The organism is Massilia sp. UYP32, from assembly GCF_050434365.1.
GTDB lineage: Bacteria > Pseudomonadota > Gammaproteobacteria > Burkholderiales > Burkholderiaceae_D > Telluria > Telluria timonae.
Genome location: NZ_JBNDIK010000021.1, coordinates 1 through 56,160, shown reverse-complemented (window position 1 = coordinate 56,160; position 56,160 = coordinate 1). Strand labels below are relative to the sequence as shown.

Below are 56,160 nucleotides of genomic sequence, written 5' to 3'. Positions count from 1 at the left end.
GGCCACCTTCGGCGCCACCACGAAGGCGCAATAGCCCTGCAGCGGGTGCTGGGCGAAATAGTTCTGGTGATAGTCCTCGGCCTTGTACCAGGTTTCCTGGGGCTTGACCTCGGTGACGATCGGCGCATCCCACACCAGGCCCATCTCGCCGATCACCTTGTGCGCGATCTCGGCCTGTTCCGGCGAGGTGGTAAAGATCACCGAGCGGTACTGCGTGCCGACGTCATTGCCCTGGCGGTTCAGGGTGGTCGGGTCGTGGATGGTGAAAAAGATCTCGAGGATGTCGCGGTAGCTGATCACGGCAGGATCGAATTCGAGACGCACCACCTCGGCGTGGCCGGTGGCGCCGCCGCACACCGCCTCATAGGTCGGATGGTCGACCTGGCCGCCCATATAGCCGGATTCGACGCGGGTGACGCCGCGCGCCTCGAGGTAAACCGCTTCGACGCACCAGAAGCATCCTCCGCCGAGGATGGCGACTTCGGCTGCTTTTTGCTCACTCATAGTTCACCTTGGCATTTGTCAGATTAGATATCCTTTAATGTAGCGCAAAGTGCCCCATCCTGCATCGAACTGCCTGCATACGCGGCAAGGACTCCCCCGACGATGGCATAATGAGCGCCAACGTTCAGGAATCGCATGAATACACTTTCCGCCCGCGCCACGACGCGCGGCTTCGATACAACACATTTCCGCCACGCCCTGTCGCAATTCGCGACCGGCGTGACCGTCATTACCACGCGCCTGGCCGACGGGAGCTTTCGCGGCCTGACCGCCAGCTCCTTCAATTCGGTCTCGCTCGACCCGCCGCTGGTCTTGTGGAGCCTGGGCGCCGGCGCCAACAGCCTGCCCATTTTCAGCGGCAACTCGCACTACGTGATCAATGTGCTGTCGGCCGGCCAGCAAGAACTGGCGCTGCGCTTCTCGCGCCGCACCGAGAATCCGTTCGAGGGCGTCGAGTACGAACTGTCGCGCACCGGCCTGCCGATCCTGAAAGGCGTGTCGGCGTGGTTCGAATGCCACAACCGCAGCCGCTATCCCGAAGGCGACCATGTCATCTTCGTCGGCGAGGTCGAGGAGTGCCAGGTCCATCCGCAATCGGCCCTGATCTTCCACGGCGGCAAGTTCGGCAGCACGGCGCCGCGCTGACCTTGTCAGCTTGCCGTCAGCACGGCAGGATGCATCGATAAAAAATGAAAATGCCTGTCGCAGTTTCAAAAGATGCGGGTGCGGCACGTTTCTATAATGTTCAGGCGCGCCGCGCGTGCTACCGACCAAACTAGAACTTAGAGACAGGATTTTGCGATGACCCGTACCGACTCGTCCAAGAAAGCTTCTTTCCACTGGGATGACCCGCTGCTGCTGAACAGCCAGCTGACTGACGACGAGCGCATGGTGCGCGACGCGGCGGCGGCCTATTGCCAGGACAAGCTGCAGCCGCGCATTCTCGAGGCGTTCCGCCACGAGACCATGGACGTCTCGATCTTCCGCGAAATGGGCGAGCTGGGCCTCTTGGGCCCGACCATTCCCGAACAGTACGGCGGCCCCGGCCTCAACTACGTCGCCTATGGCCTGATCGCGCGCGAGGTCGAGCGCGTCGACTCCGGCTACCGCTCGATGATGAGCGTGCAATCCTCGCTGGTGATGGTGCCGATCTTTGAATTCGGCAATGAAGAAACGCGCCAGAAATACCTGCCGAAGCTGGCCACCGGCGAGTGGATCGGCTGCTTCGGCCTGACCGAACCCAACCACGGCTCGGACCCGGCCTCGATGGTCACCCGCGCGCGCAAGGTGGACGGCGGTTACAGCCTGACCGGCAGCAAGATGTGGATCACCAACTCGCCGGTCGCCGACGTGTTCGTGGTGTGGGCCAAGGACGACGAAGGCGCGATCCGCGGCTTCGTGCTCGAGAAAGGCTGGAAAGGCCTGTCGGCGCCGGCGATCCACGGCAAGTTCGGCCTGCGCGCCTCGGTCACCGGCGAAATCGTCATGGACAATGTGTTCTGCCCGGAAGAAAACGCGTTCCCGGACGTGCGCGGCCTGAAGGGCCCGTTCACCTGCCTGAACTCGGCGCGCTACGGCATCGCCTGGGGCGCGCTGGGCGCGGCCGAAGACTGCTGGCACACCGCGCGCCGGTACACGATGGACCGCACCCAGTTCGGCAAACCCCTGGCGGCGAACCAGCTGGTGCAGAAGAAGCTGGCCGACATGCAGACCGAGATCACCCTCGGCCTGCAAGGGTGCCTGCGCCTGGGCCGCATGAAGGACGAAGGCACGGCGGCGGTCGAGATCACCTCGATCATGAAGCGCAACTCGTGCGGCAAGGCGCTGGACATCGCCCGCGTCGCGCGCGACATGCTGGGCGGTAACGGCATCTCGGACGAGTTCGGCATCATCCGCCACATGGTCAACCTCGAGGTGGTCAACACCTATGAAGGCACGCACGACATCCACGCCCTGATCCTGGGCCGCGCCCAGACCGGCATCGCGGCGTTCTGATCAACGTTGGGCGACGCGCCGCGCGGCCTGGGCCTGCGGCGTGTCGCCCAGCGGCGCCAGCGCGGCGCCCCGCGCCAGGGCGCGCACCAGCGCCGCTTCGCCGAAACGCAGTCCCCGCCCGCGCAGCTGCGGCAGCGAGCGCACCGGCTCGGGTGTGATCTCCGCCGCCGCGCGCACCAGCAGGCGCTGCAATGGACGCAGGGGCGCCGGCACGATGGGGGCCGCGCCCATGATCCGCATGAAATCCGCGAGGATGCTCGATCCTTCCAGCCCCGGCGCGGCCTGCGCCAGCAGCGTCTCCCATTCCAGCCATGAACGCGGTGCGCCGGTCGCGCCATACAGGCGCGCTGCCGGCTCCGATTCGGCGAAGGCGGCGTCCTTCTCGGCAGCGGACAGCGGCCGGACGTAGCGGTGATAGGCCTCGGTGAACCCGAACGAGGCGGTCGCCTGCACCCAGTCGAGCAGGCGCGGATCGTTGGCGTGGTAGGCGCGGCCGTCGGGCGTGCGGCCCTCGACCCGCCCGTGCATGCGCACCACGCGCGCGATCATCTTCTCGGCCTCTGAGCGGGGGCCATACACCGTCATCATCGCCGCGAAGCCGGTGCGGCGCAGGCGCGTGCCCGGATCGCGCTGGAAGCTGCTGTGGTCCCATACGCCCGAGCGCACCGACGGCTCGGCCAGTTCCAGCAGCACCGCCGTCACCCCGCCCACGAACAGGGCGACCGGGTTGGCGAAGACCTGCCACGCAATGCCGTCATGCGGCGCCAGCGCCGGCTCGCCCGCGGGCTGGCTGAAATCGCAGGCCATGCCCGCAGGCGCTTGCATCAAGTCCCGTACCGCATTCAACATCGCTGCCTCTCCTCTGATGCCCAGGTTCGTCACGAAGACGTCACACGGCATTCATATCATCCCTTCACTTTTTCTGCCTCACAATCCATTGAAGGGTTAGCCCATGCATTACGCCAGTCCACTGCGCCGCCTTCCGCTCGCCATCGCCATCGGCGCCATTCTCGCCCTGAGCGCCTGCGGCGGTTCCGATCACCATGACGATGCCGACGTCGTCGTCGTGCTTCCGCCGGCGCCGGCCGACCAGGGCGCGGCCGATACCGCGCCGGTCCCTGCCGTCACGGCCTTCGTGGACACCGTCGCCACCAACCAGCGCGGCGACGCCCGCTACGCCACCCTGGCCACGAATGCCGGCGTGCGCGTGCTTGGCGGCATGCTCGACGTCTGGAAGCCGCTCACCGAGATCGTCGACGCCGGCCAGGCAGCCCCGGCCGTGGAAGGCTTCCCCGCCGTCGTCGCCTCGAGCTGGACCGGCTTGCCGAACGACGGCACGCCCGGCGGCACGGTCGTCAACGCGCAAGTGCACAACGCGAACATCGACTACGTGGTCAGGGCCACCGCCAGCCGCACGCCCGAACAGGCCTTGCTGGCCTACCTCGACGACCGGCGCGGCAAGGGCTACAGCACCGCCAGCGGCATGGGCCCGCTGACCGACGCCTGGCGCAGCGCCGCGCGCCAGACCACCACCATCAACGACATGCCGCAGGACGCCGTCAGCGTCAAGTACGAGGACGGCGGCAACAACAACGGCGTCGGCGGCGACGCCAATCCCGAGTTCGGCAAGGTGATCGACCTGGTCAACGCGATGGGCGCGAACGGCTCGACCGAGCCGGCCAAGCGCTTCTACAAGTACGCGCGGCCATACCGCTGGAGCAGCGCGGTGCAGGTGGTGCCGCAGCTGGAGCCGGCCAAGAGCTCCACGCCGGGCACCGACGGCGGCTTCACCAGCGGCCACTCGGCGGAAGCCACCCGCAACGCCGTCGCCATGGCCTATGTGGTGCCGGAACGCTTCCAGGAACTGGTCGGCCGCGGCCTGGAGCTCGGCGAAAGCCGCATCCTGGCCGGCATGCATTCGCCGCTGGACGTGATCAGCGGCCGCGTGCAGGCGCAGGCCGTCGCCGCGGCCAACCTGATCGCCGCCGGCGCCACCACCCGCGCCGCCGCCCGCGCCCAGGCGCAAACGACGCTGATGAAGCTGACCAGCACGACGCCGGCCACCTTCGCGAACTACGCCGCCTCGGGCCTACCTGCCAATGACCGCTTCGCCGACTATGCCGCCAGCCGCGCAAATTATCTGCGCCGCATGACCTATGGCCTGCCGCAGATCGGCTCGGCCACCGCGCCGGCGGTGGTGCCGAAAGGCGCCGAGGTGATGCTGGAAACCCGCCTGCCCTACCTGAGCGAGGCGCAGCGCCGGGTGGTGCTGAAGACGACGGCGATCCCTTCCGGCTACCCGGTGCTGGACGATCCTGAAGGCTGGGGCCGGTTGAACCTGTTCGCCGCCGCGGAAGGCTATGGCGTCTTCACCGGCAACGTGGTGGTGAACATGGACGCAAGCAAGGGCGGCTTCCATGCCGTCGACCGCTGGCGCAACGACATCTCGGGCAGCGGCAAGCTGGTCAAGCAAGGCAGCGGCGTGCTGAAGCTGGGCGGCAGGAACAGCTGGAGCGGCGGCGCCCAGGTCGAGGGCGGCGCGCTCGAAGCGCTGTCGATGACCGCCTTCGGCACCGGCGAGGTGTATGTCGCCGGCGGCGCCACGGTGGTCAACAATACGGCGGGCACGCTGGCGCTGGCGAAGGGGTACACCCAGCTCGCGGGCGCCACGCTCGAAATGCGCGTCGGCGCGGTGACCCACGGCCACCTGAGCGTCAGCGGCGCGGTGACGATCGGCGGCGGCACGCTGCGCATCGCGTTCCAGAACGGCTACAAGCCGGCGGCCGGCGCGACGCTGAAGGTCATCACCGCGGGCAGCCTGAAGGGCAAGTTCGAGACCATCACGGTCGAGGGCTACACGGTGACGCCGACCTATACCGCGACCGGGCTGGAACTGCGCCTGGGCGCTTGAGATCATGACGCCGATGTAGAAAGGGCCGGGAGCGATCCCGGCCCTTTTCAGTCTGGCTTATTCGTCGAAGTCTTCGGCCAGGTTCTTCCAGCCGCGGCTCTTGGCGAAGGCCGCGAATTCCTCGGGCGCTTCGAGCACGATCAGGCGGCTTTCCTGCAGGCCCGGATCGCTGTGGCCGAAGTCCGGCCCCTTGTAGCCGACCGCGCGCAGGCGGTCGATGATCTGGCGCACCAGGACGGTGTCCTTGTAGGCGCCCGGTTCGAGCTTGGCCGCGAACTTCACGTACACGTCAATGATCCCGTAGCCCTCGTCGAAGATGGTGATGTTCTTCACGTCGAGGGTACGGCCTTGCCCATCCTTGGCCTGGAAGGCGCCGGACAGTTCGATATCGGATTCGGTAGTCATGGCGCCAGCATATCACCGGCGCGCACGGCGCGGCGTCAGTGATCGTAGCTGAGCACCCGCAGCAGCTTCCACGCGCCCGCTTCGCGCGCCCAGACCATCGAGAAACGGTAGACGCTGCAGCCTTCGGGCTCGCTGGGCGAGGGCTTGTTGCAGAAGCGGTGCTTGCCGATATGCATGGCATGGTTCGGACCGGACGGAAAGACCTCGAAGGTGTCGAGCAAGGCTTCGCGCCGGAGCCGGTTCGGCGCCGCGAAATTCCTTTCGAAGACGGCGATATTCTCGTCGTAGCCGGTCACGCCGCCGCGATCGTGATAGAACTCGAGGCGCCGGCTGAAGCCTTCCTTCATTGGCCCGATATCACGCGCGTTCAGGCCGCCGAACAGGCGCGCGTCGGCGGCCGTGATCTCGGCCGCCAGGCGCGCCCGGTCCGGACCCTCGTCGGCGCCCACCGCCATGGCGCTTGCCGCCATCAGGCATGCCGTAATCCATCCCTTGTTCATGTTCACCCCCGCTCCCTGGATGAGTGCACTATGCCAGCCGGAACTGCGAAGCGCCTGGCGGTTCCGATGGAACGACGAGGCGCGGGGTCGAATGGCTGCGTAGCCCGATGAACGGTCGATGCTCAGACTTCCCACTGCAGCTTGAACGTCAGCGACCTGCTGCGCTCATCCACCAGCGGCAGCTTGTCGTCCACGATGCCGAGCGACACCGTCCTGCCCACCCGCCACTGGTAGCGATACAGCAGCGAACGATGGACCTGGCGGTCGTTCCACGCCTCGAGCTGGGTCACGCCGTCGTCGCGCCGCGCGGCCCAGGTGTTCTGGGCCAGCAGGCGCAGCGAATCGCGCGAGCTGAAATGCAGCATCGCCAGCCAGCGCCAGGCGGTGTCCGAGAACGCCGGCTGGCCCAGCGTGCCCTGCACCCAGGCCCGGTTCACGTGATGGTCCAGCTCCAGCGACCAGCCACGGCGCAAGGGAAAGCGCAGCCCCACGTCCAGGATCACGTTGCCGCCCGGCCCCACGCGGTCGGCGTCGACGTCGAGCTGGCGCCCCAGCGCGGCCTCCAGCGCGATCTTCGAGATCCATGGCGCCGGCGTGGTCTCGACGCCGAAGTTGACGACCCGGGTGTCGTGCAGGCGCCCGCCCGGCCCGGCGCGCTGGCGGTCGAAGCCCAGTTCGACCCACAGGCCGGTCTGCAGCGGCGCCGCCATCCACACGCCGGGACGGAGCTTCCTCTCGACGGTCTCGCCGCCGCGCTGGCCGGTCGTGGAGTCGGCCAGGGTGCGCATCTCGTGCACGATCAGATAGGTCTCGAACTCGTACAGCTCGAGCGAGCCGAGGGACTGCGGGCCCAGGATCCGGTTCATCGAGCCCGTGATGCGGGCGATGCCGGCCTGCGGCACGAAGCCGTTGTCGTTGACGAAGCCGGGCGCGATCGCTTCCACCTCGGCCTCGTGCCACCAGCGCGCCGTCTTGTGCAGGTACTTGCCCCACAGGTAGCCGCCGGAGCGCTGGTCCACCTGCGCCGGCAAGTCATCTTCCGTGAAGCCGGCCGTGGTGCGCGAGGCCATCGCCACCCCGGACAGCTGGTGCTGCACGCCGCCGTCGGTCTCGCCGCGCCATTGCGCGTCGACGCCCAGCACCTCGTTGCTGCCGAAGCGGTGGTAGTCGCGCTGCGAGACGAAGGCGCCCAGCAGCAGGCCTTCCTGGTGCCAGCGCGCACGCGCCAGGCTGGCCATCGTGCGCCGGGTCTGCGCGTATTCCAGCGTTTCATAAGGACGCCCGCGCAGCACCAGGCCGCCCGGCTCGTCGCGCAGGCTCATCGCGGTGGCGTCCATGTGCGCGCCGCGCCAGGTCGCGCGCAGGCCATATTCGGGATCGTTCACGGTGCGTGAATAAAAGGCCGGCAGTGGCAGGCCCAGCACGTCGGCGCTCTCCAGGAAGAAGCCGCGCTTCTCGGGCAGGCTGAGCGCCACGTTGCTGGCGCCCTGCGACAACGGCTCGTCGATCTCGACCTGGGAAAAATCGGGATTGATGGTGGCGTTGAACACCCAGTCGGCGCGCGGCCGGGCATTGATCTCCAGGCCCAGCTCGGCCTGCTGGCCGCGCAAGCGCTGGCCCGGTGTCGCCGCGCGTTCGCTGCGCACGGTCAGCTCGGGCCGCAGCTCGACGAAGCCGCGGTCGCGTACCGTTTCGACGGTGGCGTCCATACCCGCGATCTCCTGCAGGAAGCTCAGGTGGCTCAGTGCGTCGATCCGGAACGGCGCGCTCACCAGCAACGCGCCGTCGGCGTGCGGGACGCTGCGCTCGACCATCATGCGCCAGTTGCGTCCATCCGCATACGGGAAACGCAGGTTCGACAGCGGCCAGCGCACTTCCATACTGTAGCCGTCGGGCAGGATCCTGACGGCAGTCTCGACCGGGAAATCCGGCCCCAGGTCGGATTCGTCGTCGTCGGCGCGGTGCATGCCGTCGCTGACCACGCCCAGGGTATTGATGCGCACGAACTGGGCCGAGCGGCCATGCCCGGCCGGGTCGATCCAGATGCCGATGAAGTCCTGGTCGGGGGCGACCTTGTCGCGCCGCGCCAGCTGGCCGCGGCGCAGCTCGGGCGCCGGATCCCAGGCGCGGATGCCGAATACCAGCGCGCCATCGTCGACCAGCAGCTGCACCGTGGTGCGCAAGCCCGCCGGAACAGGCTGCCCGTCGCGCGGCACATGTTTGTGGAAATCGTCGTATCGCGGCGCGCGCTGCCAGGCCGCCTCGTCGAGCACGCCGTCGATGGCCGGCGCCTCGGGCGCGGCGATACGCAGCGCGCGCAAGCCGTCGTGGTCGGCGGAAGCATGCGCGATGCCGGCAGCAAGGAGGACGGGGAGCAGGACAAGAAATCGGCGCAGGATCACGTAAGGGAATCGCTCGGGATGGGGCCGGGCAGTCTAGCATGCGGGTTGTTAAAAAGAAAATGCAACCGACAGTCCATGCACCTTGGGTTGCGAGTGTGAAAGTGATTATTAGCCATGTCACATTCCGTGGTATGGCGTTCTCATTTGACAATCTTTAGCGCTATCGGCCTCGCGTCCACTCTGTGCGCGTGGATATTTACGCTACCATCAAATGCGCGATGCATGACGATCGTTTCGGTCTCTACTTCTTGAGCGTGAGAACAGATGAGTGCGCAGATGAGTACGACGCAGCCCATGCTTGATCCTTCCCTGCCCGAGCAGGCGGGCGCCCTGTCGCTCGACCTGCTGCTGAGTAACTTGCCGGGCGCGGTGTATCGCTGTCATAACGACCCTGACTGGACCATCGAATTCATCAGCGAAGGCGTCGAAAAGCTGACCGGCTACTCGCCGGCCGCCTTCACCGCGCGGCCCGGCCTGCCGTTCGGCTCCATCATCCTTCCCGAAGACCGCGTCCTGGTCGATGGTGCGATTGCCCTCGCGCTGGCCCAGGGCCGCGCCTACCAGGTGACCTACCGGATCCGCACCGCGAGCGGCGACGTGCGCTGGATCTGCGAACAGGGCTCGCTCAACCTGACAGGCGGCCCGCCCGGCATGCTGGAAGGGTTTCTCTCCGACTTCACGCGCCTGAAGAAGGCCGACCTCAAGATGCAGGAGCAGGCCTCGTTCCTGCAACGGGCGCGCGACGCCATCATCGCGATGGACATGCATTCCGTGATCACCTACTGGAACCATGGCGCCGAGCGCCTGTATGGCTGGAGCGCCCGGGAAGCGCTGGGCAAGCGCTTCTGCGACCTGTTGTGCGACAAGCCCGCGCTCTACGAGGCCGCCTTCAGGCAGACGCTCGAGTCAGGCGAGTGGGCGGGCGAGCTGGCCCATATCCGGCGCGACGGCTCGACGATCGACACCGATACCAGCTGGACCTTGCTGGGCCCGGACCAGGCCCTGGACGCCTGCCAGAAGATCCTGGTGATCGGCACCGACATCAGCGAGCGCAAGAGCAACGAAGCCAGGATCTTCCACCTGGCCTTCTTCGACCACCTGACCGACCTGCCCAACCGCGCCAACCTGCTCGACCACCTGCGCCGCGCCCTGCTCACCAGCACCCGCACGCGCAAGTGGGGAGCGCTGATGTTCTGCGACCTCGACAACTTCAAATTCCTCAACGACAGCCAGGGCCACGCGGCCGGCGACCAGCTGCTGCAGGCGGTGGCGCGCCGTCTCGAGCACTGCGTGCGCGAGGCCGACATGGTGGCGCGCCTGGGCGGCGACGAGTTCGTGGTGCTGATCCAGCCGGTGGAAGACGCGCGCGAACTGGCCGCGAACCAGGCCGAAATCGTCGCCGCCAAGGTCGTGGCGGCCCTGGCCGCGCCGTTCCAGCTGGGCGAGCTGAGTTACTCGGTGTCGGTCAGCATCGGCGTGGTCACGCTGTGCGGCGTCCATGACACGGTGGAGTCGACCCTGCGCCAGGCCGACGCCGCGATGTACCAGGCCAAGGCCGCGGGCCGCAACACCTTCCGCTTCCACGATCCGGCGGCGCAGGCCGCCTGGTCGGCGCGCGCCGAGCTCGAAGGCAGCCTGCGGCGCGCGCTGCAGCACGACGAGTTCGTGCTGCACTACCAGCCCCAGCTCGACCGCTCGGGCCGGGTGCTCGGGGCCGAGGCGCTGCTGCGCTGGCGCCTGCCCAATGGCCGGGTGCTCTATCCGGGCGAGTTCATCCGCGCCGCCGAGGAAAGCGGGATCATCGTCGAGATCGGCAAATGGGTGCTGCGCACCGCCTGCGCCGAGCTGGCGCGCTGGCAGCGCGCGCCCGAGACGGCCGGCCTGACCTTGTCGGTCAACGTCAGCGCGCGCCAGTTCAACCAGCCGGATTTCGTGCCCATGCTGCAGGGGATCTTCGAGCACAGCGGGGTGCAGCCCTCGAGCCTGAAACTGGAGCTGACCGAAAGCCTGGTCATCACCGACTTCACCCAGACCGCGCACACCATGGCCACGCTCAAGCGGCGCGGCCTGAGCTTTTCGCTGGACGACTTCGGCACCGGATATTCATCGCTGGCCACCCTGCGCAAGCTGCCGCTCGACCAGCTCAAGATCGACCACTCCTTCATGCGCGACGTGCTGACCGACCAGAACGACGCCTCGATCGTGCGCTCTATCATCGCGCTGGGCGACAGCCTGGGATTGCAGGTGATTGCCGAAGGGGTCGAGACGCCGGGGCAGCGCCAGTTCCTGGCCGATGCCGGCTGCCATCTCTACCAAGGGTTTCTTTACCAGAGCGCGCTCAGCGCCGAGCATTTCACGCAGTACGCGCGCTGCGTGCATTAAAAAAGCCCGCACGCGGCGGGCTTCGGTCACGGGGCGAACGCCGCGTTCAGAACTTGTAGCCCACCGCCAGCACGATCGCCACCGGATCCAGCTTCATGAACTGGGTCTGGCCGGTCGAGAAGTGCACGTCGGTGCGCAGGCGGGTCTTGATGACCGTGGCGTCGGCGAACCAGCGCTCGTCGAAGTTCATCGCCACGCCGACTTGCGCGCTATAGGTCAGCTTGTTGTCGATCTTGAAGGTGGTCGGCACGTCGCTGCCTGGATTGGTGATCGCGGTCATCTTGGCCGAGCCGCGTTCCTTCATGAAATAGGCGTAGGTCGGGCCGACGCCGATGAAGGGACGGAAGGTCGAGGTCGGCGCGCCGAAGCGGTATTGCACGAAAGCGGTCGGCGGCAGCGCCTCGACCTCGCCCAGCTTGCCGGTGCCGGCGATTGCGCCGGCGCCGTAGATGCTGTGCTTGTACGGCGTGCCGAGCGCGCCTTCGACCGAGATATTGTCGGTCAGGCTGTAGGTGAGGATCAGCACCGGCTGCATGTCGTTGCCGACGTCGGCCTTGGTGCCCGGCAGCGCCGGCGCGCTGATGTCGCCGCTCTCGACCTTCGGCATCAAGCGGTTGAAACCGACCTTGGCCGTGATCTGGCCGGCCGATTGCGCGTATGCGCCGGACGCGAATGCCAGCCCGGCAGCCACACCCAGCACCTTGATCATGCTGTTGAAACGAACTTTCATGCTATCTCCTGATATGTGTGTGAGGACCCGTCACCTGGACGGGCCCGCCGCTGCTTACAGCCAGCCCTTGATGGCCATGTCCTTGAAGACATAGCGGGCGATGAGGTCGTTCTCGAACGGGGTCGGGTGGATCCCGTCGGCGAACATGTAGCGGCTCACATCACCGGCGACCGTGTTGTTCGCGGTGCAGATCAGCGAGGTCGTGCCCAGCGCGTTTTCGGCGCAGGCCGGGGCGCTGGTGTTGGTCAGGCCGTATGGACCGGGGTTCTTCACCTGGTCGTTGCTGACGGTGTACAGGTCGGTGTACAGCACGCGCGCGTCGTCGGCGCCCAGGCCGGCTTTCAGCTGGGTGTTGAAGGCGTTGACCATGGCGGTCACCAGTTGCTGAATCGCCACAGGACGCGACTTGGCGGTCGGGGTGCTGGCAACGTCCGGCAGGTTGGCGACGATGACGTACTTGGCGCCCTTGGCCAGCAGTTCGTTCTTGACCAGGCCCGCCATCTGCGCGCCGGCGGTGCCGAGCGCGGTGACCATGGCGGTCGCGTTGGCGCTGGCGTAGGCGCCGGCCGCGGTGTTGCCGGCGGCGGTGCCGTCGGCCTGGGCGGCGGCCACGATCGGACCATAGACGGCCGGCTGGGCGACGGCCTGGTTACCCGGCTGCATTGCGGCGGCGCGGACGGCTGCCTGCACCACGGTCTGGTCGGTCTTGCCTGGACGTGCGTTCTCGGTGGCGATCGCCGCGCCGATGGCTTGCGCCGCGGCTTGCGGGCTGGTCGCGCCGGCCGCGAGGCGGGTGGCCAGGGCGGTGGCGAAGGCTTGCGCGCCGGCGGCGGTGCCGGCATTGGTCACGGCGGCCAGCTGCATCAGCACGTCATTGCCGCCCGACAGCACGGTCACCAGTTCGGTGCCGCTGAACTTGTTGCCGGTCTTGGACAGGTGGTTCGCGATCTGGGTGACCATCGGGGTGGTCATTTCGCCGATCGGCGAGCCGGTCGCGGCATTGCCCGGACCGATCGGATTGATCACGCGCGAACCGCCCTGCGCGTAGTTGAAGCAATTCGGGTGGTTCACGATCGGCACGTTGAAGCCGAGCGAGGCGTCGCCCTGCAGGCCGGTCTGGGCGGCGCACGGGGCCGGCAGCTTGAGCTGGGCGGCCATGAAGTCGAGCCAGATCTTGCCGTTCAGGTCGACATTCTTGGCGCTGCTGTCGCCATTGATGGTGAACTTGCCGCCGCCGGCCGCCGCCACGGCGCCGACACGGTAGGTGCCCACGTCCGACAGGCTGTCGCCGAACGACACCATATTGGTGAAAGTGAGCTTGGTGGTCTGGTCGCCGCCGGCAGGGCTGGTGCCGCCGCCGCATGCGGTCAGGAGCGCGGCCGTCAGAACGGCCAGCGCGAATTTGGTATGACGCATTGTGTCTCCTGGATAGAAATTATTGTGAAACGAACGCCCGTGCTATTCGCATCATGAACACTATGCCAGCGTTCAAACCGCTTGTATAGCAAATTCCATTGCGCGTAGGCATTTGGCTACCACACCTATTAAAAGAGATGGGGTCGCTTGCGGGATCGGATTATAACCAGCGTTTTCTATGCAGAAAGAGACGAATTTGTAACGGACGAGAACGAAATGCGGGGCGTTTGCGCCCCGTCATTTGCTTCATTGATATAAATTAAACTTTCGCCTGCGCGTTGAGCAGGCCGTGCACAATGCCCGTCGAACCGTGCGCCGCGCGGCGCAGGCGGTCGTTCACACCCAGCCAGTCGCCACCCTGCGGCGGCGCTTCGACCAGGATCACGTCGGCGCCCTGCCCGTCCATCGCGCGCAGCGCGGCGTACAGCGCGTAGGCGAAGCCGTCGGGCGCCGCCGGCAGGCGCAGTGCGGCGTGGGTCGCCGGCATGTCGCTCATGTGGATCAGGGCCACCTTGCGGCCGGCGCCATGCAGCGCGGCCAGGCTATCGAGCAGGGTCGCGTGCTCCTGCATCGCCACCGGCGTGTGCGGCGCGTAATGCGATTCAAGCGTGCCCGAGGCGCGCGGCGCGGCAGCGTCCGGCGCGGCCGGCAGCTGGTCGATCACGGCGGCGATCGCCTCCGCGCTGATCTGGCCGGGACGCAGCAGCACGGGGCCGTGCGACTCCAGGCGCGACAGGTCGACGATGGTCGATTCGATGCCGACCTGCGAGGGGCCGCCGTCGAGCACCATCGCCACGCTGCCGTCCGCCCCGAATTCATCGCGCACATGCTCGGCCAGGGTCGGACTCACATGACCGAACTTGTTGGCCGACGGCGCCGCGACGCCGCCCTTTCCTCCCTTGAAGGCGCGCAGCAGCGCCAGCGCCACCGGGTGCGCCGGACAGCGCAGGCCGACCGTGTCCTGGCCGCCGCTGACGGCGTCCGGGATGTTCGGGGCGCGCTTGAGGATCATGGTCAGCGGGCCGGGCCAGAAGGCATCGGCCAGCGCATGCGCCTGCGGCGGGATGTCGCAGGCCCAGTAGTCGAGCGGCGCGTCGGGCGCCAGGTGCACGATCACCGGATGGTCTTGCGGGCGGCCCTTGGCGGCGTAGATGGCGGCCACCGCCGCCGGGTTCTCGGCGTCGGCGCCCAGGCCGTACACGGTCTCGGTCGGGAAGGCGACCAGCTGGCCGGCCTCCAGCGCGCGGGCGGCGGCGTCGATCGCCGCCGGGTCGAACTGCTGCGTGTCCATCTTACGGCTCGATTCCCAGGATGGCGCAGGCGGCGCGCAGATTGCCCTGCGCCGCGGCGAGCGTCGGCGCCACGAAGGTCACATGGCCCATCTTGCGGCCGCGGCGCGGGTCGTTCTTGCCGTACAGGTGCAGGTTGGCGCCAGGCAGCGCCAGCACCCGGTCCCAGGCAGGTTCGCGCGCATCGTCGCTCTCGCCTTCGAACCATGCATCGCCCAGGATGTTGAGCATGACGGCGGGCGAATGCTGGCGCACGTCGCCCAGCGGCAGGCGCGCCATCGCACGGACCTGCTGCGCGAACTGGCTGGTGATGCAGGCGTCTAACGTGTAGTGCCCGCTGTTGTGCGGACGCGGCGCCATCTCGTTGACGACCAGGGCGCCGTCCTCCAGCACGAAGAACTCGATGCACAGCACGCCCACGTAACCCAGCTGGGCGACGATGGCGCGCGCCGCGTCCTGGGCCTGCTGCGCGCAGGCCGCGGACACGTTCGGTCCCGGCACGGTGGTGGTGAACAGAATGCCGTCGCGGTGCACGTTCTCGGCGATCGGGTACACGACGGACTCGCCGTCGTGGCCGCGCGCGGTCAGCACCGACACCTCGTAGGCCAGCGGCAGCATTTTTTCGAGCAGGCAGGTCACGCCGCCCATGCTGTCGAAAGCGGCGCGCACGTCCTCGCGCGAGCGCACGCGGACCTGGCCCTTGCCGTCGTAGCCCATGCGCACGGTCTTGAGGATGCCCGGCAGCAGGTCGTCGCCAATGGCGTCGATGTCGGCATGCGAGGCGATGGTCTTGTGCGGGGCCGGCATCACCTTCGAGGCCGGCGCGCAGTCGACGAAGAACTTCTTTTCGAGGATGCGGTCTTGCGCGATCTGGACGCAGGCACTTGCGGGTGCGACGAAGCTGTCGGCGGCCAGCAGCGCCAGGCTGTCGGCCGGGACGTTCTCGAATTCGGTGGTGACGGCCGAGCACAAGGCCGCCAGCTCGCTCAGCGCGCCGCCATTGGTGTAGCCGCCTTCGATGGTGCGATCGGCCACCTGGCCGGCCGGGCAATCGGCGCTCGGCTCGAGCACGGCGACCTTGTAGCCCATCTCCTGGGCGGCGTGGGCGAACATGCGGCCGAGCTGGCCGCCGCCCATCACGCCGAGCCAGGTCGACGGATCGGCGGAGGGAAGAAACGGATTATTCATCGCACTTACACAGGAAGAGTCATGGCCTGGGCGGCGGCGGTCTGGTCGCGGCGGAACTGCTCGAGCTTGTCGGCCAATGCGTCGTCGCCCGCGGCGATGATCGCCACCGCGGTCAAGGCCGCATTGGCGGCGCCGGCTTCGCCGATGGCGAAGGTCGACACCGGCACGCCCTTCGGCATCTGCACGATCGACAGCAGCGAATCCTCGCCGCGCAGGTATTTCGACGGCACCGGCACGCCCAGCACCGGCACGATGGTCTTGGCGGCCACCATGCCCGGCAGGTGGGCCGCGCCGCCGGCGCCTGCGATGATGGCGCGCAGGCCGCGCGCGCGCGCCTGTTCGGCGTAGGTGAACATCTCGTCCGGCATGCGGTGGGCCGAGATCACCTGGGCTTCGAACGGCACGCCGAACTGCTTCAGGATGGCCACGGCATTCTGCATCACGTCCCAGTCCGAGGACGAGCCCATGATCACACCCACCAGAGGTTTTGCTTGTTCGGTCATCCTGTTACGCCTTCAGCTTCTCGCCGGTCAGGCGTTCGATGGCTTCGAAATACTTGGCCTGGGTTTTTTCGATGACGTCCGCCGGCAGCGCGGGCGCCGGTGCGGTCTTGCCCCAGTCGGTCAGGGTTTCCAGGTAGTCGCGCACGAACTGCTTGTCGAACGACGGCGGCGACATGCCCGGCGCGTACGAGTCGGCCGGCCAGAAGCGCGACGAGTCGGCGGTCAGGACTTCGTCCATCAGGTGCATCACGCCGTTTTCATCGAGGCCGAATTCGAACTTGGTGTCGGCGATGATGATGCCGCGGGTAGCGGCGTATTCGGCGGCGGCGGTGTACAGCTTGATGCTGACTTCGCGCATCTTCGCGGCCAGCTCGGCGCCGATGCGCTGTTCCATCTCGGCGAACGAGATGTTCTCGTCGTGCTCGCCGAGTTCGGCCTTGGCGGCCGGGGTGAACAGCGGTTCCGGCAGCTTGTCGGCCTGGCGCAGGCCGGCCGGCAGCTGGATGCCGCAGATCGCGCCACTTTGCTGATAGTCCTTCCAGCCCGAGCCGATGATGTAGCCGCGCACGACGGCTTCGACCATGATCGGCTTGAGGCGCTTGGCCACGACGGCGCGGCCGCGCACTTGCTCCACCTCGTTCTCGGCGACCACGCTTTCCGGCGCCACGCCGGTCAGGTGGTTCGGCACGATGTGGCCGAGCTTCTCGAACCAGAAATCGCTCATCTGGTTCAGCACCATGCCCTTGCCCGGGATCGGCTCGTTCATGACCACGTCGAAGGCCGACAGGCGGTCGGTGGTGACGATCAGGATCTTGTCGTCGCCGACGGCGTAGTTATCGCGCACCTTGCCGTGACCGAGCAGTGGCAGGGACTGGATGGAGGATTGGTAGAGGCTGTTCATAGATGGCTATCAGGAAAGCGGAAACCGGCGACAAAGGCCGCCGGTTGAGAAAGTCAGGCCGTATAGGCCTGTGCAATGCGATATTTTACGTCAAAAAAGCCGGCTTTCCGACTTATTGGACGATCTGGGCCAGTTCGCCGGCCTTGTAACGCTCGGCCATCTTCTCCAGCGGGATCGGCTTGATCTTGCTTGCCTGGCCTTCGCAGCCAAACGCCAGGAAGCGCGCCTTGCACACTTCCATCGCCGCTTCGCGCGCCGGCTTCAGGTAGTCGCGCGGGTCGAACTTCGACGGATTCTGGAACATGTATTTGCGGATCGCGGCCGTCATCGCCAGGCGGATGTCGGTGTCGATATTGATCTTGCGGACGCCGTGCTTGATGCCCTCTTGAATCTCTTCGACCGGCACGCCGTAGGTTTCCTTCATGTCGCCGCCGAATTCGCGGATGATGGCCAGCAGTTCCTGCGGCACCGACGACGAGCCGTGCATCACCAGGTGCGTGTTCGGGATGCGGGCGTGGATTTCCTTGATGCGGTCGATCGCCAGGATGTCGCCGGTCGGCTTGCGCGTGAATTTATAGGCGCCGTGCGAGGTGCCGATGGCGATCGCCAGTGCGTCGCACTGGGTGCGCTTGACGAAGTCGGCCGCCTGGTCGACGTCGGTCAGCAGCTGTTCGCGGGTCATGGTGCCGTCCGCGCCGTGGCCGTCTTCCTTGTCGCCCTTCATGGTTTCCAGCGAGCCCAGCACGCCCAGCTCGGCTTCGACGGTCACGCCGATCGAGTGCGCGAACTTGACCACTTCTTTCGACACTTCGACGTTGTACTCATAGCTGGCGACGCTCTTGCCGTCGGCCTCGAGCGAACCGTCCATCATCACCGACGAGAAGCCCGAACGGATCGCGGCCATGCAGACGGCCGGCGACTGCCCGTGGTCCTGGTGCATGACGACCGGGATGTGCGGGTAGGCTTCGACGGCGGCGTCGATCAGGTGACGCAGGAAGGCTTCGCCCGCGTACTTGCGTGCGCCGGCCGAGGCTTGCATGATGACCGGGCTGTTGGCAGCGTCGGCGGCGGCCATGATGGCCTGCACCTGCTCCAGGTTGTTGACGTTGAATGCCGGCAGGCCGTAGCCGTTTTCGGCGGCGTGGTCCAGCAATTGACGCAATGATACGAGTGCCATGGTTGTACTCCAAAACAATAAAGAAACTTGTTCGGGAATCCCGAATGCCGAGCGCGGCGCCGTCCGTCCTGGACAGCGCCGGGCAAATGCCGCTACTGCGCCTCAGGCTACTCGTTGATTCCCTTTAATCAAACTCGCCAACGCGCACGATCTTGAGCGCATTGGTGCCACCGGCCTGCCCCATCGGCGAGCCCCAGGTGACGACGATCAGGTCGCCCTTGCGTACGAACCCTTCTTTCATCAAGAGTTCCTCGGCCTTGCGCAGCACCGCGTGGCTGCCGCCTTCCTGCGGCAGATTGAATGCTCGCACGTTGCGGTACAGCGACGCCTTGCGCTGCGTCGCCTGCAGCGGGGTCAGGGCGAAGATTGGGGTGTCGATGCTGTGACGGCTCATCCACAGCGCGGTCGAGCCCGACTCGGTCAGCGCCACGATCGCCTTCACGGCCAGGTGGTGGGCGGTGAACAGCGTGCCATAGGCAATGGTCTGGTCGATGCGGGTGAACTGCTTGTTCAGGAAGTCGACGTCGATCTTGTTGTATTCGGACTGCTCGGCTTCGACGCAGATCGCGGCCATCATCTCGACGGTCTCGATCGGGTACTTGCCCGATGCGGTCTCGGCCGAGGTCATGACGGCGTCGGTGCCGTCCAGCACGGCGTTGGCCACGTCCGACACTTCGGCGCGGGTCGGCACGGCGTTGACGATCATCGACTCCATCATCTGGGTCGCGGTAATCGCCAGCTTGTTCGAGTCGCGCGCCATGCGGATCATGCGCTTCTGCAGCGCCGGCACGGCGGCGTTGCCGACTTCGACCGCCAGGTCGCCGCGGGCGACCATGATGCCGTCCGACGCGTCCAGGATCTCTTGCAGCAGCGGAATCGCTTCGGCGCGCTCGATCTTGGCGATCATCATCGGCTTGTGGCCGTACGGCTCGCCGGCGATGTTCGCCAGCTGGCGCGCCATTTCCATATCGGTCGCGCTCTTCGGGAACGAGATGGCGAGGTAGTCGGCCTGGAAGGTCATCGCGGTCTTGATGTCTTCCATGTCCTTCGAGGTCAGCGCCGGCGCGGTCAGGCCGCCGCCCTGGCGGTTGATGCCTTTGTTGTTCGACAGTTCACCGCCAACCTTGACCGTGGTATAGATCTCGTGGCCCACGACACGGTCGACGATCAGGACGATCAGGCCGTCGTTCAGCAGCAGCTTGTCGCCCGGCTTGACGTCGCGCGGCAGCGCCTTGTAGTCCAGGCCGACGCGCTCCTGATTGCCCAGCTCGCCGTTATCGCCCCACTTGGCATCCAGGATGAAGCGGTCACCATTGTTCAAGAAGATCTTACCTTCTTCAAACTTACCGACGCGGATCTTCGGACCCTGCATATCGGCCATGATCGCCACTTCGCGGCCGCACTCCTCGGCGGCGCGCCGGATCAGCGCAGCACGATCGATATGGTCCTGCGCCTTCCCGTGCGAGAAGTTCAGGCGCACGACGTCGACGCCGGCGCGGATCATTTTGACGAGAATATCGAAGTCGGTCGAAGCAGGGCCGATGGTTGCGACGATCTTGGTGCCACGGTACATGGATTGTCCTTGTATAAAAACAAAGCGCAGACTGGCTGCGCTAGGGTCTCAGGCTAGTTCTAGTGGACGCTGCGTTGCAGCAGGATGTCGACCGCTGGCAGGGTTTTTCCTTCCAAGAATTCCAGGAAAGCGCCGCCGCCGGTCGAAATGTAGCCGATCTGGTCGGCGATCTTGTATTTTGCAATCGCGGCCAGGGTGTCGCCGCCGCCGGCGATCGAGAAGCCCTGGGACTGGGCGATGGCCAGCGCCAGGGTCCTGGTGCCCTCGGCGAACTGGTCGAATTCGAAGACGCCGACCGGACCGTTCCAGACGATGGTGCCGGCCTTGGCGACCTGCCCGGCCAGCATGGCGGCGGTTTTCGGGCCGATGTCGAGGATCATGTCGTCGTCCGCCACATCGGCGACGTCCTTGACCGTGGCGGCCGCGGTCGGTGCGAACTCTTTCGCGCACACGACGTCGACGGGAATCGGCACCTGCGCGCCGCGCGCGGACATTTTCTCGATGATGGCCTTGGCTTCATCGACCAGGTCGTTCTCGACCAGCGACTTGCCGATGTTCAGGCCGACGGCCTTCATGAAGGTATTGGCGATGCCGCCGCCGACGACCAGGTTGTCGACCTTGTCGGCCAGGCTCTGCAGGATGGTCAGCTTGCTGGATACCTTCGAGCCGGCGACGATCGCCAGCAGCGGACGCTGCGGCTGGCCCAGGGCCTTGCCCAGGGCATCCAGTTCGGCGGCCAGCAGCGGGCCGGCGGCCACGATCGGCGCGAACTTGGCGATGCCGTGGGTGGTCGCTTCGGCGCGGTGGGCGGTGCCGAAGGCATCGTTCACATACACGTCGCACAGCTTGGCCATTTTCTGCGCCAGTTCGTCGCTGTTTTTCTTCTCGCCCTTGTTGACGCGGCAGTTCTCTAGCAGCACGACCGAGCCCGGCGCGACGTCGACGCCATCGACCCAATCCTGTTTCAGTTCGACGGGCTGGCCCAGCAGCTCGGACAGGCGCGTGGCGACCGGCGCCAGGCTGTCTTCCGGCTTGAATTCACCTTCAGTCGGACGGCCCAGGTGGGACGTCACCATCACCGCCGCGCCGGCCTTGACGGCGGCCTGGATCGCCGGCACCGAAGCGCGGATACGCGTGTCTTCAGTGATATTGCCAGCGTCATCTTGAGGGACGTTCAGGTCAGCGCGGATAAAGACGCGCTTGCCTTGCAGCGCTTGTTGATCGATCAGGTCTTGCAGGCGGGTGAAACGGAGAGCGTCCATTTGGTCGGCGTGGCAATAGTGAAAAAACGTCATTGTACATTAGCAGGCCTGCTAGCCGGCGGGGCCGAAAACGTGCAGTACACGCAACAGTGTAAATACAAGCATGCCGAATAAAATCGTTAGCAACATGTTACGGCGCCACATATAAAAGACGAAGGCGGCGAGGCCGGCCAGCAGTTTCGGGTTCGCCAGCGTGAGCTGCACGTCGCCTTGCGTATCGATCAGGAAGTCGGGCCCGATGATGGCCGCCAGCGCGCAGGCCGGGGCATAGCGCAGCATTTCCTGCACCCGCGGCGGGATCGTCACGCGGTGGCCGATCATCCAGAACGAACTGCGGGTGGCGGCGGTGGCCACGCACAGCACACCGATCACGACCCAGATTTCCCAATCAGCCACGGCGCACCTTCGCTTTCGCAAACGTTTCTTCGATCACCATCGCGGTGACCATTCCCACCAGTACCGCCAGCAGCAGCCCCAGCTTGTACGGCAAGTCGTAGGCCAGCACCGAGATCGCCCCCGCCACCAGCACGCCGCACAGGGCAGCGTTATTGATCATCAGCGGCACCATGATGCACAGGATGGCCAGGGTGCCGGCAAAGCCGAGGCCCCATTCGGCCGGCACCGCGCTGCCGAGGAAGATGCCGATGATGGAGCCGATCTGCCAGGCGAACCAGTTCGGATACATCAGCCCCTTCAGGTAGGACAGCTTGCCCACCACCGGCGCCAGGGTCGGATAGCGCTGCAGGAAGAGCGCGACGGTCAGGTCGCCCGAGATATAACCAAGATAAAAGCGTTGCTTCCATGGCAGGTGGGCGAAATGTGGCCCCAGCAGCGCCGAAAAGATCACGAAGCGCAGGTTGACCACCAGGGCGGTGGCGAAAATGACCCAGATCGGGGCCTGGGCGGCGATCAGCGGCAGCGAGGCCAGTTGGGCGGAGCCGGCGAACACCAATAAGGTCATGCCCAGCGACTGCGGCACCGACAGGCCGCTCTTGACCATGGCGATGCCGACCACCAGGCCCCAGGCGGCGATGCCGAACAGGGTCGGCAGGCCGGTCTTGAAACCTTCGTTCCAGGCGTCGCGGTTCGGCGCGTCGCCGATGGAGGCGGGAAGCTGGCCCGGATCGTCGGCCGCGCTCATGCAACAGACCGCAGCGCGTTCAGCACAGACATATCTGTGGCATTCTTGCAACGGCGGACGGGGATGTCGGCGAAGGCGGAAGGCTTGAAACGGTCGGGCATGAAACGCATGTATGGATGTGGCATGGTTGGACGCTCAATATAACAGGCGTCGATCATGCTCTTTATGCTGAACGCATTATTTTACGGTCATTTCGACAATAGAGCGAATCCGTTAAAATCCAGTCTTTGCCCAACTTGCCTGACGGAGAGAAACAGATGAATCAAAAGACGATGCCTGTGGTGGAGCTCACGGCCAAGGACCTGCCGGCCTATTGCCCCAACCCGGCAATGCCGCTGTGGTCCTCGCACCCGCGCGTCTTCCTCGACTTCGACCACCACGGCGAGGCCAAGTGCCCCTACTGCGGCACCCAGTACCGCCTGGCGCCGGGCACCGTGCTCAAGCACCACTGATTTTCTTTCCATGCGGCACGCGCGTCGTTACCTCCACTGGAGGTAACGACTTCCCGCGAAGGCGGGAACCCAAGTTCTTCCTAATGCACTACCCCGCTCCTTCGTGGCTGCCCGGCGGCCACCTGCAAACGATCTATCCGGCGACCTGCATCGCCAAGCCGCCGGTCGCCTACCGCCGCGAACGCTGGCACAGCGCGGACGGCGACTTCGTCGACCTCGACTTCGTGGACGGCCGGCCCGGCCAGCCGCTGGTGGTGCTGTTCCATGGCCTGGAAGGCAGTTCGAACAGCCATTACGCGCGCGGCCTGATGGCGGCGCTGGCGGCGCGCGGCTGGTCGGGCGTGGTGCCGCATTTTCGCGGCTGCTCCGGCGAAGCCAACCTGGCGCCGCGCTTCTATCACTCGGGCGACGCGAGCGAAGTCGACTGGATCGTGCGCAAGCTGCGTGCCTCCCACCAAGGCGCGCTGTATGCGGCCGGCGTCTCGCTGGGCGGCAATGCGCTGCTGCGCTGGCTGGGCGAATCGGGCCATGGCGCCGAGATCGTCGATGCGGCCTGCGCCGTGTCGGCCCCGCTCGACCTGGCGCGCGGGGGCGAAGCGCTGTCGTCCGGCTTCAATATGCTGTACACCCGGATGTTCCTGCAGACCCTCAAGCCGAAGTGCCTGGCCAAGCTGGAGCAATTTCCCGGCCTGTTCGACCGCGCCGCCCTGCTCGCCGCGCGCGACCTGTATGCCTTCGACAATGTCGTCACGGCGCCGCTGCACGGCTACCGCGACACCGACGACTACTGGCACCGCGCCAGCGCCCGCCACGTGCTGCACGACATCACGGTGCCGACCCTGGTGCTCAATGCCCGCAACGACCCCTTCTTGCCGGGCATTCACCTGCCGACGTCGGCGTCGAACGCGGTGACGCTCGAGTATCCGGCGCAGGGTGGACACGTCGGCTTTGCCGTCGGCCCGTTCCCGGGTCGGATCGACTGGCTGCCGCGGCGTATCCTGCACCACTTTGACGCCGTCAATGGCACGCGCGCGCTGGCGCCGGCCGAACCATGCGATGCTGCCTGAATGGACGATATCGTAAAACAGGCAATGGCCAAGTGGCCGAACGTGCCCCACTGCTACGGCTGGCTCGCGCTCGACGCGCGCGGCGGCTGGCGCATGCGCGACGAAGCGGCCCAGCGCGCCAACGCGGCGGGCGACCGCTTGAACAATCCAGCGCTGGTGGGTTTCATCAACCGCAATTACCTGCACGACGAGCGCGGCAACTGGTATTTCCAGAACGGGCCGCAGCGCGTGTACGTGAACCTGGAGGCCACGCCCTTCATCGCGCGCACCGATCCGCAGCAAGGGCTGGTGCTGCAGACCGGACAGGCGCTGGCCGATCTCGAGCGGGTCTGTCTGAGCGATGCCGGCGCGCTGGTGTTCGTGGCGGGCGAGACGGTGGCGCAGCTGGACGACCGCGACGTGGCCCAGGTGCTGGGCCTGCTCGAGCTCGACGGCGCCGCGGCCTCGGACGAGGCGGTGATGGCGTGGCTGGAAGATGGCAATGGCCGCCTGGTGCTGCCGTGGAACGGCAGGCCGCACGAGGTCGAGCGGATGGCAACTGACGACATCGCGTCCAGGTTCGGCTTCAACCAGACGCCGATGCCTTAAATCACTCCTCTTCGGCCTCTTCCTTCGCTTTCTTCTGTTTCTCCTGCAGCTCGCGCACGCGCGCATCGATGACCGCCTGGTCGTAGAACGACGCATCGCTGGCCTTGCGCGCCAGTTCGAGCTGGGCCATCGCCGCCGGCACGGCGCCGGCCAGCACGTACGATTCCGCCAGCGCCATGTGCTGCAGCGCGATCTTGCCCTGCTTGGCATAGGTCCTGGCCAGCATGTCGTGCAGCTTGCGTTCCTCCCGATACTGCTGGGCCTGGTCGCGCAGGAACAGCGCCGCCTCATCGAAACGGTCGGTCGCGATCAGGGCCTGCGCGTACTGGTGCGCGAGCGAGCGCGACAGCGGGAAGCGCTGGCGCGCCGCATCGGCGTCCTTGACCGCCTCTTCCAGCACGGACCTCGGCTGGCCCGGCGCCATCTTGATCTCCAGCGCCAGCCCGGCGAACATGGTCGCGCCATCGCCCACGTTCGACGGCGCCACCGACAGCACCCCTTCGCGCGGCTTCATGGTCTCGAGCGCCTTGTCGAGCCAGCGCTGCGCGCCGGCCAGGTCGTTCTCCTTGAGCGCCAGATAGGCCAGGCCGTACTGGGCTCCGGCCTGCCACTGGCGGTGGGGCTGCTCCCTGAGCTGGGTCTCGAAGGCGGTGCGCGTGTCGCGCCGGCCCTGCTCGCTTCCGTCCTGCAGCACACGGGTGCGCGCGCGCACCAGATGAAAATCGAGGCTGTCGATGCGCTGCTTCTTGGGAATCTCGCGGATGCGCGCCTGCATGTCGGTGATCCGATCCTGGGTCAGCGGGTGGCTGCTCAGGCTGGCCAGGCCGGGAGGCAGGTCGCCATACAGCCTGGAGGCGGCCTGCAGGCGCCGGAAGAAAGCGACGATGCCGGTGGTATCGTAGCCGCCCGCCTCCATGATCTGGAAGCCGACGCGGTCGGCCTCGCGCTCGGCGTCGCGGCTGAAGTTCAGCTGGCGCTGGACGGCCAGGCCCTGGCCTCCCATCAGCACGCCCATGGCCGCATCCGAGCTGGCCCGGGCCGCCAGCGCCGCCAGGATCATCGACGCCAGCGGCAGCAGGACGTCCTGGCGCTGCTGGCCCAGCCGGCGCGCGATATGGCGCTGGGTGACGTGGCCGATCTCGTGCGCCATCACGCCGGCCAGTTCCGATTCGGTCTGGGCCGCGATGATCAGGCCCGAGTGGGCGCCGATGAAGCCGCCCGGCATCGCGAACGCATTCAGGGCCGGATCGCGCACGGCGAAGAAGTGAAAGTCGGCATTGGTCTCGCCGCGCGCGCCGGGCACGGCGGCGACCAGTCCATTGCCGAAATTGTTCAGGTATTCGGAGATCGGCTCGTCGTCGAGGTAATCGCGATCGCGCCGGACGTCGCGCATGAATTCCTCGCCCAGCTTGCGCTCGACGACGGGCGACAGATCGCCGCGCGCGGTGTCGCCGAGCGTGGGCAGGCGGGTCGAATCGGGCCGCCTGAACACGTCGGACTGCGCTGCAACGGGGAAGGCGGTCGCCATGCACAAGGCCATGACGGACAGGGAGGAGCGCCAGCGGCGCGCCATTGCTGGACGGACGACGGATTTCACGGTGCTATCATACCTGCATCCGCGCACATCTTGCTGCTCAGCGAACCATTTTGTAACCCGACCGTATTAACCGAGTAATGACGAATCCGATCCCGACCGCAGACCATTTGACCCACTTCGACGCCACCGGCCAGGCCCATATGGTCGACGTCGGCGCGAAACAGGACACGCACCGCACCGCGGTGGCGGCCGGGACCATCCGCATGAAGCCGGAGACGCTGGCCCTGATCACGTCGGGCAACGCCAAGAAGGGCGACGTGATCGGCATCGCGCGCATCGCGGCGATCATGGCGTCCAAGCGCACCAGCGACCTGGTGCCGCTGTGCCATCCGCTGCCGATCACGCGCGTGACGGTGGATTTCGAGATCGACGAGGCGGCCAACAGCGTGCATTGCCGGGCGCAGGTGGAAACCATCGGCAAGACCGGGGTCGAGATGGAAGCACTCACTGCGGTGCAGGTGGGCCTGCTGACCGTGTACGACATGTGCAAGGCGGTCGATCGGGGGATGGTGATGACCAATGTGCGGGTGATGGAGAAGCACGGGGGCAAGAGCGGGGACTGGACCGCCGATATCGACGCCTGACCGGTTCGACAACTTGCCCAATGCTGTAGACAACGTCCATACTCGGCCTATACTGATGGGCGACGCCCAAAGCGTCTTTCCCCACTCCAACCTGCTATCTGCCCGAGAGGATGTGTCATGACGACCGCATACCCGCAGTTCACCGCAGCGACCGCCCAGCTGAACGCCCTGCCCTATCAAGATGCATTCCTGAAGATCGCCAATGTCTACGCGGATTCGACCCGCGCCAGCCTGGAGCAGCTCTGGATCAGCTCGTCCAAGATCATCATGGAAGAGACGATGAAGGCCTTCATCGCCGCTTCGCAGTCGTGCGCCGAAGCCTTGACCAGGAATGCCGTGTCGGTCCAGCAGCAGTCATTCGGCCGGCTCATCAGCGCCAACCAGAAGGCGGTCGAGATCATGGGGCAGAGCTTTGCCGACGCCATGGCGTCCGGCTGGAAACCCGCGCGCTGAGCACCGCGCTCCATCACTCGATAGGAGTCGACGATGGCAAGCAGCATCACTCCATTCCTGATGTTCGAAGGTTCGGCCGAGGAAGCGATGCGTTTCTATGTCTCGCTGTTCGCCCGCTCCGAAGTCAAGCAGATCGAGCACTACAAGAGCGGCGAAATGGGCCCCGAAGGGACCGTCAAGCGGGCCGATTTCTCCCTCGCCGGCCAGCCCGTGATCTGCATCGACAGTCCGGCCAAGCACGCGTTTACCTTCACACCATCCATGTCGCTGTTCGTGGAGTGCCAGGACGAGGCCGAGTTCGACACCGCCTTCGCCCGGCTGGCGGACGGCGGCAAGCTGCTGATGCCGCCGGATAATTATGGGTTCAGCCGCAAGTTCGGCTGGCTGAGCGACCGCTTTGGCGTTTCATGGCAGCTCAACCTGACCTGACTTGAGGGGGCTCGTTTTTCTTCTCAGGTCATCGGAGCCGGCAGGCGAATACGGCCGCCATTGACTTATTGCTACCAGCTGTCGGAAGCAAGCAGTGACATTAAGATACATTCCAGAGGTAAAGCTGCTGCTATCATGCCGGCTTTTCTCTGCGGCAATGGCCGCCCGCTTGTTTTACCGATATGAACAGCGCCCAAGCCCATGAGCTGAAGCCCCAGGAATACGAATTCGAAACGCTGAACATGCAGGTCGGCGTCCGCCTGCAGCTCATCACGCACCGGCGGCTCAAGCCGGTCGCGCATTTTTCCAGCCTCATCGGCTACGTCAGGGACGAGTACCTGATCCTCAAGATCCCCTTCGAGGACGGGGTGCCGATCGGACTGACCGAAGGCGAGCGCGTGACGATCCGGGTGTTTTCCGGCGTGAACGTGTGTTCGTTCGCCTCCACGGTCGAGCGCGTTTTCAGCCGTCCCCTGTTCTACGTCCATCTTTCATTCCCGACCTCGATCCAGGGCACCAGCCTGCGCGGCGCGATGCGGGTGCGCGCCGACCTGCCGGTGCGGGTGGCCGGCATGAAGTTCGCGGCGCCGATGGATTGCCAGCTGGCGAACGTGTCGGTGACGGGCGCCCGCATCGATTCGTCGCAGCCCTTGCCGCCCGATGAAGACATCGTGGATCTGCGGTTCGCGCTGATGGTCCCGCCCGACAACCGGGAAACCCAGGTGCGCACCCGGGCCAGCATCCGGAACCTGGCGGTCGGCAAGCCGGCGGACGGCCAGGCCGAGATGTACAGCTATGGCGTGCAGTTCATCGATCTCGATCCGGTCCACTACACGCTGCTGCAGAACATGACTTACGAGGCGCTGCTGGCCGACCGCGGCAAGATCGTCTAGGCCCAGCCTTTCGGCAACGGCAATCCTTCCTCGATCGCCAGCCTTTCCATCGCTGCCTCCAGCACCACCCGCGCGCGGCCCGAGGCCAGCGCCAGCTCGGCGTGCAGCGCCGCGTCTTCAGGATTACGCGATGCGCAATGCTGGCTGTAGCGCTCAAAGCTGCCGACCATCATCAGCAATTCGGTCAAGTGACGCGGGCATTCGCAGGTCAGGCGGTTGCCGGCGGCCGCAATATTGGCCAGGTCTTCGTCGGCGAAACGCGGTGGGGCGACGGCGGCGGCAACCGGCTCCTGCAGCGGCGGGCGGTGGCCGGTCAGGGCCGAATGGCATAGCAGGGCCAGTTCATTCAGATCGGCGGGAATACGCGCGACCAGGCAGCCTTGCGCACGCAGGGTGCGGATAGTGGCGCTCGAGCAGAAGCGGTACAGCACGACGACCGCCCCGACGCCGGCCGCATCGCGCGCGGCGGCGATGGCCGGCAGCGCCCGTTCGTCGAGTTCGGATTGTTCGATCACCAGCACGTCGGCGCCTGCATCATCCTGCAATATGTCCGCCGCCTGCGCGAGGTCGGCGCAATGGCCGCGCACGTCCAGCCCCAGGGCGCCCTGCCCCATGGCGGCCACGCGCCGCGCCAGCATGGCGCCGACCAGCAGCACCCGCACCGGCGCCGCCGCCACGGCCCTGGCCTGGCCGTCCAGGCCCAGCATCGATTGCAGCTGGTCGCGGTTGAGACCGGCGAGCACGCCGATCGAATGCCCCTGGTCGACCAGCTGCTTGAGCAGGCCAAGGCGCGTCACCTGTTCGGCCGAGTACAGGCGCTGGCCGCGCTCGGAGCGCTGGGCATCCGACAGGCTGTAGCGGCGCTCCCATACGCGCAGGGTTTCCACCGGCAGACCAGCCAGCCGGGCGGCGGCGCCGGTGCGGTACATGATCCTTTCTTGTCCCGTTTTAAGAAAATCCGTCATTACACGTCCCGAAGTTGAACCATATTTTTGAAACCGCATGGTGTCATAGAATCGAAAAAGATGCATTTCTAGTACTCAACAGTGTCTGGGCCGGCTTCCAGTAGCGCTTCACATGCCTGTAATGCAACGTGGTAAATTGCCAGCTTGCATGCGGCACCCTGCCGCGGCACTGATCGACGAGGATGGAATGACATTTCGCTTGCTGACGATGGCGGCGGCCCTGCTGGCCGCCACCACCGCAACGGCCGCGCCGCGCGGCTTTACCGTGGAAGACCTGGTCAATATGGAACGGGTAGGCAGCCCGGCCGTGTCGCCGGACGCCACGCGCGTGATCTATACCGTGCGCAGCACGGATATGGAAAAGAACCGCGGCAATACCCAACTGTGGATGGTCGACCTGCGCGCCGCCAAGCCTGCGCCGCAGCGCCTGACCCAGCATGCGTCCAGCAGCAGCGACCCGGAATGGTCGCCTTCGGGCGACGCCGTCTATTTCCTGTCGGCGCGCTCGGGTTCGTCGCAGGTATGGCGCCAGCCGGTCGCCGGCGGCGAGGCGGTGCAGGTGACGAACCTGCCGCTGGACGTCGACAACTTCCGCCTCGCGCCAGGCGGCGACCGCCTGGCGTTCAGCCTGGCCGTATTCCGCGACTGCGCCGACCTGGCCTGCACCAGATCGCGCCTGGATGCCAAGGAGAAGGACAAGGCCACCGGCAAGGTCTATGACCGCCTGTTCGTGCGTCACTGGGATACCTGGAACGACCACCGCAACGCCGTGCTGTTCTCGGCGCCGCTGGGTGCGGACGGCAAGATCGGCGGCGAACCGGTCAGCCTGTCCGGCTCGCTCGACGGCGACGTGCCGTCGAAGCCGTTCGGCGACCGCGAAGAGTACCGCTTCAGCCCGGATGGCAAGACCATCGTTTTCTCGGCGCGCATCGCCGGCAAGACCGAAGCCTGGTCGACCAACTTCGACCTGTACAGCGTGCCGGCCGCGGGCGGCGCGGCGCCGCGCAACCTGACCCAGGAGAATCCGGCCTGGGATACCAAGGGCACCTTCTCGCCGGATGGCCGCACCCTGGCCTATCTCGCGATGGCGCGTCCCGGCTTCGAGGCCGACCGCTACCAGGTCATGCTGATGGACGTGGCCACCGGCCAGAAGCGCAAGCTGGCGGCCGACTGGGACCGCTCGGCCGGCAACCTGGTGTGGCGTGCGGACGGCAAGGCGCTGATTGTCGATGCCGAAGACATCGGCCAGCACCGCCTGTTCTCGATCGACGTCGCCAGCGACAAGGTGACGCCGCTGACCGACAAGGGCGCGGTCGGCGCGTATGACCTGCGGCGCGACACGCTGGTGTACACCCACGCCAACCTGCAATCGGGCGCGCAGCTGTTTTCGATGAAGCTGGGCGGCAAGCCGAAACAGCTGACCGATGTGAACACGGAACGTTTGAAGGACGTGCGCTTTGGCGAGTCCGAGCAGTTCTCGTTCGCCGGCGCCAATGGCGAGACCGTGTACGGCTACGTGATGAAGCCGTGGAATGCGCAGCCGGGCCAGAAGTATCCGGTCGCCTTCATCGTCCATGGCGGCCCGCAGGGCAGCTTCGGCAACAGCTGGAGCTATCGCTGGAATCCGCAGGTATATGCGGGCGCGGGGTATGCGGCCGTGTTCATCGACTTCCACGGCTCGACCGGCTACGGCCAGAAGTTCACCGATTCGATCAGCAACGACTGGGGCGGCAAGCCGCTGGTCGACCTGCAGAAGGGCTATGACGCGGCGGTGCAGAAATTCGCGTGGCTCGACCGTTCACGCGACTGCGCGCTGGGGGCGTCGTACGGGGGCTACATGATGAACTGGATCGCGGGTAACTGGTCGGATGAGTTCAAGTGCATCGTGAATCACGACGGCGTGTTCGACACGCGCGGCATGGCGTACTCGACCGAGGAACAGTGGTTTACCGACTGGGAGAGCGGCGGGCCTTACTTCAAGGTGCCGGAGAATCATGAGCGCTTCAATCCGGTTCATCACGTGAACAAGTGGAAGACGCCGATGCTGGTGATCCAGGGTGATCTGGACTTCCGCATTCCTACTGCACAGGCGCTGGGAACCTTTACCGCGCTGCAGCGCATGGGGGTGGAGAGCAAGCTGCTGGTGTTCCCGGATGAGAATCATTGGGTGCTCAAGCCGGCGAATTCTGTGCAGTGGCATCACACTGTGGTGGGGTGGTTGGATCAGTACCTGAAGCAAAAGTAATCGCCGGATAGCAAAAAGCCGCCAAAAGGCGGCCTTTTGTTACAGGCTAGCTAATTACATGAATTACGGGGCGGTAACAGTCTCGCAAGCTTTGCCGGTCAACTCTTCATCAATACTGGTTTCGCAGGTCCAGGCGCCATCTGCATCACGCTTCTGGGTCACGGTTTCGCCGTTCACCGAGCTTGGGCCGCTGTTGATGGTGCAGACCAAGTCGATCGCGCCAGTGGTGGTAGGAGCGCCCACGAAACTGATGTCGCAGTTCGAGGTCTCAGCCTTCAAACCGCTGGCGGCCAGCGCTGCATCTGCAGCCAAGTTCGAGTCCATGTTCAGGGCGACGTCGAGGCCAGTCTTACCAGCAGAAACTTCAGCCAGTGCAGCGCTGAACTTCGACTTGGCGACATAGTTCTGGTAAGCAGGGATGGCGACAGCTGCCAGGATGCCGATGATGGCAACAACGATCATCAGTTCAATCAGGGTGAAGCCGCCTTCGGCCTTCTTGGTTTGCATTTGCTTGAAGTTCATTTTTCTCTCCAGGGTAGTATTTCAAAAATAAGGACTACATGTCTTGTACTGCTCAGCTGCTACGCTTTCCTATATGCAAGCGCTGTGCCAGCCCGAAAACAGCAGAAAACGGTCGATTTTATTAATCCCGACATAACGAAATCGTGTGCTACGACAAAAATTGGCGCTTCGGGTGACAAAATTTGTCAGTGCCATACAGCAATTTTTGTCAGACGACGGAGATTGGCGACGAAAAATGGACCCGCAAATACAAACGGGGAGCCGAAGCTCCCCGTCTTAGCTGTCGATAAAGAGATCGTCAGAATTACAGCATCGCCTTCAGCAGACGCGCCATTTCCGACGGGTTCTTGGTGACCTTGATGCCGCAGGCTTCCATGATTTCCAGCTTGGCTTGCGCGGTGTCGGCGCCGCCCGAGATCAGCGCGCCGGCGTGGCCCATGCGCTTGCCCGGAGGCGCGGTCACGCCAGCGATGAAGCCAACCACTGGCTTCTTCATGTTGTCCTTGATCCAGTGAGCGGCGTTCGCTTCGTCAGGACCGCCGATTTCGCCGATCATGATGACCGCGTCGGTGTCAGGATCGTCGTTGAACATGCGCATCACGTCGATGTGCTTCAGGCCGTTGATCGGGTCACCGCCGATGCCGACTGCCGACGATTGGCCCAGGCCCAGCGCGGTCAGCTGGCCGACTGCTTCATAGGTCAGGGTGCCCGAACGCGACACGACGCCGATACGGCCCTTCTTGTGGATGTGGCCCGGCATGATGCCGATCTTGATTTCGTCAGGGGTGATCAGGCCTGGGCAGTTCGGGCCCAGCAGCAGGGTCTTGGAACCGGCTTTCGCCATGCGATCCTTGATTTCCATCATGTCGCGGACAGGGATGCCTTCGGTGATGCAGATTGCCAGGTCCAGCTCGGCTTCAACGGCTTCCCAGATGGCGGCGGCTGCGCCTGCCGGTGGGACGTAGATGACCGACACGGTGGCGCCGGTTTCCGACTTGGCTTCCTTGACCGATGCGTAGATTGGAATGCCTTCGAAATCTTCACCGGCTTTCTTCGGGTTCACGCCTGCGACGAAGGCTTCCTTGCCGTTCGCGTAGTCGCGGCACATACGGGTGTGGAATTGGCCGGTCTTGCCGGTGATGCCCTGGGTGATGACTTTGGTGTCTTTGTTGATCAGAATCGACATTTTTATTTCCTTAGCGAATTAGGCTTTACCAGCGGCGGCGGCGACGACCGACTTCGCTGCGTCTTCCATCGTGTCTGCGGCGATGATTGGCAGACCCGAGTCAGCCAGCATCTTCTTGCCCAGGTCTTCGTTGGTGCCCTTCATGCGCACGACCAGCGGCACTTGCAGCGACACGGCTTTCGATGCGGTGATCACGCCTTCGGCGATGACGTCGCAACGCATGATGCCGCCGAAGATGTTGACCAGGATGGCCTTCAGTTCCGGGTTCTTCAGCATGATCTTGAAGGCTTCGGTCACTTTCTCGGCCGTGGCGCCACCGCCCACGTCCAGGAAGTTGGCCGGCTCGCCGCCGAACAGCTTGATGGTGTCCATGGTGGCCATGGCCAGGCCGGCGCCGTTCACCAGGCAGCCGATGTTGCCGTCCAGCGAGATGTAAGCCAGGTCGAATTTCGATGCTTCGACTTCGGCTGGATCTTCTTCGTCCAGGTCGCGGTAGGCGACGATCTCTGGGTGACGGAACAGCGCGTTGGCGTCGAAGTTGAATTTCGCGTCCAGGGCGATGATCTTGCCCGAGCCGGTCACGATCAGCGGGTTGATTTCTGCCAGCGATGCGTCGGTATCCCAGTAGGCTTTGTACAGGCCTTGCAGGTTGGCGCGTGCGTCGGCGATCGAGCCCTCCGGCACGCCGATCTTGGCGGCGATGCTGTCGGCGTCGGCGTCGGTCAGGCCGACGGCCGGATCGATCACGACGTTGTGGATTTTTTCAGGATTGCTGTGCGCGACTTCTTCGATGTCCATGCCGCCTTCCGACGACGCCATCAGCACGACCTTCTGGGTCACGCGGTCGGTGACCAGCGAGACGTACAGTTCCTGCTTGATGTCGGCGCCTTCTTCGATCATCAGGCGACGCACTTTCTGGCCTTCCGGGCCGGTCTGGTGGGTCACCAGCTGCATGCCCATGATCTGGTCAGCGTATTCCTTGACTTGTTCGATCGACTTGGCGACCTTGACGCCACCGCCCTTGCCACGGCCACCAGCGTGGATCTGGGCCTTGACCACCCAGACCGGACCGCCCAGTTCTTCAGCTGCCTTGACAGCCTCTTCCACCGACATGCACGGAATGCCGCGCGGAACGGTCACCCCGAATTTTCGGAGGATCTCTTTGCCCTGGTACTCATGGATCTTCATGCTGGCTTCCCTTCTTCTATTACTGAATTAGAAATACGGTTGAACTACAAAAAATAAAACGACGAACGCTAACCCGAGACGGCCTTGATCGACCAGCGTGGGTAGTATTTGGCCACGGCAGGGCCGTCGCTGCGCAGGGCGTGGCAACGGTCGAGCTCAAATGGACGGTCGGTTGACGAGCCGCCGAGCCCGCCTGGGGCATCGACATTGTCGTCAGCAAAGGCTTGCAAGGCTGCGGTTGGCAGCACCTGGGCCAATTCGGTCAAATGGGTGCAGCCGAGCACGCCGGATAGGCGGTCTTTCAGATGCAACCGGAAATGGTTCACGAGCGAGAGCCCGATCAACTTCTTGTAGGCAGGGCCGATGGTATCGCAATAGCCCGGATACGGGACGGCATCGGATGCGGCTTCGGCATCGACGATGTTGAGGTCGCGGTCAATGGTCACGCGCAGCTTGAGGTCGTGCACCGGCGTGCCGCCGGGCCGTTCGCCGGAAGCAAGCGCGACAGTACGCGTCTTCACATCGCGGATGCTGGCATCGAGGTCCCACAAGCCATCGTCGCGCGCGAACGCTTCGACTGTGATGGCGCGCGTATGCCGGAGCGAGCGCGATACGGGAGGTGACAAAGGCATAAATACCAGTGCCGTCGAGACGGCGGTTAGTGATGCAGCCGGTGTGCTTCGTGCACGTTGCCGCAGCTTCTGCGACAACAACCGCTCATGCGGCGCTGCTTAAACCCGCAAAGTTTAGCACAGCGTCCACAGCGGCGCATGGGAAAGAAAGGTTAGTAAGGGATACTACGAGGAGATGAAGGGACTTCGGGGGAATATGACGGCGCGTTTGCCGCTTATATTATTCGCCCGTCTTTAATGCGAGTCGCCAAGCCATTCACGACGTGAATGAAAGATATGTGGTTGGGATAGGATCAGTCAGTGATCGGACGGTCAGGCGTAACAAAGCGCCAGCGTGCAGCGCCATCGCCCGTTGAGGAATATGCCCTAGGCATATCGGGAGATGGCGCTCCACGCTGGCGCCTGGAGAGGTATGGCCGCCAGATCAGCGTCACGGACATGAAGTCCTTCGAGGCACGCTGTAATGACGTACATCTTAGTCAAAGGCACGCTGTAATGACGCATATTGTAGTTGAACGCGTGGACGGAAAATCCGTCCACCCTACGACAACTCGTCGTCCGCAGGGCTACCTTGCATTGCCACCCGCGCCGCGCGCTGGGAAAAGCCGCGCTGCAACAGGAAGCGCATCTGCTTGGCCCGCATTGCCGCGTCGGTGGCGACGGTGCCGAACTTGCGCTGCCAGACTTCGACGGCGCGCGCGGTCTCGCTGTCGGACAGCCCAGCCTTGATCTCGACCAGTGCATCGCCGGTGACGCCATGGCTTTGCAGCTCCGCCACCACACGGCTGTTGCCGTAGCGGCTGGCCTTACGGTTGATCAGGGACTCGGCAAAACGTTCTTGCGACAGCCAGTTATTCTTTTCAAGGAAATCCAGGAGGGCGTCGACGTCTTCGTCTTCCTGGGCATACTTGGCCAGCTTGCGCCGCAACTCGAACCGGCTGTGCTCGCGCTGCGACAGATAGCGCAGCGCGCGCGCCTTGAGGCTCAGTACGGGTGCTGGCATGGCAACACCATCGTCGACAACATGGCGCGAACAGCCACGGCGCTACCTTGCCGCGCCGCCCTCGCCAGACGATTACTCACCAACAGCCTGCAGCTTTGGCTTGTCGTCGCCACCGGCTGCCACCGGCGGCAGTTCACGCACGCCCAGGGCGGCGCGGACCTTGTTTTCGATCTCACGCGCCAGGGCTGGGCGATCCACCAGGAACTGACGGGCATTGTCCTTGCCCTGGCCGATGCGCTCGCCGTTATAGCTGTACCACGAGCCCGATTTCTCGACGATCTTGTTGTCGGCGCCCAGGTCCAGGATTTCGCCTTCGCGCGAGGTGCCTGCTCCGTACAGGATGTCGAAGTGGGCTTCCTTGAACGGTGGCGCGATCTTGTTCTTGACGACCTTGACCTTGGTTTCGTTACCGATCACTTCGTCGCCCGACTTGATCGAACCGGTACGACGGATGTCCATGCGCACGGAGGCGTAGAACTTCAGTGCGTTACCGCCGGTGGTCGTCTCTGGGCTGCCGAACATGACGCCGATCTTCATGCGGATCTGGTTAATGAAGATCACCAGCGTGTTGGTGCGGTTGATCGAACCGGTCAGCTTGCGCAGTGCTTGCGACATCAGGCGCGCCTGCAGGCCCGGCAGCGAATCGCCCATGTCGCCTTCGATCTCGGCGCGCGGGGTCAGTGCCGCCACCGAGTCGATGACCACCAGGTCGACGCTGCCCGAACGCACCAGTGCGTCGGTGATTTCGAGCGCCTGTTCGCCGGTATCCGGCTGCGAGATCAGCAGGTCGCCCAGGTTGATGCCCAATTTTTGGGCATAGGTCACGTCGAGCGCGTGCTCGGCGTCGATGAAGGCGCAGGTGCCGCCCAGTTTTTGCATCTGGGCGATGGTCTGCAGGGTCAGGGTGGTTTTACCCGACGATTCAGGGCCGTAGATCTCGACGATACGGCCGCGCGGCAGGCCGCCGACGCCCAGCGCGATGTCGAGGCCCAGCGAGCCGGTGGAAACAGTCTGCACTTCCTCGACCGGTGCGCTGGTGTCCATGCGCATGACCGAGCCCTTGCCGAACTGCTTTTCGATTTGCGCCAGGGCGGCTGCCAGCGCCTTGCCTTTTTCAGAGGCGTTCAATGCGGATTTTTTGTCGTCCATGGTGTACTTTCAATCGTGGAGTAGGCAAGGTGTGGGCGCGCACGCGCACTTCAAGAGCCACTACTGTATAAAAATCCAGTGGTTTTTGCAAGCACTAATACGTGGCCATCTTGTCAAGAAATGGACCCAGGCTCGCATTGTTGCGACAAATCAAACACAATACGGGTCTGAGTTTGTCTAACGCGATAACCGAGGTGCCATTATGCGAATTCTGCTCGCTGAAGATGATAGCGTACTTGCCGACGGCCTGACGCGATCCTTGCGCCAGTCCGGCTACGCCATCGATTACGTCAAGAACGGCCAGGATGCCGACACCGCCCTCTCCACCCAGGAGTTCGACCTGCTCATCCTCGACCTCGGCCTGCCGAAGATGTCGGGGCTCGAGGTGCTGCGCCGCCTGCGCGCCCGCGCCTCGCTGCTGCCGGTCCTGATCCTCACCGCCGCCGATTCCGTCGAGCAGCGCGTGGAAGGCCTCGACCTGGGCGCCGACGACTACATGGCCAAGCCGTTCGCCCTGTCCGAACTCGAGGCGCGGGTGCGCGCCCTCACCCGCCGCGGCGCCGGCGGCGGCCCGACCGTGGTGCGCCACGGCCCGCTGGTCTACGACCAGGTCGGCCGCAGCGCCTACATCAATGACCAGATGCTCGACCTCTCGGCGCGCGAGCTCGGCCTGCTCGAAGTGCTGCTGGCGCGCACCGGCCGTCTGGTATCCAAGGAACAATTGGTTGACCACTTGTGCGAATGGGGCGAGGAAGTCTCGAACAACGCGATCGAGGTCTACGTGCACCGCCTGCGCAAGAAGATCGAAGTCGGCGGCGTGCGCATCGCCACCGTGCGCGGCCTGGGCTACTGCCTCGAGAAATTCTCCGAGGCCGCCGCCAGCGCCTCCGCCGAGCGCAGCGCAGCAACCGCAACGGCAACCGTCGCCGACAGGTGAACGAACGCGACGCCGGCTTGACGCCCTGGCCTGAGCACGGGTCGGCCGCTCCCCCGGCGGCGCCGGCCGAGCCGACCTACGTCCCGCCGAATCCCGAGCCGGACGAGAACATCCGCCATTCGCTGTTCGGCGAGATCCTCGACTGGATGCTGGCCCCGCTGCTGCTGCTGTGGCCGATGAGCATCGCCATCACCTATCTCGTCGCCAAGTCGATCGCCAACCAGCCGTTCGACGACGCGCTCGAAGACCGGGTCACGGTGCTGGGCCAGCAGATCCGCAGCGTGGCCGGCAAGGCGGCCGGCCAGCTGCATCCGTCCGGCCGCGACATCCTGCGCGCCGACGACGTCGACAGCGTCTATTACCTGCTGGCCGGACCCGACGGCGAGCTGCTGGACGGCGACCGCGACCTGCCGCGGCCGCGGATGAACGCCGACGACGAGCATGCGCGCAGCGGCGCGGTCGAGTTCCGCAACGACAGCATCCACGGCACGCCGATCCGGGTCGCCTACACCTACATCAACCTCGACCCATTGCACGAGCGTTCCCCGCAGCCGCCGCTCGAACCGCCGCTGGCCCTGGTGCAGGTGGCCGAGACGCTCGACAAGCGCGCGCACCTGGCGGGCGAGATCATCAAGGGCGTGATCCTGCCCCAGTTCATCATCCTGCCGGTGATCCTGGCGCTGGTGTGGTTTGCGCTGTCGCGCGGCCTGACCCCGCTGGCCGAGCTGCAGCAGCGCATCCGGGCGCGGCCCCAGGACGACCTGTCGCCGATCGATCCGCGCCAGGTGCCCGAAGAAATCTCGCCGCTGGTCGGCTCGTTCAACGACATGCTCGAGCGCCTGGGCGAATCGGTGGCGATGCAGAAGCGCTTCATCGCCGACGCCGCGCACCAGATGAAGACCCCGCTGGCCGGCATGCGCATGCAGTCCGAGCTGGCCCTGCGCCAGCTCGACCCGGCCGAGATCCACCGCTCGCTGGAACAGCTGGCCAAGAGTTCGGAATCGGCCACGCGCCTGGTGAACCAGCTGCTGGCGCTGGCGCGCGCCGAAAACCAGCCGCAGGCCGGCCTGGCCTTCGCCGAGATCGACCTGCCGCGCCTGGCCCGCGAGACGGTGCAGGACTGGGTGCAGGCCTCGTTCGCGGGCGAGATCGACCTGGGCTTCGAGCCGCCCACCGCCGACGAAGGCCCGGTCGTCATCGCCGGCCAGCCGCTGATGCTGCGCGAACTGCTGTCGAACCTGATCGACAATGCGCTGCGCTACACGCCGGCCGGCGGCAGCGTCACGGTGCGCGTGCGGCGCGACGGCGCCGGCGGACCGGCCCTGCTCGAGGTCGAGGACACCGGCCCCGGCATCGCCCCGAGCGAGCGCGAACGCGTGTTCGAGCGCTTCTACCGCATCCTGGGCAGCAATACCCAGGGCAGCGGCCTGGGCCTGGCGATCGTGCGCGAGATCGCGCAGCAGCACGGCGCCGAGATCGACATCTTCAACAACCCGCGCAGCCACTCCGCGCGCTTCCCGGGCAGCCTGTTCCGCCTGACTTTCCCTCCTCCGCTCCATGAACCCGACGCCGCCCCTTGACCCCCACCATGACGCCGCGGCGCGGCGCCGCTGCGCCAACGCCATGCACTGGGAGCGCACCCGCAAGATGACCCTGCTGCTGCTGGCGCTGTGGCTGGCGACCGGCTTCGGCACCGTGTTCTTCGCGCGCGAGCTGGCGCGCTTCGAGGTGTTCGGCTGGCCGCTGTCGTTCTACATGGCGGCGCAAGGCGCCTCGCTGGTGTCGCTGGCCATCATCGGCTTCTATGCCTGGCGCATGCGCCGGCTCGACCGCGACGCTGCGGCCAATACTGCGGCGGGCGCCGGGGATAAGCCACGATGAGCGGCAAGCCACCTTATTTCAGCAAGCTGGCGCGCTACTACCTGTGGTACACCGGCTGCTTCGCGCTGTTCCTGGTCGCCGTCGCCCTGCTCGAGCAGGAGGGCATGCCGCGCCTGTGGATCGGCCACCTGTTCATGTTCGCCACCATCGCCCTGTACGCGATCATCGGCGTGATCTGCCGCACCTCGAGCGTCACCGAATACTACGTCGCCGGGCGGCGCGTGCCGGCCATGTTCAACGGCATGGCCACCGCCGCCGACTGGATCTCGGCGGCCAGCTTCATCAGCCTGGCCGGGGGCCTGTATCTGCAGGGCTTCGACGGCCTGGCCTTCATCATGGGCTGGACCGGCGGCTTCGTGCTGGTCGCGCTGCTCATCGCGCCCTACCTGCGCAAGTTCGCGCAGTACACCGTGCCCGACTTTTTGGCGGCGCGCTACGGCGGTGGAAGTGGGGACAAAGGCGGAGGCCGCGGCGCCCCAGTGCGCGCGCTGGCGGTCGGCGCCACCATCCTGGTCTCGTTCACCTACGTGGTGGCGCAGATCTACGCGGTCGGCCTGATCGCCTCGCGCTTCACCGGCGTCGACTTCTCGGTCGGGATCTTCCTGGGCCTGGCGAGCATCCTGGTGTGCTCGTTCCTGGGCGGGATGCGCGCCATCACCTGGACCCAGGTGGCGCAGTACATCATCCTGCTGGTCGCCTTCCTGATTCCGACCATGTGGCTGTCGGCCAAGCATGCCGACAATCCGATCCCCGCGGTGGCGTATGGCTCGCTGCTGCCCAAGCTGACCGCGCGCGAAGCCGAACTGGCGCGCGACCCGCGCGAAGAACAGGTGCGCGCCGAGTTCCGCCGCAGGGCCGATGAATACGCGGCGCGGCTGGACGCGCTGCCCGAATCGTGGGAGACCGGCAAGCTGGACGCCCAGCGCCAGCTGGCGGCGGCGCGCGCGCGCAACGCCTCGCTGACCGAGGTGCGCCAGGCCGAGCGCGCGCTGGCCACCTATCCCAACTCGGTGGATGAGGCGCGCTCGCAATGGAGCGAGCGGCGCGACGCCAACCTGGCGCGCGCCCGGCCGCCCGAGCCGCACGCCGAGCCCTTCCCCGGCGCCACGAAGGAAGAATCGGACGAGCGCCGCAATAACTTTTTGGCGGTGGTGTTCTGCCTGATGTTCGGCACCGCGGCGCTACCCCACATCCTGATGCGGGCCTACACCACGCCGTCGGTGAACGACACCCGGGTTTCGGTGTTCTGGACCCTGTTCTTCATCCTGCTGGTGTACCTGACGATTCCGGCGCTGGCGGTGCTGGCCAAGTACGACATCTATACCTCGCTGGTCGGCAGCGACTTCTCGGCGCTGCCCACCTGGATCTCGTACTGGGCCAACGTGGACAAGGCCAATCCCCTGGTGAGCGTGGCCGACATCAACGGCGACGGCATCGTGCAGCTGGCCGAATTCGCGATCGACGCCGACGTGCTGGTGCTGGCCACGCCCGAGATCGGCGGCCTGCCCTACGTGATCGCGGGCCTGGTCGCGGCCGGCGGCCTGGCGGCGGCGCTGTCGACCGCCGACGGCCTGCTGCTGGCGATCTCCAACGCGCTGTCGCACGACGTCTACTACAAGATGGTCAACCCGGGCGCCTCGACCCAGAAGCGGGTGACGATTTCCAAGCTGCTGCTGCTGGGGGTGGCCTTCATCGCCGCCTACGTGGCCTCGCAAAAGCCGGCCGACATCCTGTCACTTGTCGCGGCGGCGTTCTCACTTGCTGGTTCGACGCTCTTTCCGGTGCTGGTGCTGGGCGTGTTCTGGAAGCGCGCCAACCACCAGGGGGCGATCGCCGGGATGCTGGTCGGGTTCGCGGTCTGCCTGTACTACATGCTGCGCGCCAGTCCGGCGCTGGGCGGCAACCTGGGCGATGCCTGGTTCGGCATCCTGCCGATGGCGGCCGGCGTGTTCGGGGTGCCGGCCGGGATGCTGACGGTGGTGGTGGTCAGCCTGCTCACCGCGCCGCCCGGCCGCGGCAGCGAGGGCATGGTCGACTACATCCGGGCGCCGGAGTGACTTCAAGGTGAGAATTGAGTAGATTCCGGCCGGGCTCCGGATGATATCGTGATTCGTGCAGGTCGCCTCGCCGCGGCCGCTACGACAATAACGATCTCAGACGGAAAACCATGACTGCATTGACCCGCGCATTGCGCGCCGCCTCGCTGGCGGCGCTGGTGCTGTGCGGCGCGGCCCAGGCCCAGGCCCCGGCCCCGGCCACCACGTCCGCCGCACCGCCTCCCCTCTCCGCCTTCTTCGGCAACTCCCCATTCGGCGACGCCAAGCTCTCGCCCACGGCACGCTACCTGGCCGTGCGCGCCAGCGCCCCCGGCCAGCGCGACTTCCTGATGGTGATCGACCTGGACACCAAGGCCGGCAAGATCATCGCCAACTACAGCGATGCCGACGTCAACGGCTTTTACTGGATCAACGACACGCGCCTGGTCTTCGACACCCACGAAAAAGGCGTGGGGCCGGGCGACCAGCGTTTCGCGCCCGGCCTGTATGCGGTGGACCACGACGGCGGACGCTTCGTCGAACTGGCCAGCCGCACCGGCAGGTCGGCCAACGAGGGGTCGCGCACGGCGCGCAAGCTGCTGCCGGTCCAGAGCCGGATCGCCGGCAATATGCCGTGGGAAGGCTCGGACTACACCTATGTGGCGTCGGCGGTCGGCAACATGAAGGGAGAGATGAGTCACGTCGACCTGCTGCGCGTCAACACCGTCACCGGCCAGTACAGCACCGTTCCGCGCCCGGGCAATACCTTTGGCTGGCTGCTCGACCACAAGGGGGAGCCGCGCCTGGCGATCACCCACAAGGACCTCACCAGGACGATCCAGTATCTCGACCCGGCCACCGGCGAGTGGCGCGCGCTGGCCAGCTCCCCGATTTTCCAGGAAACCGCCGACACCATCGAGCCGCTGGGCTTCGGCCCGACCGGTGCCCTGTTCGTCGTGGCCCGCGGCAAGACCGGCCTGAAGGCGCTGCACACCCTCGACGTTGCCACCGGCAAGCGCGATCCGCAGCCGTTGCTGTCCGCCCCCGGCTACGATTTCGACGGCGGCCTCGTGGTCAACAGCGACAAGGTGCTCGGGGTCCTGTTCCGGACCGACGCGATGTCGAACGAGTGGTTCGATCCCGCCATGAAACAGGTCCAGCAGGACGTCGACAAGCTGCTGCCCACGACCGTCAACCTGGTCTCGGTGCCGGGGCACGCGACGTCGCCGCTGGCCGTGGTCACCGCGTATTCCGACGTCGTCGCCCCCATCTTCTTCCTGTACGACACCAGGACGAAAGCGCTGAACAAGATCGGCGAAGCGCGCCCCGGCCTGCAGCCGGCGCAGATGGGACGCCAGCAATTCTTCCGCTACAAGGCGCGCGACGGCATGGACATCCCGGCGCTGCTGACGCTGCCGCCGGGCGCGCAACGCAGCGGCCTGCCCCTGGTGGTCATGGTGCATGGCGGCCCCTACGTCCGCGGCGCCTCCTGGGGCTGGTCGCCCGTGTCGCAATTCCTGGCCTCGCGCGGCTATGCGGTGCTGGAACCGGAATTTCGCGGCAGCCAGGGCTTCGGCTCGCAGCATGAGCGCGCCGGCTACAAGCAATGGGGCCTGGCGATGCAGAACGATATCGCCGACGGCGCGCGCTGGGCGATCGACAAGGGGATCGTCGATCCCAAGCGCATCTGCATCGCCGGCGGCAGCTATGGCGGCTACGCCACCCTGATGGGCCTGGTCAACGATCCGGACCTGTACAAGTGCGGGATCAATATCGTCGGCGTGACCGATATCGGCCTGCTGTTCGACAATGGCTGGAGCCTGAGCGATGACGTCTCGCGCGACACCAAGGAACACAGCATGCCTGAAAAAATCGGCGACCCGGTCAAGGACGCGGCCCAGTTCAAGGCCACCTCGCCCATCCAGCAGGCCGCGCGCATCACCCAGCCATTGATCCTGGCCTATGGCGGGGTCGACCGGCGCGTGCCGATCAACCACGGCACCGCGTTCCGCAACGCCGTCATGCGCACCAACAAGAACGTCGAGTGGATCGAGTATCCGGAAGAAGGCCATGGCTGGTCGCTGGAAAAGAACCGCCTCGACTTCTGGGGCCGGGTCGAGACCTTCCTCGACAAGCACATCGGCAGCGGCGCGGCGCGCTGAGCGGCCGGATGTGAAAACGGGCGCCCCGGGCGCCCGTCTCGCGTGCGAAGATCCGCCGCTTACAGCACGACGGTCTGCGCCTGGCCTTCTTCGCGGGCGCGGATCTCGCCGATGCGGTAGACGGTCTCGCCGGCCGCTTCCAGCTGGGCGAATGCCGCATCCGCGTTTTCTTTCGAGACGATCACGGTCATGCCGATGCCGCAGTTGAACACGCGGTGCATCTCGGCATCCGCCACGCCGCCATGCTGCTGCAGCCACTTGAACAGCGGCGGCATGGTCCACGACGACGCGTCCAGCACGGCGGTCAGGTTATCCTGCAGCACGCGCGGGATGTTCTCGACCAGGCCGCCGCCGGTGATGTGCACCAGGCCCTTCACTTCCATCGAGGCCATCAGGGCCAGCAGCGGCTTGACGTAGAGGCGGGTCGGCGCCATCAGCACGTCGGCCAGCTTGCGGCCGTGGAAATCGGCCTCGAGGTCGGGCTTGGCGACGCTGATGATTTTACGCACCAGCGAGTAACCATTGGAGTGGATGCCCGACGAGGCCAGGCCCAGCACCACGTCGCCTGGCACGATCTTGCTGCCGTCGATGATCTGCGATTTCTCGACCGCGCCGACGGCGAAGCCGGCCAGGTCGTATTCGCCGTCCGGGTACATGCCCGGCATTTCGGCGGTTTCGCCGCCCAGCAGGGCGCAGCCCGACTCTTCGCAGCCCTTGGCGATGCCCGAGACCACGGCGGTGGCGGTCGCCACGTCCAGCTTGCCGCACGCAAAGTAATCGAGGAAGAACAGCGGCTCGGCGCCCTGCACCAGGATGTCGTTGACGCTCATGGCGACCAGGTCGATGCCGACCGTGTCGTGGCGGTTCAGCTCGAACGCCAGCTTGAGCTTGGTGCCCACGCCGTCGGTGCCCGAGACCAGGACCGGTTCCTTGAACTTCTTGCTGATCTCAAACAGACCGCCGAAGCCGCCGATCCCGCCCAGCACGCCTTCGCGCATGGTGCGCTTGGCGAGCGGCTTGATCGCTTCGACCAGGGCGTCGCCGGCATCGATATCGACACCCGCGTCGCGGTAAGAGAGAGAAACATTAGATGGTTGGCTCATGGTATTTGGCAGCGGAGGCGGTAAAATAGGAGGCGACCGGCAAAACTGGTCAATCCACTATTTTAGCAAAACGGTTCTCCCCATAACCGTTTGACGAACTAATTTGATTAACAGCGCAGCGGAAATCACCTTACTGGCATGCCATTTTCCCTTACCGCGGGCATGAACCGACGAACGCCATGAAACAGCTGGTGCTCGATTTAGGCGCCGAGCCGGCGCACAGCCTCGACACCTTCCAGGTGGGGGAAAATGCCGAACTGGCGCACCTGATGCACCTGTTCGCCGAGCGCGTCTCGCGCGAGCACTTCGCTTATCTGTGGGGCGATACCGGCGCCGGCAAGACCCACCTGCTGCAGGCGCTGGCAGCCAGCCCGGCCTCGCGCTACATCGCAGCAAGCGCGCCTGCCGAGCAGTTCGTGCACGCGCCCGAGGTCACGCTGTACCTGCTGGACGATTGCGACCGCCTCAGCCCGCGACGCCAGATCGACGCCTTCGCGCTGTTCAACCAGATCCGCGAGCACGGCGCCTACATGGTCTGCACCGGTCCGGTGCCGCCGGCCGTGCTGGGGGTGCGCGAAGACCTGCGCACCCGCATGGGCTGGGGGCTGGTGTACCAGATCCACGGCCTGTCGGACGACCAGAAGATCGAAGCGCTGACGCACGCCGCCGAGGCGCGCGGTTTGACCTTGTCGGCCAGCGTGTTACCCTATTTGTTGTCTCATTTCAAACGCGACATGCGTTCCCTGTCGACCATGCTGGACGCGCTGGACCAGTATTCGCTCGAAACCCAGCGCCCGGTCACGCTGCCCCTGCTGCGCGACCTGCTGTTGCAAGAGAATCTGCCGCTTGAACCCAAAGAATGAAAAACCTTGCCCTGTTTGACCTCGACCACACCCTGCTGCCGCTCGATTCGGACCACGAATGGGGAGAATTCCTGGCGCGGGTCGGCGCGGTCGACGGCGACGCCTACCGCGCCCGCAACGACGCCTTCTTCGCCCAGTACAACGCCGGCGTGCTCGACCCGGTCGAATACCTCGAGTTCGCGCTCGGCACCCTGGCGAGCTTTTCCCGCCTGGAGCTTGAATCCCTCCATGCGCGCTACATGCGCGAAGTGATCGAGCCGGCCATCAAGCCGCAGGCATTGAGGCTGGTGCGCGAGCACCAGGACGCCGGCGACCTGGTGGCGATCATCACCGCCACCAACCACTACATCACGGCGCCGATCGCGGCCGCCTTCGGCGTCGAGCACCATATCGCGGCCATGCCCGAACGCGACGCCGCCGGCAACCTGACCGGACGCCTGGCCGGGACCCCGACCTCGGGCCCGGGCAAGATCACGCACATGCACGCCTGGCTGGAACGCCTGGGGCAGCCGTTCGGCAGCTTCGGCCGCAGCCATTTCTACAGCGATTCGCACAACGACATTCCGCTGCTGTCCATCGTCTCCCATCCGGTCGCGACCAATCCGAGCGCCGCGCTCGCGAGCCACGCGCAGCAACAGGGCTGGCCAACCATCCAACTATTCAATGATTAAAAAATTCATCCGTAAAATCCTGGGTGTGAAAGACCAGCGCGACGCCACCGAACCGACCATCCTCGGCCCGGCCGAACACGGCATCGACCCCAAGAACGTCTCGTCCAACGCGATCCGCGTCACGCAGACACTGCAGGAAGCCGGCTTCAAGGCCTTCGTCGTCGGCGGCGCGGTGCGCGACCTGCTGCTGGGCGTGAAGCCCAAGGACTTCGACATCGCCACCGACGCCACGCCCGAGCAGGTCAAAAAACTGTTCCGGCGCGCCTTCATCATCGGCCGCCGTTTCCAGATCGTGCACGTGATGTTCGGCCAGGACCTGCTGGAGGTGACCACCTTCCGCGGCAACGGCAGCGACAACGCGCCCAAGGACGAACACGGCCGCGTCCTGCGCGACAACAGCTTCGGCCCGCAACATGAAGACGCCGCGCGGCGCGACTTCACCATCAACGCCATGTACTACGATCCGGCCACCCAATCGGTGCTGGACTACCACGGCGGCATCGAGGACATCCGCGCCAAGACCCTGCGCATCATCGGCATGCCCGAGGCGCGCTACCGCGAAGACCCGGTGCGCATGCTGCGCGTGGTGCGCTTCGCGGCCAAGCTGGGCTTCACGATCGAGCCGACCACGCGCGCGCCGATCCCCGTGATGGCCCCGCTGATCGACAACGTGCCGGCGGCGCGCGTGTTCGACGAAATGCTCAAGCTGCTGCTGTCGGGCCACGCCCTGGCCTGCCTCAAGGAACTGCGCTCGGCCGGCCTGCACCATGGCCTGCTGCCCCTGCTCGACGTGGTGCTGGAGCAGCCGATCGGCATGAAGTTCGTGACCCTGGCCCTGGACTCGACCGACTCGCGCGTCAAGGCCGGCAAGGGCGTCTCGCCCGGCTTCCTGTTCGCTTCGCTCCTGTGGCACCAGGTGCTCGAAAAATGGACCGCCTACCGCGCCGCCGGCGAGGCGCCGATTCCCGCGCTGCACCTGGCGGCCGACGCCGTGCTCGAGACGCAAACCGAGAACCTGGCCCTGCAGCGCCGCATCGCCACCGATATGCGCGACATCTGGGCCATGCAGCCGCGCTTCGAGCGCCGCGCCGGCCGCGCGCCGTACAAGCTGCTGGAACACCCGCGCTTCCGCGCCGGCTACGACTTCCTGCTGCTGCGCTGCCAGTCGGGAGAACTGCCTGCCGAGGTGGGCGAATGGTGGACCGAGTTCTATGCGGCCGAAGGCGGCGACCGCGAGCGCCTGGTGGCTGCGGCCAACACGCGCGAGCGCGAAGGCGGCGCCACCAATGGCGCGCCGAAGAAGCGTCGGCCGCGTCGTGGCCCGCGCAAATCCAGTGGCGAGGGCGGCGCGGCACCGGCAGCCGCGGCCGGATCGGAAGAATGAAGGCCTGGGTCGGGATCGGCGCCAACCTGGGCGACGCGCAGGCGAACGTGCTCGACGCGCTGGCGCGCCTGGCGCGGCTCGACGGCAGCACGCTGCTGCACACCTCGAGCCTGTACCGCACCGCCCCGGTCGATTCGGGCGGCGACGACTACATCAATGCCGTGGCCTGCCTCGACACCACGCTGGCGGCGCACGACCTGCTCGCCGCGCTGCAGGACATCGAGCAGGCCCATGGCCGCGAGCGGCCCTACCGCAACGCGCCGCGCACGCTCGACCTCGACCTGCTGCTGTACGGCGACGAGGTCATCGCCGGCCCGACCCTGACGGTGCCGCATCCGCGCATGCATGAACGCGCCTTCGTGCTGCAGCCGCTGCTCGAGATCGCCCCCGACATCGACATTCCCGGCCACGGCCCGGCGCGCAATTTCGCGGCGCTGGTGGCCGGCCAGACCATCGCCAAGCTCGCGTAGGAAAGCGCACCCATGAACCTGCCCGTCTGGGCCCAGACCACGGGCCTCCTGATCCTGTCGAACGTCTTCATGACCTTCGCCTGGTACGGCCACCTGAAAGGCCTGCAGCACCGCGCCTGGTACGTGGCGGCCCTGATCAGCTGGGGCATCGCGCTGTTCGAATACCTGCTGCAGGTGCCGGCCAACCGCATCGGCCACACCCAGTTCTCGCTGGCGCAGCTGAAGATCATGCAGGAGGCGATCACCCTGACCGTGTTCGTGCCGTTCGCGATGTTCTACATGAACGAGCCGTTCAAGCTGGACTACGTCTGGGCGGGCCTGTGCCTGGTCGGCGCCGTCTACTTCATCTTCCGTTCATGACCATTTGCCTGCAGGTTCGCGGGCGCCGCATTACACTACGCGGATCTGGACGTTCCAGTTTTACCAAAGGATTTGTATGAGCTCTTATTTGCAGGGTAACGATATGGCCACGACCGGCGCCGCCACGGCGCCAGCGCCAGCGCCGGCGCCGGTGCCCGCGTTGCCGAAGGCCGTGACCGTTCCCGCGCTGCTCGCCAAGCGCGCTGCCGGCGACAAGATCGCGATGCTGACCTGCTACGACGCCAGCTTCGCCTCGCTGATGGACCGTTGCGGCGTCGAGATCCTCCTGATCGGCGATTCGCTGGGCATGGTGTGCGCCGGCCACGATTCGACCCTGCCGGTGACGGTGGCCGACATGGTCTATCACACGGCGTCGGTCGCGCGCGGCAACAAGAACGCGCTGGTGCTGGCCGACATGCCCTTCGGCAGCTACGGCAACCCGCAGCAGGCCTACGACAGCGCGGTGCAGCTGATGCGCGCCGGCGCCCACATGGTCAAGATCGAGGGCGGCGCCTGGCTGGCCGACACCGTGCGCCTGCTGGTCGAGCGCGGCATTCCGGTGTGCGCCCACATCGGCCTGACCCCGCAGTTCGTGCACCAGCTGGGCGGCTTCAAGGTGCAGGGCAAGACCGGCGAAGGCGCCGAGCGCCTGAAGAACGACGCGCTGGCGCTGCAGGCGGCCGGCGCCGCCGTGGTGCTGCTCGAGGCGGTGCCGGCGGCCTTGGGCCGCGAAGTCACCGAGCTGCTGTCGGTGCCGACCATCGGCATCGGCGCCGGTCCCGATTGCTCGGGCCAGGTGCTGGTGATGCACGACCTGCTGGGCGTGTTCCCGGGCCGCAAGGCGCGCTTCGTAAGGAACTTCATGGATGGCCAGACCAGCATCGACGCGGCGGTCATGGCCTATGTGGCGGCCGTGAAGGACGGCAGCTTCCCGGCGCCGGAGCACTGCTTCTAAGGTGAGCATCATGGGCCAGCAAAAGACATCGCGTCTGTTCCTGGCCCTGTGGCCCTCGGCCACGATACGCGGGCAGCTGCGCGAGCGGCGCGATGCCTGGCAGTGGCCACGCGGCGCAACGCCGGTCCATGCCGACAAGCTGCACCTCACCCTGCACTTCCTGGGCGACGTTCCCTCCGAACGCTTGCCCGAACTCCTCGATGGATTTTCAGTGCCGTTCGTGCCGTTCCGGCTCGACCTCGGCAAACCCGTGCTGTGGCCGCATGGAATCGCGGTGCTCGAACCCTTCGCAGAGCCACCCGCACTGCTGGCCCTGCACGCGCGGCTGGCGAATGCGCTGGTTGGCCTCGGCCTGCAGCCGGAACAGCGCAGCTATCGGCCGCACGTCACCATGGCGCGCCGCGCCGGCGGCGTCGCCGTGCCGCAGGATGGTCCGCCGATCGCCTGGCAGGCCGACAGGTACGCGCTGGTCGAATCGCAGGGCGGCGTCTACACCGTGCTGCGCGAGTACATCAGCGCTTGAGCACTCGCGCGCTCAGCGCGATCACGATCCCCGACAGCGACAGCGCGCCGAGCGCCACCATCACGCTCGAGTGCACCGCCACCCAGCCCAGCACCGGCGGCGCCAGCAACAGGCCGCCATAGCCCAGCGTGGCCACCGCCGCCACGCCCGCGCCGGGATGCATGCCGGGGATGCGCGCGGCGGCGCCGAACAGCAGCGGCACCACGTTCGCCGCGCCCAGGCCGACCAGGGCGAAGCCACAGCTCGACAGCACGAAATTGGTGCTGAGGACCGCCAGCGCCAGGCCGGCGAACATGGCCAGGCCGCCGATCACCATCACCCTCATCGCGCCGACGCGCAGGATGATGCGGTCGCCGGCGAAGCGGCAGGCCGCCATCGCGATCGAGAACGCCGAGTAGCCCAGCGCCGCCGACGCCGGCGAGGCGCCGGTGCGCTCCTCGAGCAGCAGCGCGCTCCAGTCGACCAGCGCGCCTTCGACCGCGAAACACAGCAGCGCCAGCAGGCCCAGGCCGAGGGCGGCGCCGCGCGGCAGCATGAAGTGGCTGCCGCTCGCGTGCGCGGCGAAGCCCAGCACGCGCGGCGCCGTTAGGGCCAGCGCCACGGCGGTCGCCAGCGCCACCATCAGCGCGCCTTCGCCATGCCCCAGGCCCTGGCCGACCAGCACCCCGCCCAGGCTCGCGCCGAACAGGCCGCCCAGGCTGAAGAAGCCGTGGAACGACGACATGGTGGGCAGGCCGCGCGCGGTCTCGACCTCGCTGGCGTTGGCGTTCATGGCCACGTCCAGCGCCCCGTTGGACACACCAAACAGGAAGGCCGCCACGAACAGCAGCGGCAGGTTCGGCATGCCCATGATCACGGCCGTCATCAGGGCGAAGGCAAAGCCCGACAGCAGCACCATGCGGCGCGTGCCGAAGCGCCCGGTCAGCCCGCCCATCAGCGGCATCGCCATCAGGGCGCCGCCGGCAATCGTCAGCAGCACCAGGCTGAGCATGCCGGTATCGATGCCCATGCGCGCCTGCACGGTCGGCACGTGGGCGGCCCACAGGCCGATGCCGGCGCCGTTGAGCAGGAAGACGGTCGAGATGGCCCAGCGGCCGGCTTCGATGCTGCGTCGTTCGATGGTGGAGACGTGGGTCATGCCGGGGCCTTGTCGGTGAGTTTGATGTCGAGCGCGGGATGGCGTTCGCGCAGCGAGGCGATGGCGGCAGGCGGCGCATCGGCCTCCAGCACCAGGTGGTCGATCTGGTCCAGCGCGCCGAACAGGAAAGGCGCGCTGTCGTCGAAGCGTTCGTTGAGGACGGCGACCGCGCGCCGCGCACTCGCGGCCAGCATGGCCTCCTTGAGCGCCGCCTCCTCGGGATTCGAGGCCGCCAGGCCGCGCGCGGGGTCGAGCGCGCACACGCCCACCAGGGCCAGGTCGGGCCGCAGGCGCTGGACCCCGGCCAGGGTGGCGGCGCCGATCACCGCGCCCTCGTTCGGATGATAGGTCCCGCCCAGCAGCACGATGCGGGTGCGCTGGAAGCCGCCCAGCGCCAGCGCGATCTGCGGACTGTTGGTGACGATGGCGGCGCAGCAGCCGTCTGCCAACGTGCGCGCCAGCGCCAGGTGGGTCGAGCCGGCGTCGATGAGGACCGTGTCGCCGGGGCGGATGCATGCGCGCAGGCCCTGCGCCAGCTGCGTCTTGCGCGGCAGGTCGCTGGCGGCGCGCTGCTCGAAACTCTCCGCCGGACGCAGGCGGATCGCGCCGCCGTGCACGCGCCGCAGCAGGCCGGCCGCATCGAGGTCGCGCAGGTCGCGCCGGATCGTGTCTTCGGATGTCGACAGGCGTACGGCCAGCTCGGCCGCCGAGACCCGCCCCTCGCGCTCGACCGCGTCGGCGATCAGTTGGCGCCGTTCTTCCGGCAATTGCATGTATTCGCTCCAGCTTGCTTGATATGTCACTGTACCGAAACAAGCAGTTTCATGCAAGAACATGCAAAATAATGCAGGCAAGCGTGTCATCGCATCCAAGCCGCAACTCGCGCCGTATTTCCTGCAACTGAGCGCATGGCATGGCGCAAGCAACGCAATCTCGACGATACTTAATAGATGAACCTGATCAAGTCCATCCTCCTGACTCCAATGTGGCGCGGCTATATCGCCATCTGGCTGGTGTACATCCTGTTGATCGCCGTGGTGCTCCAGACTGATACCCTGTTGACCGGAAACTTCAACCCGGCGATGATCTTTTACGCCTTCGCGAGCATCGCCCCTTCGGCAATCGTGCTGACGCTGGTCTGGCCGCTCACCGGCTGGTTCGAGCGGCGCGCCGTGGGGCTGGGGTCGCGCTGTGCGATCCACTTCACGGCGGCGCTGGCGTTCGCCTTCGGCGCGCACATGCTGCTGACGCTCCTGCAGGAGCCTCTCGAGCGCGGGATCGAGTGGCATGTCTGGCCGTTCCTGTACAACGTCATGAGCTATACCGTGGTGGCCGGCCTGTTCCACACGATGCGCGCCACTGCCGCCGCCCAGCGCCAGGCGCTGGCAGCCCAGCAGGCGCGCACCCTGCTCGTTGCCGCCGAACTCGGCGCGCTGCGCAGCAAGCTCAATCCGCACTTTCTCTTCAACACCCTGCACTCGATCATCGCCCTCACCCAGCGCAACCCGGCCGCCGCCGAGACGGCGCTGTTCCAGTTCTCCGACATGCTGCGCTATGTGCTCGATACCGAACGCGCCGGCGCCGACCGCGTGACGCTCGACGCCGAGCTGCAATTCTCGCGCGACTACCTCGAGCTGGAGCAGCTGCGCCTGGGATCGCGGCTGCAGGTGCACTGGGATCTCGATCCCGACACCGGCGACCTTCTGCTGCCCGCCCTGACCTTGCAGCCGCTCATCGAAAACAGCATCAAGCATGCCTTCAATCCCTATACCCGGCCCGGCCTGCTGCGCATCGAGAGCCGGCGCGACGCCGATGCGGGCCTGCTGCGCCTGACCGTGCGCGACGACGGCCCGGGCGCCGCCCAGGAAGCGATCGCCGCTTCGCCCGGCCTGGGCATCCGCACCATCGGCCGCCGCCTCGAACTCGACTACGCCGGGCGCGCGGCCCTGGAAATCGATTCGCGTCCCGGGGCCGGCTTTGCCGTCTCGGTCACCCTCCCCTGCACCTGACACATGAACACCAAGACCGTATTCTTCGCCGAAGACGAACCGCTCGCGCGCGACGTGCTGCGCGACGCCATCTATGCCCATCCCGCCCTGCGCCTGGTGGGCGAAGCCGCCGATGGCGCCAGCGCGCTCGAACGCATCGGGCAGCTGCGCCCCGATGTCGTGTTCATGGACATCCAGATGCCCGAAATGACCGGCCTCGAGGTGCTGCGCCGGCTCGACTACCTGCCGCAAATCGTGTTCACCACCGCCTACGACCAGTACGCGGTGACCGCCTTCGAACTGCATGCGGTCGACTACCTGCTCAAGCCGTTTACCAGGGCGCGCTTCGCGGCCAGCGTGGCGCGCCTGCTGGACGGCGCAGAACCGCAGCAGGATCGCGCCGGCCTGGAGAACGCGCTGGCGCGCGCGGCGAGCGGCCCGGCGCGGCTGGACCGCATCCTGGTGCGCGACCGCGGCCGCATCTTCCCTCTCGCGGTGGGCGAGATCGAATACATGAAGGCCGATTCGAAGTACACGGTGATCGTGGCGCGCGGCCAGCATTTCCTGGTGCGCATCGGCATCTCGGAACTGGAGACACAGCTCGACCCGCAGCGCTTCATCCGCGTGCACCGCTCGGCGCTCGTGAATCTCGACTTCGTCGAATCGATGCGCGCCGACGAGCAGTCGCAGCTGCAGATCTTCATGCGCGACGGCGCCTGCATCGGCGCCAACCGCGAAGCCTCGAAGCTGCTGCGTGAGATGGCAATCTGATCGAATTTACTCTCAGGCAACATCGACTGGCAAATCGGCGCAAAGTTGCACTTACCGCCGGGTTCTGCCTTTATAATCGCGAATTTTCCGCCCGATAATAATTCCTGGCCTTCGGAGCACTCACCAGCATGAATATCACCCTGATCTCTTTCGTCGTGCTCTACTTGTTGGGTACGCTTGCCCTGGGCATGTGGGCGGGCACACGGATCAAGAACACCAGCGACTTCGCCGTCGCCGGCCGCAGCCTGCCGCTGATCATGGTGATCACCACCACCTTCGCCACCTGGTTCGGCGCCGAGACCGTGATGGGCATCCCGGCCAAGTTCGTGCAGGGCGGCCTGAACGCGGTGGTCGAGGATCCGTTCGGGGCCGGCATGTGCCTGATCCTGGTCGGCGTGTTCTTCGCCGCCCGCCTGTATAAACTGAACCTGCTGACGATCGGCGACTACTATCGCCAGCGCTACGGCAAGGGCATCGAGGTGTTCTGCTCGGTGGCCATCATCCTGAGCTACCTGGGCTGGGTCGCGGCCCAGATCACGGCGCTGGGCCTGGTGTTCTCGGTGCTGACCGCCGGCGCCATGTCGCCGGCGGTGGGCATGATCGTCGGCACCCTGACGGTGCTGATCTACGTGGTGGTGGGCGGCTTCCTGGCCGTGGCCGTGACCGACTTCATCCAGATGATCGTGCTGGTGGTCGGCATGAGCGTGATCGCCTGGTTCGCCGCCGACCTGGCCGGCGGCGCCGGCAACGTGCTGGCGATGGCCCAGCAGGCCGACCTGTGGCGCTTCCTGCCCGAGCCCAGCCTCAAGGACGTGATGTTCTTCATCGCCGCCGCGGTCACGATGATGTTCGGCTCGATCCCGCAGCAGGACGTGTTCCAGCGCGTGATGTCGGCCAAGGACGCGCCGACCGCGCGCACCGGCGCCATCGTCGGCGGCGCCAGCTACATCGTGTTCGCCTTCGTGCCGATGTTCATCGTGGCCGCCGCCGTGGTCGTGATGGGCAGCACCGCGCTCGACCTGGCCCAGAACGACTACCAGCGCCTGCTGCCGACCTTCGTGATGACGCAGATGCCGCTGTTCATGCAGATCCTGTTCTTCGGCGCCCTGCTGTCGGCGATCAAGAGCACTTCGTCGGCGACCCTGCTGGCGCCGTCGACCAGCTTCGTGGAGAACATCCTCAAGAATCTGCGTCCGGGCATGACCGACCGCGAACAGCTGTTCGCGATGCGCATCTCGATCGTGGTGTTCGCGGCCCTGGTGCTGCTGTACGCGATCGCGATGGAAGGCACCTCGATCTACGAGCTGGTCTCGGGCGCCTACCAGGTGCCGCTGGTCGGCGCCTTCATTCCGCTGGTGATGGGCCTGTACTGGAAGCGCGCGACCACCCAGGGCGCCATGCTCTCGATCGGCGCCGGCCTGTTCACCTGGATCCTGTTCTTCGAGCAGGTCACGTCGCTGGGCGAGCACTTCCCGGGCCAGCTGGCGGGGCTGATCGCCGCCTTCATCGGCATGGTGGTGGGGTCGCTGGCGCCGCAGGTGTTCAAGAATCGCGGCGAGGCGCAGCACGTGCTGGAGGCGCGGGGGGGGGGGGCGGGCGCGCCGGGGCGGGCGGCGGCCCCCCCCCCCCCCCCGCGCCCCCAAACACCCCCCCCCCCCCCCCCCGCCCCGCACCACCCCACCGCGC

The 56,160-nt window shown here is 66.0% G+C and carries 54 protein-coding genes (1 of these 54 only partly in view); 27 read left to right on the top strand and 27 right to left on the bottom strand.

The window, feature by feature from the left end; all coding sequences use genetic code 11:
- Positions 1-504: the 5' portion of a peptide-methionine (S)-S-oxide reductase MsrA gene (gene msrA, locus ABIB42_RS17300; RefSeq protein ID WP_005665023.1), read on the bottom strand. 39 nt of this gene lie to the left of the window's left edge; the window shows 504 of its 543 coding nt (coding positions 1-504); the start codon lies at positions 502-504; its stop codon lies off the left edge, out of view.
- Positions 505-639: 135 nt separating this feature from the next.
- Here msrA and ABIB42_RS17295 point away from each other — a divergent pair, with 135 nt between their 5' ends.
- Both ABIB42_RS17295 and ABIB42_RS17290 read left to right on the top strand, forming a co-directional pair.
- Positions 640-1,149, top strand: a complete 510-nt coding sequence (locus tag ABIB42_RS17295; protein ID WP_005665021.1) for a flavin reductase family protein — start codon at positions 640-642, stop codon at positions 1,147-1,149.
- Positions 1,150-1,305: 156 nt separating this feature from the next.
- Entirely contained in the window at positions 1,306-2,499 is a 1,194-nt protein-coding gene (locus tag ABIB42_RS17290) for an acyl-CoA dehydrogenase (protein ID WP_005665019.1), read from the top strand.
- On the opposite strand, the gene ABIB42_RS17285 is transcribed toward ABIB42_RS17290, so the two are convergent.
- On the bottom strand, positions 2,500-3,324 hold the full coding sequence (locus ABIB42_RS17285) for an oxygenase MpaB family protein (RefSeq protein ID WP_429248699.1): 825 nt from the start codon (positions 3,322-3,324) through the stop codon (positions 2,500-2,502).
- Between the two features lie 127 nt (positions 3,325-3,451).
- On the opposite strand from ABIB42_RS17285, the gene ABIB42_RS17280 reads away from it, so the two are divergent.
- Positions 3,452-5,410, top strand: coding sequence for a phosphatase PAP2 family protein (locus ABIB42_RS17280; protein WP_429248698.1), 1,959 nt, complete (start codon positions 3,452-3,454; stop codon positions 5,408-5,410).
- 57 nt (positions 5,411-5,467) lie between these two features.
- On the opposite strand, the gene ABIB42_RS17275 is transcribed toward ABIB42_RS17280, so the two are convergent.
- From ABIB42_RS17275 to ABIB42_RS17265, 3 genes are all read right to left on the bottom strand, one after another.
- Positions 5,468-5,815, bottom strand: coding sequence for a hypothetical protein (locus ABIB42_RS17275; RefSeq protein ID WP_005665014.1), 348 nt, complete (start codon positions 5,813-5,815; stop codon positions 5,468-5,470).
- A gap of 35 nt (positions 5,816-5,850) precedes the next feature.
- On the bottom strand, positions 5,851-6,315 hold the full coding sequence (locus ABIB42_RS17270) for a nuclear transport factor 2 family protein (protein ID WP_429248697.1): 465 nt from the start codon (positions 6,313-6,315) through the stop codon (positions 5,851-5,853).
- 122 nt (positions 6,316-6,437) lie between these two features.
- The gene (locus ABIB42_RS17265) at positions 6,438-8,717 is read right to left on the bottom strand and encodes a carbohydrate binding family 9 domain-containing protein (RefSeq protein ID WP_005665012.1); all 2,280 of its coding nucleotides are present in this window, start codon (positions 8,715-8,717) and stop codon (positions 6,438-6,440) included.
- Positions 8,718-9,011: 294 nt separating this feature from the next.
- On the opposite strand from ABIB42_RS17265, the gene ABIB42_RS17260 reads away from it, so the two are divergent.
- Positions 9,012-11,099, top strand: a complete 2,088-nt coding sequence (locus ABIB42_RS17260; protein WP_429248696.1) for a putative bifunctional diguanylate cyclase/phosphodiesterase — start codon at positions 9,012-9,014, stop codon at positions 11,097-11,099.
- Positions 11,100-11,145: 46 nt separating this feature from the next.
- On the opposite strand, the gene ABIB42_RS17255 is transcribed toward ABIB42_RS17260, so the two are convergent.
- The 11 genes from ABIB42_RS17255 to ABIB42_RS17205 all read right to left on the bottom strand — a co-directional run bounded on the left by ABIB42_RS17255 (position 11,146) and on the right by ABIB42_RS17205 (position 22,279).
- Positions 11,146-11,829, bottom strand: a complete 684-nt coding sequence (locus tag ABIB42_RS17255) for an OmpW/AlkL family protein (RefSeq protein WP_219861484.1) — start codon at positions 11,827-11,829, stop codon at positions 11,146-11,148.
- A 54-nt stretch (positions 11,830-11,883) separates the two neighbouring features.
- Positions 11,884-13,245: an SGNH/GDSL hydrolase family protein gene (locus ABIB42_RS17250; RefSeq protein ID WP_429248695.1), complete on the bottom strand. Its 1,362-nt coding sequence runs from the start codon at positions 13,243-13,245 to the stop codon at positions 11,884-11,886.
- 259 nt (positions 13,246-13,504) lie between these two features.
- On the bottom strand, positions 13,505-14,536 hold the full coding sequence (locus ABIB42_RS17245) for an L-threonylcarbamoyladenylate synthase (RefSeq protein ID WP_071361264.1): 1,032 nt from the start codon (positions 14,534-14,536) through the stop codon (positions 13,505-13,507).
- Between the two features lies 1 nt (position 14,537).
- Complete coding sequence (locus ABIB42_RS17240; protein ID WP_273035919.1) at positions 14,538-15,722, bottom strand: 5-(carboxyamino)imidazole ribonucleotide synthase; 1,185 nt, start codon at positions 15,720-15,722, stop codon at positions 14,538-14,540.
- Between the two features lie 5 nt (positions 15,723-15,727).
- Complete coding sequence (gene purE, locus ABIB42_RS17235; RefSeq protein ID WP_005665001.1) at positions 15,728-16,225, bottom strand: 5-(carboxyamino)imidazole ribonucleotide mutase; 498 nt, start codon at positions 16,223-16,225, stop codon at positions 15,728-15,730.
- A 4-nt stretch (positions 16,226-16,229) separates the two neighbouring features.
- Entirely contained in the window at positions 16,230-17,126 is an 897-nt protein-coding gene (locus ABIB42_RS17230) for a phosphoribosylaminoimidazolesuccinocarboxamide synthase (protein WP_005664999.1), read from the bottom strand.
- Between the two features lie 112 nt (positions 17,127-17,238).
- Complete coding sequence (gene fba / locus ABIB42_RS17225; protein ID WP_005664998.1) at positions 17,239-18,303, bottom strand: class II fructose-bisphosphate aldolase; 1,065 nt, start codon at positions 18,301-18,303, stop codon at positions 17,239-17,241.
- 124 nt (positions 18,304-18,427) lie between these two features.
- Entirely contained in the window at positions 18,428-19,876 is a 1,449-nt protein-coding gene (pyk, locus tag ABIB42_RS17220) for a pyruvate kinase (protein ID WP_071361259.1), read from the bottom strand.
- Between the two features lie 59 nt (positions 19,877-19,935).
- Positions 19,936-21,138, bottom strand: coding sequence for a phosphoglycerate kinase (locus ABIB42_RS17215; RefSeq protein WP_184236643.1), 1,203 nt, complete (start codon positions 21,136-21,138; stop codon positions 19,936-19,938).
- Positions 21,139-21,189: 51 nt separating this feature from the next.
- Positions 21,190-21,534 (bottom strand): AzlD domain-containing protein, encoded by a 345-nt coding sequence (locus tag ABIB42_RS17210; RefSeq protein ID WP_005664992.1) that lies wholly within the window; start codon positions 21,532-21,534, stop codon positions 21,190-21,192.
- Complete coding sequence (locus tag ABIB42_RS17205) at positions 21,527-22,279, bottom strand: AzlC family ABC transporter permease (protein ID WP_273028292.1); 753 nt, start codon at positions 22,277-22,279, stop codon at positions 21,527-21,529. Before ABIB42_RS17205 ends, ABIB42_RS17210 begins: the two co-directional genes overlap by 8 nt.
- Before the next feature lie 257 nt (positions 22,280-22,536).
- On the opposite strand from ABIB42_RS17205, the gene ABIB42_RS17200 reads away from it, so the two are divergent.
- From ABIB42_RS17200 to ABIB42_RS17190, 3 genes are all read left to right on the top strand, one after another.
- A complete protein-coding gene (locus tag ABIB42_RS17200) occupies positions 22,537-22,731 on the top strand; it encodes a zinc-finger domain-containing protein (protein WP_005664989.1) in 195 nt (64 codons plus the stop codon).
- 83 nt (positions 22,732-22,814) lie between these two features.
- Positions 22,815-23,798, top strand: a complete 984-nt coding sequence (locus ABIB42_RS17195; protein ID WP_273161492.1) for a YheT family hydrolase — start codon at positions 22,815-22,817, stop codon at positions 23,796-23,798.
- Positions 23,799-24,386: a DUF2946 family protein gene (locus tag ABIB42_RS17190; RefSeq protein ID WP_273161493.1), complete on the top strand. Its 588-nt coding sequence runs from the start codon at positions 23,799-23,801 to the stop codon at positions 24,384-24,386.
- Between the two features lies 1 nt (position 24,387).
- Here ABIB42_RS17190 and ABIB42_RS17185 read toward each other — a convergent pair whose 3' ends face one another.
- Positions 24,388-25,959: a beta-barrel assembly-enhancing protease gene (locus ABIB42_RS17185; RefSeq protein ID WP_273161502.1), complete on the bottom strand. Its 1,572-nt coding sequence runs from the start codon at positions 25,957-25,959 to the stop codon at positions 24,388-24,390.
- A gap of 101 nt (positions 25,960-26,060) precedes the next feature.
- Here ABIB42_RS17185 and moaC point away from each other — a divergent pair, with 101 nt between their 5' ends.
- The 4 genes from moaC (at position 26,061) to ABIB42_RS17165 (ending at position 28,342) form a co-directional block, all read left to right on the top strand.
- A complete protein-coding gene (gene moaC, locus ABIB42_RS17180) occupies positions 26,061-26,567 on the top strand; it encodes a cyclic pyranopterin monophosphate synthase MoaC (RefSeq protein ID WP_184236638.1) in 507 nt (168 codons plus the stop codon).
- Between the two features lie 117 nt (positions 26,568-26,684).
- Positions 26,685-27,020, top strand: coding sequence for a hypothetical protein (locus ABIB42_RS17175; protein WP_005664979.1), 336 nt, complete (start codon positions 26,685-26,687; stop codon positions 27,018-27,020).
- A gap of 33 nt (positions 27,021-27,053) precedes the next feature.
- Positions 27,054-27,449 carry a VOC family protein gene (locus ABIB42_RS17170; RefSeq protein ID WP_005664977.1) on the top strand — a complete coding sequence of 132 codons (396 nt, stop codon included), beginning with the start codon at positions 27,054-27,056 and terminating at the stop codon, positions 27,447-27,449.
- Between the two features lie 182 nt (positions 27,450-27,631).
- A complete protein-coding gene (locus tag ABIB42_RS17165) occupies positions 27,632-28,342 on the top strand; it encodes a flagellar brake protein (RefSeq protein ID WP_273161494.1) in 711 nt (236 codons plus the stop codon).
- Here ABIB42_RS17165 and ABIB42_RS17160 read toward each other — a convergent pair.
- Positions 28,339-29,271, bottom strand: coding sequence for a MerR family transcriptional regulator (locus tag ABIB42_RS17160; RefSeq protein ID WP_273161495.1), 933 nt, complete (start codon positions 29,269-29,271; stop codon positions 28,339-28,341). The genes ABIB42_RS17165 and ABIB42_RS17160 overlap by 4 nt on opposite strands.
- Positions 29,272-29,494: 223 nt before the next feature.
- On the opposite strand from ABIB42_RS17160, the gene ABIB42_RS17155 reads away from it, so the two are divergent.
- Positions 29,495-31,552: a prolyl oligopeptidase family serine peptidase gene (locus tag ABIB42_RS17155; RefSeq protein ID WP_429248694.1), complete on the top strand. Its 2,058-nt coding sequence runs from the start codon at positions 29,495-29,497 to the stop codon at positions 31,550-31,552.
- 63 nt (positions 31,553-31,615) lie between these two features.
- Here ABIB42_RS17155 and ABIB42_RS17150 read toward each other — a convergent pair whose 3' ends face one another.
- The 6 genes from ABIB42_RS17150 to recA all read right to left on the bottom strand — a co-directional run bounded on the left by ABIB42_RS17150 (position 31,616) and on the right by recA (position 37,232).
- Positions 31,616-32,074: a pilin gene (locus ABIB42_RS17150; RefSeq protein WP_005664969.1), complete on the bottom strand. Its 459-nt coding sequence runs from the start codon at positions 32,072-32,074 to the stop codon at positions 31,616-31,618.
- A gap of 304 nt (positions 32,075-32,378) precedes the next feature.
- Positions 32,379-33,260, bottom strand: a complete 882-nt coding sequence (sucD, locus tag ABIB42_RS17145) for a succinate--CoA ligase subunit alpha (RefSeq protein WP_005664967.1) — start codon at positions 33,258-33,260, stop codon at positions 32,379-32,381.
- 18 nt (positions 33,261-33,278) lie between these two features.
- The gene (gene sucC / locus ABIB42_RS17140; RefSeq protein ID WP_219861500.1) at positions 33,279-34,448 is read right to left on the bottom strand and encodes an ADP-forming succinate--CoA ligase subunit beta; all 1,170 of its coding nucleotides are present in this window, start codon (positions 34,446-34,448) and stop codon (positions 33,279-33,281) included.
- A 68-nt stretch (positions 34,449-34,516) separates the two neighbouring features.
- Entirely contained in the window at positions 34,517-35,080 is a 564-nt protein-coding gene (locus ABIB42_RS17135; RefSeq protein ID WP_005664964.1) for a DUF2889 domain-containing protein, read from the bottom strand.
- A gap of 541 nt (positions 35,081-35,621) precedes the next feature.
- On the bottom strand, positions 35,622-36,083 hold the full coding sequence (gene recX / locus ABIB42_RS17130; RefSeq protein ID WP_005664963.1) for a recombination regulator RecX: 462 nt from the start codon (positions 36,081-36,083) through the stop codon (positions 35,622-35,624).
- Between the two features lie 72 nt (positions 36,084-36,155).
- Positions 36,156-37,232 (bottom strand): recombinase RecA, encoded by a 1,077-nt coding sequence (gene recA, locus ABIB42_RS17125; RefSeq protein WP_005664962.1) that lies wholly within the window; start codon positions 37,230-37,232, stop codon positions 36,156-36,158.
- A gap of 202 nt (positions 37,233-37,434) precedes the next feature.
- Between recA and ABIB42_RS17120 the strand changes: the two genes are divergently transcribed.
- The 5 genes from ABIB42_RS17120 to ABIB42_RS17100 all read left to right on the top strand — a co-directional run bounded on the left by ABIB42_RS17120 (position 37,435) and on the right by ABIB42_RS17100 (position 44,248).
- A complete protein-coding gene (locus ABIB42_RS17120; protein WP_005664960.1) occupies positions 37,435-38,169 on the top strand; it encodes a response regulator transcription factor in 735 nt (244 codons plus the stop codon).
- Positions 38,166-39,749: a sensor histidine kinase gene (locus ABIB42_RS17115; protein ID WP_184236630.1), complete on the top strand. Its 1,584-nt coding sequence runs from the start codon at positions 38,166-38,168 to the stop codon at positions 39,747-39,749. The genes ABIB42_RS17120 and ABIB42_RS17115 overlap by 4 nt, the downstream gene beginning before the upstream one ends.
- On the top strand, positions 39,727-40,050 hold the full coding sequence (locus ABIB42_RS17110) for a DUF4212 domain-containing protein (RefSeq protein WP_312164329.1): 324 nt from the start codon (positions 39,727-39,729) through the stop codon (positions 40,048-40,050). The genes ABIB42_RS17115 and ABIB42_RS17110 overlap by 23 nt, the downstream gene beginning before the upstream one ends.
- Positions 40,047-42,107: a sodium:solute symporter family protein gene (locus tag ABIB42_RS17105; RefSeq protein WP_219861502.1), complete on the top strand. Its 2,061-nt coding sequence runs from the start codon at positions 40,047-40,049 to the stop codon at positions 42,105-42,107. Before ABIB42_RS17110 ends, ABIB42_RS17105 begins: the two co-directional genes overlap by 4 nt.
- A gap of 110 nt (positions 42,108-42,217) precedes the next feature.
- Positions 42,218-44,248 (top strand): alpha/beta fold hydrolase, encoded by a 2,031-nt coding sequence (locus tag ABIB42_RS17100; protein WP_429248693.1) that lies wholly within the window; start codon positions 42,218-42,220, stop codon positions 44,246-44,248.
- Positions 44,249-44,307: 59 nt separating this feature from the next.
- Here ABIB42_RS17100 and purM read toward each other — a convergent pair whose 3' ends face one another.
- Complete coding sequence (purM, locus tag ABIB42_RS17095) at positions 44,308-45,351, bottom strand: phosphoribosylformylglycinamidine cyclo-ligase (RefSeq protein ID WP_005664950.1); 1,044 nt, start codon at positions 45,349-45,351, stop codon at positions 44,308-44,310.
- 179 nt (positions 45,352-45,530) lie between these two features.
- On the opposite strand from purM, the gene hda reads away from it, so the two are divergent.
- The 7 genes from hda (at position 45,531) to thpR (ending at position 50,577) form a co-directional block, all read left to right on the top strand.
- Positions 45,531-46,214 (top strand): DnaA regulatory inactivator Hda, encoded by a 684-nt coding sequence (gene hda / locus ABIB42_RS17090; RefSeq protein ID WP_005664949.1) that lies wholly within the window; start codon positions 45,531-45,533, stop codon positions 46,212-46,214.
- A complete protein-coding gene (locus tag ABIB42_RS17085) occupies positions 46,211-46,885 on the top strand; it encodes an HAD family hydrolase (protein WP_071361238.1) in 675 nt (224 codons plus the stop codon). Before hda ends, ABIB42_RS17085 begins: the two co-directional genes overlap by 4 nt.
- A complete protein-coding gene (gene pcnB, locus ABIB42_RS17080) occupies positions 46,878-48,269 on the top strand; it encodes a polynucleotide adenylyltransferase PcnB (RefSeq protein ID WP_005664946.1) in 1,392 nt (463 codons plus the stop codon). Before ABIB42_RS17085 ends, pcnB begins: the two co-directional genes overlap by 8 nt.
- Positions 48,266-48,739, top strand: a complete 474-nt coding sequence (folK, locus tag ABIB42_RS17075) for a 2-amino-4-hydroxy-6-hydroxymethyldihydropteridine diphosphokinase (protein ID WP_312486169.1) — start codon at positions 48,266-48,268, stop codon at positions 48,737-48,739. The genes pcnB and folK overlap by 4 nt, the downstream gene beginning before the upstream one ends.
- A gap of 12 nt (positions 48,740-48,751) precedes the next feature.
- On the top strand, positions 48,752-49,099 hold the full coding sequence (locus ABIB42_RS17070; protein ID WP_005664942.1) for a DMT family protein: 348 nt from the start codon (positions 48,752-48,754) through the stop codon (positions 49,097-49,099).
- A gap of 76 nt (positions 49,100-49,175) precedes the next feature.
- Positions 49,176-50,054, top strand: coding sequence for a 3-methyl-2-oxobutanoate hydroxymethyltransferase (panB, locus tag ABIB42_RS17065; RefSeq protein ID WP_429248692.1), 879 nt, complete (start codon positions 49,176-49,178; stop codon positions 50,052-50,054).
- A gap of 10 nt (positions 50,055-50,064) precedes the next feature.
- Positions 50,065-50,577, top strand: coding sequence for an RNA 2',3'-cyclic phosphodiesterase (thpR, locus tag ABIB42_RS17060; RefSeq protein WP_429248691.1), 513 nt, complete (start codon positions 50,065-50,067; stop codon positions 50,575-50,577).
- On the opposite strand, the gene ABIB42_RS17055 is transcribed toward thpR, so the two are convergent.
- Complete coding sequence (locus tag ABIB42_RS17055; RefSeq protein WP_429248690.1) at positions 50,567-51,715, bottom strand: MFS transporter; 1,149 nt, start codon at positions 51,713-51,715, stop codon at positions 50,567-50,569. The genes thpR and ABIB42_RS17055 overlap by 11 nt on opposite strands.
- Complete coding sequence (locus tag ABIB42_RS17050) at positions 51,712-52,488, bottom strand: DeoR/GlpR family DNA-binding transcription regulator (RefSeq protein ID WP_429248689.1); 777 nt, start codon at positions 52,486-52,488, stop codon at positions 51,712-51,714. Before ABIB42_RS17050 ends, ABIB42_RS17055 begins: the two co-directional genes overlap by 4 nt.
- A 177-nt stretch (positions 52,489-52,665) precedes the next feature.
- On the opposite strand from ABIB42_RS17050, the gene ABIB42_RS17045 reads away from it, so the two are divergent.
- The 3 genes from ABIB42_RS17045 to ABIB42_RS17035 all read left to right on the top strand — a co-directional run.
- Positions 52,666-53,724, top strand: a complete 1,059-nt coding sequence (locus ABIB42_RS17045; RefSeq protein ID WP_429248688.1) for a sensor histidine kinase — start codon at positions 52,666-52,668, stop codon at positions 53,722-53,724.
- Between the two features lie 3 nt (positions 53,725-53,727).
- Complete coding sequence (locus ABIB42_RS17040) at positions 53,728-54,474, top strand: LytR/AlgR family response regulator transcription factor (RefSeq protein ID WP_071361233.1); 747 nt, start codon at positions 53,728-53,730, stop codon at positions 54,472-54,474.
- 128 nt (positions 54,475-54,602) lie between these two features.
- Positions 54,603-56,160, top strand: a 1,558-nt coding sequence (locus tag ABIB42_RS17035; protein WP_429248687.1) for a sodium:solute symporter family protein, incomplete at its 3' end; no start/stop codon positions are given.

Bases quoted from the DNA above. Each gene is read 5' to 3' on its own strand.
- ABIB42_RS17250 (WP_429248695.1), bottom strand. From the start codon at position 13,245: ATGCGTCATACCAAATTCGCGCTGGCCGTTCTGACGGCCGCGCTCCTG.
- ABIB42_RS17285 (WP_429248699.1), bottom strand. From the start codon at position 3,324: ATGCAAGCGCCTGCGGGCATGGCCTGCGATTTCAGCCAGCCCGCGGGC.
- purM (WP_005664950.1), bottom strand. From the start codon at position 45,351: ATGAGCCAACCATCTAATGTTTCTCTCTCTTACCGCGACGCGGGTGTC.
- purE (WP_005665001.1), bottom strand. From the start codon at position 16,225: ATGACCGAACAAGCAAAACCTCTGGTGGGTGTGATCATGGGCTCGTCC.
- thpR (WP_429248691.1), top strand. From the start codon at position 50,065: ATGGGCCAGCAAAAGACATCGCGTCTGTTCCTGGCCCTGTGGCCCTCG.
- sucC (WP_219861500.1), bottom strand. From the start codon at position 34,448: ATGAAGATCCATGAGTACCAGGGCAAAGAGATCCTCCGAAAATTCGGG.
- recX (WP_005664963.1), bottom strand. From the start codon at position 36,083: ATGCCAGCACCCGTACTGAGCCTCAAGGCGCGCGCGCTGCGCTATCTG.
- ABIB42_RS17170 (WP_005664977.1), top strand. From the start codon at position 27,054: ATGGCAAGCAGCATCACTCCATTCCTGATGTTCGAAGGTTCGGCCGAG.
- ABIB42_RS17045 (WP_429248688.1), top strand. From the start codon at position 52,666: ATGAACCTGATCAAGTCCATCCTCCTGACTCCAATGTGGCGCGGCTAT.
- sucD (WP_005664967.1), bottom strand. From the start codon at position 33,260: ATGTCGATTCTGATCAACAAAGACACCAAAGTCATCACCCAGGGCATC.
- moaC (WP_184236638.1), top strand. From the start codon at position 26,061: ATGACGAATCCGATCCCGACCGCAGACCATTTGACCCACTTCGACGCC.
- ABIB42_RS17195 (WP_273161492.1), top strand. From the start codon at position 22,815: ATGCACTACCCCGCTCCTTCGTGGCTGCCCGGCGGCCACCTGCAAACG.
- ABIB42_RS17245 (WP_071361264.1), bottom strand. From the start codon at position 14,536: ATGGACACGCAGCAGTTCGACCCGGCGGCGATCGACGCCGCCGCCCGC.
- fba (WP_005664998.1), bottom strand. From the start codon at position 18,303: ATGGCACTCGTATCATTGCGTCAATTGCTGGACCACGCCGCCGAAAAC.
- ABIB42_RS17050 (WP_429248689.1), bottom strand. From the start codon at position 52,488: ATGCAATTGCCGGAAGAACGGCGCCAACTGATCGCCGACGCGGTCGAG.
- ABIB42_RS17100 (WP_429248693.1), top strand. From the start codon at position 42,218: ATGACTGCATTGACCCGCGCATTGCGCGCCGCCTCGCTGGCGGCGCTG.
- ABIB42_RS17215 (WP_184236643.1), bottom strand. From the start codon at position 21,138: ATGGACGCTCTCCGTTTCACCCGCCTGCAAGACCTGATCGATCAACAA.
- pyk (WP_071361259.1), bottom strand. From the start codon at position 19,876: ATGTACCGTGGCACCAAGATCGTCGCAACCATCGGCCCTGCTTCGACC.
- ABIB42_RS17155 (WP_429248694.1), top strand. From the start codon at position 29,495: ATGACATTTCGCTTGCTGACGATGGCGGCGGCCCTGCTGGCCGCCACC.
- ABIB42_RS17165 (WP_273161494.1), top strand. From the start codon at position 27,632: ATGAACAGCGCCCAAGCCCATGAGCTGAAGCCCCAGGAATACGAATTC.
- recA (WP_005664962.1), bottom strand. From the start codon at position 37,232: ATGGACGACAAAAAATCCGCATTGAACGCCTCTGAAAAAGGCAAGGCG.
- ABIB42_RS17055 (WP_429248690.1), bottom strand. From the start codon at position 51,715: ATGACCCACGTCTCCACCATCGAACGACGCAGCATCGAAGCCGGCCGC.
- ABIB42_RS17260 (WP_429248696.1), top strand. From the start codon at position 9,012: ATGCTTGATCCTTCCCTGCCCGAGCAGGCGGGCGCCCTGTCGCTCGAC.
- folK (WP_312486169.1), top strand. From the start codon at position 48,266: ATGAAGGCCTGGGTCGGGATCGGCGCCAACCTGGGCGACGCGCAGGCG.
- ABIB42_RS17120 (WP_005664960.1), top strand. From the start codon at position 37,435: ATGCGAATTCTGCTCGCTGAAGATGATAGCGTACTTGCCGACGGCCTG.
- panB (WP_429248692.1), top strand. From the start codon at position 49,176: ATGAGCTCTTATTTGCAGGGTAACGATATGGCCACGACCGGCGCCGCC.
- ABIB42_RS17040 (WP_071361233.1), top strand. From the start codon at position 53,728: ATGAACACCAAGACCGTATTCTTCGCCGAAGACGAACCGCTCGCGCGC.
- ABIB42_RS17160 (WP_273161495.1), bottom strand. From the start codon at position 29,271: ATGTACCGCACCGGCGCCGCCGCCCGGCTGGCTGGTCTGCCGGTGGAA.
- ABIB42_RS17230 (WP_005664999.1), bottom strand. From the start codon at position 17,126: ATGAACAGCCTCTACCAATCCTCCATCCAGTCCCTGCCACTGCTCGGT.
- ABIB42_RS17295 (WP_005665021.1), top strand. From the start codon at position 640: ATGAATACACTTTCCGCCCGCGCCACGACGCGCGGCTTCGATACAACA.
- ABIB42_RS17150 (WP_005664969.1), bottom strand. From the start codon at position 32,074: ATGAACTTCAAGCAAATGCAAACCAAGAAGGCCGAAGGCGGCTTCACC.
- ABIB42_RS17070 (WP_005664942.1), top strand. From the start codon at position 48,752: ATGAACCTGCCCGTCTGGGCCCAGACCACGGGCCTCCTGATCCTGTCG.
- ABIB42_RS17280 (WP_429248698.1), top strand. From the start codon at position 3,452: ATGCATTACGCCAGTCCACTGCGCCGCCTTCCGCTCGCCATCGCCATC.
- ABIB42_RS17255 (WP_219861484.1), bottom strand. From the start codon at position 11,829: ATGAAAGTTCGTTTCAACAGCATGATCAAGGTGCTGGGTGTGGCTGCC.
- ABIB42_RS17205 (WP_273028292.1), bottom strand. From the start codon at position 22,279: ATGAGCGCGGCCGACGATCCGGGCCAGCTTCCCGCCTCCATCGGCGAC.
- ABIB42_RS17290 (WP_005665019.1), top strand. From the start codon at position 1,306: ATGACCCGTACCGACTCGTCCAAGAAAGCTTCTTTCCACTGGGATGAC.
- ABIB42_RS17135 (WP_005664964.1), bottom strand. From the start codon at position 35,080: ATGCCTTTGTCACCTCCCGTATCGCGCTCGCTCCGGCATACGCGCGCC.
- hda (WP_005664949.1), top strand. From the start codon at position 45,531: ATGAAACAGCTGGTGCTCGATTTAGGCGCCGAGCCGGCGCACAGCCTC.
- ABIB42_RS17085 (WP_071361238.1), top strand. From the start codon at position 46,211: ATGAAAAACCTTGCCCTGTTTGACCTCGACCACACCCTGCTGCCGCTC.
- ABIB42_RS17190 (WP_273161493.1), top strand. From the start codon at position 23,799: ATGGACGATATCGTAAAACAGGCAATGGCCAAGTGGCCGAACGTGCCC.
- ABIB42_RS17110 (WP_312164329.1), top strand. From the start codon at position 39,727: ATGAACCCGACGCCGCCCCTTGACCCCCACCATGACGCCGCGGCGCGG.
- pcnB (WP_005664946.1), top strand. From the start codon at position 46,878: ATGATTAAAAAATTCATCCGTAAAATCCTGGGTGTGAAAGACCAGCGC.
- ABIB42_RS17105 (WP_219861502.1), top strand. From the start codon at position 40,047: ATGAGCGGCAAGCCACCTTATTTCAGCAAGCTGGCGCGCTACTACCTG.
- ABIB42_RS17185 (WP_273161502.1), bottom strand. From the start codon at position 25,959: ATGGCGCGCCGCTGGCGCTCCTCCCTGTCCGTCATGGCCTTGTGCATG.
- ABIB42_RS17240 (WP_273035919.1), bottom strand. From the start codon at position 15,722: ATGAATAATCCGTTTCTTCCCTCCGCCGATCCGTCGACCTGGCTCGGC.
- ABIB42_RS17175 (WP_005664979.1), top strand. From the start codon at position 26,685: ATGACGACCGCATACCCGCAGTTCACCGCAGCGACCGCCCAGCTGAAC.
- ABIB42_RS17200 (WP_005664989.1), top strand. From the start codon at position 22,537: ATGAATCAAAAGACGATGCCTGTGGTGGAGCTCACGGCCAAGGACCTG.
- ABIB42_RS17270 (WP_429248697.1), bottom strand. From the start codon at position 6,315: ATGAACAAGGGATGGATTACGGCATGCCTGATGGCGGCAAGCGCCATG.
- ABIB42_RS17275 (WP_005665014.1), bottom strand. From the start codon at position 5,815: ATGACTACCGAATCCGATATCGAACTGTCCGGCGCCTTCCAGGCCAAG.